Annotated in this window: 48 protein-coding genes, 2 pseudogenes and 1 riboswitch (2 of these 51 only partly in view); of the genes and pseudogenes, 34 read left to right on the top strand and 16 right to left on the bottom strand. The window is 43.8% G+C overall.

The annotated features are described in order from the left end of the window. Nucleotides 1-1622: the 5' portion of a ribonuclease E gene (gene rne / locus PXH59_RS02835; protein WP_434223336.1), read on the bottom strand. Its footprint begins 808 nt before the window's first position; the window shows 1622 of its 2430 coding nt (coding positions 1-1622); the start codon lies at nt 1620-1622; its stop codon lies off the left edge, out of view. A 555-nt stretch (nt 1623-2177) separates the two neighbouring features. Here rne and rluC point away from each other — a divergent pair. After that, nucleotides 2178-3134 (top strand): 23S rRNA pseudouridine(955/2504/2580) synthase RluC, encoded by a 957-nt coding sequence (rluC, locus tag PXH59_RS02840; RefSeq protein WP_285810245.1) that lies wholly within the window; start codon nt 2178-2180, stop codon nt 3132-3134. Here the strand turns inward: rluC and PXH59_RS02845 are convergent. Beyond that, on the bottom strand, nt 3128-3721 hold the full coding sequence (locus PXH59_RS02845) for a Maf family protein (RefSeq protein ID WP_047767362.1): 594 nt from the start codon (nt 3719-3721) through the stop codon (nt 3128-3130). The two genes, rluC and PXH59_RS02845, sit on opposite strands and share 7 nt — an antisense overlap. A 145-nt stretch (nt 3722-3866) precedes the next feature. On the opposite strand from PXH59_RS02845, the gene yceD reads away from it, so the two are divergent. The 19 genes and pseudogenes from yceD to umoD all read left to right on the top strand — a co-directional run bounded on the left by yceD (nt 3867) and on the right by umoD (nt 20262). Further along, nucleotides 3867-4391 carry a 23S rRNA accumulation protein YceD gene (gene yceD / locus PXH59_RS02850; RefSeq protein ID WP_285810246.1) on the top strand — a complete coding sequence of 175 codons (525 nt, stop codon included), beginning with the start codon at nt 3867-3869 and terminating at the stop codon, nt 4389-4391. A gap of 12 nt (nt 4392-4403) precedes the next feature. Further along, nucleotides 4404-4574: a 50S ribosomal protein L32 gene (gene rpmF, locus PXH59_RS02855; RefSeq protein ID WP_004240653.1), complete on the top strand. Its 171-nt coding sequence runs from the start codon at nt 4404-4406 to the stop codon at nt 4572-4574. A 29-nt stretch (nt 4575-4603) separates the two neighbouring features. Beyond that, nucleotides 4604-5656 (top strand): phosphate acyltransferase PlsX, encoded by a 1053-nt coding sequence (gene plsX / locus PXH59_RS02860; protein WP_072059741.1) that lies wholly within the window; start codon nt 4604-4606, stop codon nt 5654-5656. 7 nt (nt 5657-5663) lie between these two features. Next, nucleotides 5664-6617, top strand: a complete 954-nt coding sequence (locus tag PXH59_RS02865) for a beta-ketoacyl-ACP synthase III (protein ID WP_285810261.1) — start codon at nt 5664-5666, stop codon at nt 6615-6617. An 18-nt stretch (nt 6618-6635) separates the two neighbouring features. Beyond that, nucleotides 6636-7565, top strand: a complete 930-nt coding sequence (gene fabD, locus PXH59_RS02870; protein WP_285810262.1) for an ACP S-malonyltransferase — start codon at nt 6636-6638, stop codon at nt 7563-7565. Between the two features lie 11 nt (nt 7566-7576). Then, on the top strand, nt 7577-8311 hold the full coding sequence (fabG, locus tag PXH59_RS02875) for a 3-oxoacyl-ACP reductase FabG (protein WP_285810264.1): 735 nt from the start codon (nt 7577-7579) through the stop codon (nt 8309-8311). Between the two features lie 151 nt (nt 8312-8462). Continuing rightward, nucleotides 8463-8699, top strand: a complete 237-nt coding sequence (gene acpP / locus PXH59_RS02880) for an acyl carrier protein (RefSeq protein WP_012989255.1) — start codon at nt 8463-8465, stop codon at nt 8697-8699. Nucleotides 8700-8773: 74 nt separating this feature from the next. Beyond that, nucleotides 8774-10015, top strand: a complete 1242-nt coding sequence (gene fabF, locus PXH59_RS02885; RefSeq protein WP_047767374.1) for a beta-ketoacyl-ACP synthase II — start codon at nt 8774-8776, stop codon at nt 10013-10015. Nucleotides 10016-10083: 68 nt separating this feature from the next. Then, nucleotides 10084-10911 carry an aminodeoxychorismate lyase gene (pabC, locus tag PXH59_RS02890; RefSeq protein ID WP_285810267.1) on the top strand — a complete coding sequence of 276 codons (828 nt, stop codon included), beginning with the start codon at nt 10084-10086 and terminating at the stop codon, nt 10909-10911. Nucleotides 10912-10950: 39 nt separating this feature from the next. After that, nucleotides 10951-11976 carry an endolytic transglycosylase MltG gene (gene mltG / locus PXH59_RS02895; RefSeq protein WP_285810268.1) on the top strand — a complete coding sequence of 342 codons (1026 nt, stop codon included), beginning with the start codon at nt 10951-10953 and terminating at the stop codon, nt 11974-11976. Next, on the top strand, nt 11973-12605 hold the full coding sequence (gene tmk / locus PXH59_RS02900) for a dTMP kinase (protein ID WP_285810269.1): 633 nt from the start codon (nt 11973-11975) through the stop codon (nt 12603-12605). The genes mltG and tmk overlap by 4 nt, the downstream gene beginning before the upstream one ends. Then, the gene (holB, locus tag PXH59_RS02905) at nt 12598-13614 is read left to right on the top strand and encodes a DNA polymerase III subunit delta' (protein WP_285810270.1); all 1017 of its coding nucleotides are present in this window, start codon (nt 12598-12600) and stop codon (nt 13612-13614) included. The genes tmk and holB overlap by 8 nt, the downstream gene beginning before the upstream one ends. Before the next feature lie 22 nt (nt 13615-13636). Further along, on the top strand, nt 13637-14422 hold the full coding sequence (locus tag PXH59_RS02910) for a metal-dependent hydrolase (protein ID WP_285810271.1): 786 nt from the start codon (nt 13637-13639) through the stop codon (nt 14420-14422). Nucleotides 14423-14474: 52 nt separating this feature from the next. Continuing rightward, a complete protein-coding gene (gene hinT, locus PXH59_RS02915) occupies nt 14475-14825 on the top strand; it encodes a purine nucleoside phosphoramidase (RefSeq protein WP_285810272.1) in 351 nt (116 codons plus the stop codon). Between the two features lie 156 nt (nt 14826-14981). Next, nucleotides 14982-15551 carry a penicillin-binding protein activator LpoB gene (gene lpoB, locus PXH59_RS02920; RefSeq protein ID WP_285810277.1) on the top strand — a complete coding sequence of 190 codons (570 nt, stop codon included), beginning with the start codon at nt 14982-14984 and terminating at the stop codon, nt 15549-15551. Beyond that, a complete protein-coding gene (locus PXH59_RS02925) occupies nt 15535-16410 on the top strand; it encodes a phosphotransferase (protein ID WP_285810279.1) in 876 nt (291 codons plus the stop codon). The genes lpoB and PXH59_RS02925 overlap by 17 nt, the downstream gene beginning before the upstream one ends. A 39-nt stretch (nt 16411-16449) precedes the next feature. Then, nucleotides 16450-17460, top strand: a complete 1011-nt coding sequence (nagZ, locus tag PXH59_RS02930) for a beta-N-acetylhexosaminidase (RefSeq protein WP_047767392.1) — start codon at nt 16450-16452, stop codon at nt 17458-17460. Nucleotides 17461-17661: 201 nt separating this feature from the next. Continuing rightward, a pseudogene (locus tag PXH59_RS02935) lies at nt 17662-18965 on the top strand (NAD(P)/FAD-dependent oxidoreductase). Between the two features lie 814 nt (nt 18966-19779). Next, nucleotides 19780-20262: a UmoD family flagellar biogenesis regulator gene (umoD, locus tag PXH59_RS02940; RefSeq protein ID WP_434223337.1), complete on the top strand. Its 483-nt coding sequence runs from the start codon at nt 19780-19782 to the stop codon at nt 20260-20262. Nucleotides 20263-20398: 136 nt separating this feature from the next. Here the strand turns inward: umoD and mfd are convergent, their stop codons facing one another. After that, nucleotides 20399-23845 carry a transcription-repair coupling factor gene (gene mfd / locus PXH59_RS02945; protein ID WP_285810284.1) on the bottom strand — a complete coding sequence of 1149 codons (3447 nt, stop codon included), beginning with the start codon at nt 23843-23845 and terminating at the stop codon, nt 20399-20401. A gap of 197 nt (nt 23846-24042) precedes the next feature. On the opposite strand from mfd, the gene lolC reads away from it, so the two are divergent. From lolC to pepT, 5 genes are all read left to right on the top strand, one after another. Further along, a complete protein-coding gene (gene lolC, locus PXH59_RS02950) occupies nt 24043-25245 on the top strand; it encodes a lipoprotein-releasing ABC transporter permease subunit LolC (RefSeq protein ID WP_285810286.1) in 1203 nt (400 codons plus the stop codon). Further along, on the top strand, nt 25238-25948 hold the full coding sequence (lolD, locus tag PXH59_RS02955; protein ID WP_047767402.1) for a lipoprotein-releasing ABC transporter ATP-binding protein LolD: 711 nt from the start codon (nt 25238-25240) through the stop codon (nt 25946-25948). Before lolC ends, lolD begins: the two co-directional genes overlap by 8 nt. Further along, nucleotides 25942-27189: a lipoprotein-releasing ABC transporter permease subunit LolE gene (lolE, locus tag PXH59_RS02960; RefSeq protein ID WP_285810287.1), complete on the top strand. Its 1248-nt coding sequence runs from the start codon at nt 25942-25944 to the stop codon at nt 27187-27189. The genes lolD and lolE overlap by 7 nt, the downstream gene beginning before the upstream one ends. A gap of 106 nt (nt 27190-27295) precedes the next feature. Beyond that, nucleotides 27296-28126 (top strand): Sir2 family NAD+-dependent deacetylase, encoded by an 831-nt coding sequence (gene cobB / locus PXH59_RS02965; protein WP_047767406.1) that lies wholly within the window; start codon nt 27296-27298, stop codon nt 28124-28126. Between the two features lie 66 nt (nt 28127-28192). Continuing rightward, nucleotides 28193-29437, top strand: a complete 1245-nt coding sequence (pepT, locus tag PXH59_RS02970; protein WP_285810288.1) for a peptidase T — start codon at nt 28193-28195, stop codon at nt 29435-29437. Nucleotides 29438-29489: 52 nt separating this feature from the next. On the opposite strand, the pseudogene PXH59_RS02975 reads toward pepT, so the two are convergent. Then, nucleotides 29490-30612: pseudogene (locus tag PXH59_RS02975) on the bottom strand (ribosomal protein uL16 3-hydroxylase). 341 nt (nt 30613-30953) lie between these two features. Here PXH59_RS02975 and tnpA point away from each other — a divergent pair. The 3 genes from tnpA (at nt 30954) to PXH59_RS02995 (ending at nt 35134) form a co-directional block, all read left to right on the top strand. After that, complete coding sequence (tnpA, locus tag PXH59_RS02980) at nt 30954-31409, top strand: IS200/IS605 family transposase (protein WP_047767579.1); 456 nt, start codon at nt 30954-30956, stop codon at nt 31407-31409. A gap of 1228 nt (nt 31410-32637) precedes the next feature. After that, nucleotides 32638-34092, top strand: coding sequence for an alanine/glycine:cation symporter family protein (locus tag PXH59_RS02990; protein WP_285810291.1), 1455 nt, complete (start codon nt 32638-32640; stop codon nt 34090-34092). A gap of 211 nt (nt 34093-34303) precedes the next feature. Continuing rightward, nucleotides 34304-35134, top strand: a complete 831-nt coding sequence (locus PXH59_RS02995) for an N-acetylmuramoyl-L-alanine amidase (RefSeq protein ID WP_285811857.1) — start codon at nt 34304-34306, stop codon at nt 35132-35134. 218 nt (nt 35135-35352) lie between these two features. Here the strand turns inward: PXH59_RS02995 and PXH59_RS03000 are convergent, their stop codons facing one another. Then, nucleotides 35353-35739 (bottom strand): helix-turn-helix domain-containing protein, encoded by a 387-nt coding sequence (locus PXH59_RS03000; RefSeq protein ID WP_047767592.1) that lies wholly within the window; start codon nt 35737-35739, stop codon nt 35353-35355. Between the two features lie 184 nt (nt 35740-35923). Between PXH59_RS03000 and mgrB the strand changes: the two genes are divergently transcribed. The 4 genes from mgrB (at nt 35924) to thiD (ending at nt 39816) form a co-directional block, all read left to right on the top strand. Then, on the top strand, nt 35924-36079 hold the full coding sequence (mgrB, locus tag PXH59_RS03005; protein ID WP_099131379.1) for a PhoP/PhoQ regulatory lipoprotein MgrB: 156 nt from the start codon (nt 35924-35926) through the stop codon (nt 36077-36079). 317 nt (nt 36080-36396) lie between these two features. Then, nucleotides 36397-37761, top strand: coding sequence for an amino acid permease (locus PXH59_RS03010; protein ID WP_047767421.1), 1365 nt, complete (start codon nt 36397-36399; stop codon nt 37759-37761). Between the two features lie 788 nt (nt 37762-38549). After that, nucleotides 38550-38759 carry a transcription antiterminator/RNA stability regulator CspE gene (gene cspE, locus PXH59_RS03015; protein WP_047767423.1) on the top strand — a complete coding sequence of 70 codons (210 nt, stop codon included), beginning with the start codon at nt 38550-38552 and terminating at the stop codon, nt 38757-38759. 122 nt (nt 38760-38881) lie between these two features. After that, nucleotides 38882-38974: riboswitch (TPP riboswitch) on the top strand. Between the two features lie 44 nt (nt 38975-39018). Then, the gene (gene thiD, locus PXH59_RS03020; protein WP_285810292.1) at nt 39019-39816 is read left to right on the top strand and encodes a bifunctional hydroxymethylpyrimidine kinase/phosphomethylpyrimidine kinase; all 798 of its coding nucleotides are present in this window, start codon (nt 39019-39021) and stop codon (nt 39814-39816) included. Between the two features lie 57 nt (nt 39817-39873). On the opposite strand, the gene fbaB is transcribed toward thiD, so the two are convergent. The 3 genes from fbaB to PXH59_RS03035 form a co-directional block, all read right to left on the bottom strand. Then, nucleotides 39874-40923, bottom strand: a complete 1050-nt coding sequence (gene fbaB, locus PXH59_RS03025; RefSeq protein ID WP_047767427.1) for a class I fructose-bisphosphate aldolase — start codon at nt 40921-40923, stop codon at nt 39874-39876. A gap of 602 nt (nt 40924-41525) precedes the next feature. Continuing rightward, the gene (trhP, locus tag PXH59_RS03030) at nt 41526-42890 is read right to left on the bottom strand and encodes a prephenate-dependent tRNA uridine(34) hydroxylase TrhP (RefSeq protein ID WP_047767429.1); all 1365 of its coding nucleotides are present in this window, start codon (nt 42888-42890) and stop codon (nt 41526-41528) included. Between the two features lie 177 nt (nt 42891-43067). Beyond that, nucleotides 43068-43412, bottom strand: coding sequence for a YegP family protein (locus PXH59_RS03035; protein ID WP_047767431.1), 345 nt, complete (start codon nt 43410-43412; stop codon nt 43068-43070). 69 nt (nt 43413-43481) lie between these two features. Between PXH59_RS03035 and PXH59_RS03040 the strand changes: the two genes are divergently transcribed. Both PXH59_RS03040 and PXH59_RS03045 read left to right on the top strand, forming a co-directional pair. After that, a complete protein-coding gene (locus PXH59_RS03040) occupies nt 43482-43646 on the top strand; it encodes a hypothetical protein (protein ID WP_285810293.1) in 165 nt (54 codons plus the stop codon). Nucleotides 43647-43655: 9 nt separating this feature from the next. Beyond that, nucleotides 43656-44834, top strand: coding sequence for an MFS transporter (locus tag PXH59_RS03045; RefSeq protein WP_285810294.1), 1179 nt, complete (start codon nt 43656-43658; stop codon nt 44832-44834). Between the two features lie 55 nt (nt 44835-44889). On the opposite strand, the gene baeR is transcribed toward PXH59_RS03045, so the two are convergent. From baeR to ppx, 8 genes are all read right to left on the bottom strand, one after another. Continuing rightward, the gene (baeR, locus tag PXH59_RS03050; protein WP_285810295.1) at nt 44890-45597 is read right to left on the bottom strand and encodes an envelope stress response regulator BaeR; all 708 of its coding nucleotides are present in this window, start codon (nt 45595-45597) and stop codon (nt 44890-44892) included. After that, the gene (gene baeS, locus PXH59_RS03055) at nt 45594-46982 is read right to left on the bottom strand and encodes an envelope stress sensor histidine kinase BaeS (RefSeq protein ID WP_285811609.1); all 1389 of its coding nucleotides are present in this window, start codon (nt 46980-46982) and stop codon (nt 45594-45596) included. Before baeS ends, baeR begins: the two co-directional genes overlap by 4 nt. Nucleotides 46983-47000: 18 nt before the next feature. After that, nucleotides 47001-50099 (bottom strand): multidrug efflux RND transporter permease subunit MdtC, encoded by a 3099-nt coding sequence (gene mdtC, locus PXH59_RS03060; protein WP_285810296.1) that lies wholly within the window; start codon nt 50097-50099, stop codon nt 47001-47003. Further along, the gene (locus PXH59_RS03065; RefSeq protein WP_285810297.1) at nt 50096-53257 is read right to left on the bottom strand and encodes an MdtB/MuxB family multidrug efflux RND transporter permease subunit; all 3162 of its coding nucleotides are present in this window, start codon (nt 53255-53257) and stop codon (nt 50096-50098) included. Before PXH59_RS03065 ends, mdtC begins: the two co-directional genes overlap by 4 nt. Then, the gene (locus PXH59_RS03070) at nt 53257-54486 is read right to left on the bottom strand and encodes an MdtA/MuxA family multidrug efflux RND transporter periplasmic adaptor subunit (RefSeq protein WP_047767444.1); all 1230 of its coding nucleotides are present in this window, start codon (nt 54484-54486) and stop codon (nt 53257-53259) included. The genes PXH59_RS03065 and PXH59_RS03070 overlap by 1 nt, the downstream gene beginning before the upstream one ends. A 340-nt stretch (nt 54487-54826) precedes the next feature. Further along, nucleotides 54827-56290 carry a magnesium transporter gene (mgtE, locus tag PXH59_RS03075; protein ID WP_285810298.1) on the bottom strand — a complete coding sequence of 488 codons (1464 nt, stop codon included), beginning with the start codon at nt 56288-56290 and terminating at the stop codon, nt 54827-54829. Nucleotides 56291-56360: 70 nt separating this feature from the next. Further along, nucleotides 56361-56537 carry a YfgG family protein gene (locus tag PXH59_RS03080; protein WP_285810299.1) on the bottom strand — a complete coding sequence of 59 codons (177 nt, stop codon included), beginning with the start codon at nt 56535-56537 and terminating at the stop codon, nt 56361-56363. Between the two features lie 12 nt (nt 56538-56549). Next, nucleotides 56550-57671 carry the 3' portion of an exopolyphosphatase gene (gene ppx, locus PXH59_RS03085; protein ID WP_047767447.1) on the bottom strand. The gene runs 411 nt beyond the window's last position, so the window shows 1122 of its 1533 coding nt (coding positions 412-1533); its start codon lies beyond the right edge, outside the window; its stop codon occupies nt 56550-56552.

Genomic DNA, 57671 nt, shown 5'->3' on the forward strand with positions numbered 1-57671 from the left:
GTCGGTGCGGCTTCTGCTGGCAGATCAAAAGTTGAAATGGCTGGTTGCTCTGGACGTTTGCGTTCATGCTGAATATCGTCCTGAGCATTTATCATTTCCGCTTCATGCAGTTGTGGAAGCAAATAGCTCAACGTTGAAATTTCTTCGCCTTTACGTACCCGTAAGACAGAGAAATGTGGCGTTTGCATTTGATCATTTGGAACAATGACAACACCAACATCACCCTGGCGGTGCTCAATGGCGCTGACTGCCTGACGTTTCTCATTCAGTAAGTAAGAGGCGATCTGCACAGGAACAATGGCATGAACCTGATGTGTGTTTTCTTTTAGCGCTTCTTCTTCGATTAAACGCAGAATTGACAGGGACAGTGATTCATTATCACGAATAGTGCCGGTGCCGCTACAACGCGGGCAGACATGGTGACTGGATTCACCCAAGGATGGGCTTAAACGCTGGCGTGACATCTCCAGTAAGCCAAAGCGGGAAATCCGGCCGATTTGAATACGGGCGCGATCTTGTCTTACAGAGTCACGTAACCGATTTTCAACTTCACGTTGATGACGCACGGGAGTCATGTCAATGAAATCGATAACAATCAGGCCACCGAGGTCACGCAGACGCAATTGGCGTGCAATTTCATCAGCAGCTTCCAGGTTGGTATTAAATGCCGTTTCTTCAATATCACCACCACGAGTTGAACGGGATGAGTTGATATCGATAGCCGTTAAAGCTTCAGTCGTATCAATGACGACAGAGCCGCCGGAAGGTAACCGAACTTCACGCTGGAAAGCCGATTCGATTTGCGATTCTATTTGATAATGGCTGAACAGGGGGACTTCACCACTGTACAGTTTGATTTTACTGGCAAAATCCGGGCGTCCCAGGGCAGTGATGTGTTGGCGTGCCAAATCAAGGATTTTAGGGTTGTCGATCAAGATTTCCCCAATATCTGGGCGCAGATAGTCACGGAATGCGCGTACGATCACATTACTTTCCTGATGGATCAGGAAGGGCGCGGTGTGGCTGTCGGCAGCTTTTTTGATAGCTTCCCAATGTTTCAGGCGGAAGTTTAAATCTCCCTGCAAAGCTTCAGCTGATTTGCCGACACCTGCGGTACGCACGATAAGCCCCATGCCTTCTGGAACTTCAAGAGAAGAAAGCGCTTCTTTTAATTCGATGCGATCATCACCCTCAATGCGGCGAGAAATTCCGCCTGCTCTTGGGTTATTTGGCATCAGGACTAAATAGCTGCCAGCCAGACTAATAAAGGTTGTTAAAGCTGCCCCTTTGTTGCCTCGTTCTTCTTTATCAACCTGGACGATGACTTCCTGGCCTTCTTTAAGGATATCCTTAATATTAGGGCGACCATGAGAGTGATAATTACTTGGGAAATATTCGCGAGCAATTTCTTTTATGGGTAGGAAACCATGACGCTCCGCGCCGTAATCAACAAAAGCAGCTTCCAGGCTAGGTTCAATTCGAGTAATTTTCCCTTTATATATATTTGCCTTTTTCTGCTCGTGTCCAGGGCTTTCAATATCCAAATCATAAAGACGTTGCCCATCAACAAGGGCAACACGCAACTCTTCCTGCTGGGTTGCGTTGATTAACATTCTTTTCATTCTAACTTACTCATTATTTTTTACATGAATATAGAGCTGCGAGTAAAAAAGAGGCGAGCTACTAGTTACCGATGGCCTCGTGTCTTTTACAAAACCGTCAGCCTCACGGCTATCGTTTGTATAGAGGCGCCTATTTGTCGGCGAGTCTGAATTTCATTTGAACACAGTACTCTTTATTGGGGCACTGTAATAAATAGGTACAGATTTTACCCAATCCAGTAAGCTGCCACCCGCAGCCCATAAATTATTTGATCGAACATTACGTCTTATGCCATTGCTGCGTTTTTGCTCGATCAAACAGATAACAAACAATTTCAATCTTGCCATTCATAGTTTAGTAAACCGTGGCCAGAAAGCATTATTCCATTGCTATTGGGGTGATAGCAAGATGACTTTGTCGCTTTACAGGTTTTTTATTAGGAAATAGTGATAAGTTGTTAATATTTAGTCTTTATCCTAAGTCACCTGAAACAATGAAGTAGGAAAAATGGCTGTTATTTAGACATGGTTAAAAATGAGTGGCGCTCTGTTTGTTGGATTATTAGAATCTCACCCATGAAAACAGATAATCAAATTGTACAGTTTGTCACGATTGATGACGAATATGCCGGTCAGCGAATTGATAACTTTTTGTTGGCCCGTTTAAAAGGCGTACCTAAGAGCATGATCTATCGGATCTTGCGTAAAGGTGAAGTTCGAGTCAACAAAGGAAGAATTAAGCCTGAATATAAATTGACAGCAGGTGATGTCATCAGGATCCCGCCGGTTAGAGTCGCAGAAAAACAAGAAACACCGATATCTGTCAAGCTGGCTAAGGTTGCTGCTTTGGCGGAATGTATCTTGTATGAAGATGACCATATTTTAGTCATCAACAAACCCTCAGGAACCGCAGTACATGGGGGCAGTGGCCTGAGTTTTGGCGTGATAGAAGGATTGCGGGCTTTGCGTCCTGAAGCCCGCTTTCTTGAACTGGTACATCGGCTTGACCGGGATACATCGGGTATTTTGTTGATTGCGAAAAAACGTTCTGCATTGCGGGCATTGCATGAACAATTACGCTTGAAACAGATGCAGAAAGACTATTTGGCGCTAGTGCGTGGGCAATGGCAATCCCATTGTAAAGTTGTAGAAGCCCCTTTATTGAAAAACACCCTGCAAAGTGGAGAAAGGGTGGTTAAAGTCAGTAAAGAAGGCAAACCGTCTGAAACACGGTTTAAAGTTGAAGAACGATATGCATTTGCAACATTGGTGCGGGCAAGCCCAGTGACAGGGCGAACTCACCAGATCCGAGTGCACTCTTTACATGCCGGTCATCCGATTGCGTTTGATGATCGCTATGGTGACAGAACATTTGATGCCCAACTTGCAGAAACAGGACTTAACCGATTGTTCTTACATGCCAACGCATTAAAGTTCACCCATCCATCCACCGGGGAAACGCTGCGTTTCGAAGCCCCAATGGATGACAGATTGCGGAAATGTTTAAGAATATTGCGGCATAATCATCATTGATAGCATACCGTCAGTGGGTTTATCCCCTGACGGATAAGCATTTCTGTCAACGTTATTAATGGTAAGCCGATAAGTGTGTTTGGATCTTTGCCGTCAAGTTTTTCGAATAATGTAATTCCTAAGCCTTCGCTTTTGAAACTACCCGCACAATTGAAGGGTTTTTCTTTGTTGAGATAATAAGTAATTTCTGTTTCTGTCAGATCTCTGAAATAGACATGGAATAGCTCGCAACGAGTATCAACCACTTCTGTTTTGCTATTGAATAAGGTAATGCCAGTATAAAAAGTGACACATTTTCCACTGGCTTTTTCCAATTGCAAGAAAGCATTCTCAAAATTATGGGGTTTGCCGGTGATCCTGTCATCCAAAACACAAACTTGATCTGACGCTATAATGAGGTGGCTAGAATACTCCCGCTGTAATGCGTGAGCTTTTGCCTGTGACAGCCGCGTTACCAACTGTTTTGGACTTTCGTTTTCCAGCGGGCTTTCATCAATATTGGGAGCAGCACAGGTAAAAGGTAATCCCAGCTTTTCTAGCAATTGGCGGCGATATTCGGAAGTTGACGATAAAATAATCGGAAGCATCTTTTTTTCCATAAAATACGTAGAGAAATATTTGCAGGCATTTTAAACTATACGCCGCTTAATAAGCGAATATTTGACGGAAAGGCGTAGATGTGTGGCCTTTTTCTTTGACTATGTCTCATTACAAAGATAATATGCGCGCCTTATGCAAAAGGTAAAATTACCCCTGACCATTGATGCACTTCGAGCAGCCCAGAAAAGATTGGATTACCATGGTAGTTACTCTGCTGAGCAAGTTTCTCGTCTTGCAGAAACTGTGGTCAGTGTGGATAGTGATGTAGATAACTCATTATCATTTGAAATTGATAATCAGCGTCTGGCAGTTGTAAAAGGGCATTCCGAAGTGGATGTTACGCTTGCCTGTCAGCGTTGTGGCAGTAATTTCAGTCATCATGTTCACACAACGTATTGTTTTAGCCCGGTTGTCAATGATGAACAGGCTGAGGCATTACCGGAAGAGTATGAGCCAATAAACGTTAACGAATTTGGCGAAATAGATTTGCTGGCAATGATTGAAGATGAAATAATTCTGTCTCTGCCGGTGGTTCCGGTACATGATTCTGAACACTGTGAAGTGTCCGACGCGGATATGGTGTTTGGTACGCTGCCTCCTGAAGCAGAAAAACCAAACCCGTTTGCCGTATTAGCCAGTTTAAAGAAAAGTACTTAAGGAGTAAGGTCAATGGCCGTACAACAGAATAAACCAACTCGTTCTAAGCGTGGTATGCGTCGTTCTCATGACGCACTGTCTGCAACACTTGTCTCTGTAGACAAAACTTCTGGTGAAACTCACCTGCGTCATCACGTGACTGCTGATGGCTACTACCGTGGCCGCAAGGTAATCAACAAGTAATTTCAGCTAATCATTAGCAAGTTGATATCTTGGTTAATCTAACCTTAGCGTTAGATGCTATGGGCGGGGACTTTGGTCCTCGCGTTACGGTGCCTGCTGCATTGCAGGCACTGGCATCTAATCCACAACTGAAGCTATTGTTGGTCGGCAATCCCGAAACCATCTTTCCTTTGCTTGCAAATCAAAATGCCGAGCTGTTTAGCCGCTTGCAAATTGTTCCTGCGGAACATATCGTTTCCAACGATGCAAGGCCATCTCAGGCCATCCGTTCCAGTCATGGTACTTCAATGCGTATAGCACTAGACTTAGTGAAGTCGGGCAAAGCTCAGGCTTGTGTCAGTGCGGGAAATACAGGGGCTTTGATGGGATTGGCTAAATTGATGCTGAAATCCATTGAAGGTATTGAACGGCCTGCATTGATGACGGTGATACCTAATCTAAAACAGCAGAAAACAGTTGTATTAGATTTAGGCGCTAATATTAATTGTAATAGCAGTATGTTAGTTCAGTTTGCGATTATGGGTTCCGTAATGGCGGAGTATGTTGCTGGTGTGGATAATCCACGTGTTGCGTTACTTAATATCGGAGAAGAGGAATCCAAAGGGCTAGATAATATCCGCGAAGCCGCTATAACCTTGCGTAATATCCCAACGATTAATTACATCGGGTATGTGGAAGGAAATGAGTTACTGACCGGAAAAACGGATGTACTCGTATGTGACGGCTTCGCAGGTAATGTTACGCTGAAAACGATGGAAGGTGCGATCAGAGTGATTTTAACTCTGATAAAGTCACCGGATGGTCAGCAGAAAAAATCATCTTGGTTGATGAAACTCTTCAAGATGAAGATAGTGAAAAGATGGTTACTGAGACAGATAACCAAACGGTTCGGCCATCTAAACCCTGACCAGTATAACGGAGCAACGTTATTAGGATTACGTGGTATCGTTATAAAAAGCCACGGTGCTGCCAATGAACGTGCTTTTAAGGCTGCTATTGATCAAGCCATTCAAGCTATAGAGAAGCAGGTTCCAGACAGAATCGCTGCCCGACTGGATGCAGTATTACCCAAGAGTGAATAAACATAACATGTATACAAAGATCTTAGGTACGGGCAGTTATTTGCCTGCGCAGGTGCGTACTAACGCAGATTTAGAAAAAATGGTAGATACGTCTGACGAATGGATTGTCACTCGGACGGGTATTCGTGAGCGCCGTATTGCGGCTGAAGATGAAAATGTTGCCATTTTGGGTTTCAAAGCGGCTGAAAAAGCCATTGAAATGGCGGGCATCGATAAAACACAAATTGACTTAATCGTTGTTGCCACAACAAGTTCAACTCATGCTTTCCCTAGTGCCGCTTGCCAAATCCAGCAGTTGTTGGGCATTCCAGGCGTAGCGGCTTTTGATGTTGCCGCAGCGTGTGCCGGCTTTACTTACGCGTTAAGTGTTGTCGATAAATTTATTAAAACAGGTGCGGCTAAACATGCACTGGTGATTGGCTCTGACATTATTTCAAGGGTCGTCGATCCTAAAGATCGCAGCACAGTTATTCTTTTCGGCGATGCAGCAGGAGCAATGGTTGTCGGGGCTTCAGAGGAACCCGGCATCTTATCCACTCATCTTCATGCTGATGGCCGTTATGGTGACTTACTGTCATTGCCGCATCAAAGCCGGGTGGAGTGTGATACTCCAGAATATGTGACTATGGCCGGCAATGAAGTCTTTAAAGTGGCGGTTCGTGAATTAGCGAATATTGTTGATGAAACATTGGAAGCCAACAACGTGCCTCACTCTCAGCTTGATTGGTTAGTACCTCATCAGGCGAATTTGCGTATTATTGCGGCAACTGCCAAGAAATTAGATATGACAATGGATAAAGTGGTCATCACTTTAGATCGTCATGGCAACACCTCGGCCGCATCTATTCCGACGGCATTCGATGAAGCGGTACGTGATGGAAGGATCCAACGCGGCCAACTTGTTTTACTTGAAGCATTTGGCGGTGGCTTTACCTGGGGCTCAGCGCTGGTACGTTTTTAATTTAACAGGAAAATAAACATGTCTGATTTTGCAATGGTGTTTCCCGGTCAAGGTTCTCAATCTCTGGGGATGTTGGCTGATTTAGCCGCAGAGTTTCCACTGGTTGAGCAAACGTTCGCAGAGGCTTCTGCGGTTTTGGGATATGATTTATGGACGTTGGTTCAGCAAGGACCGATAGAAGAACTGAATAAAACCTGGAAAACTCAACCTGCATTGCTGGCAGCTTCAGTGGCGATTTGGAGTGTATGGCAGGAGAAAGGCGGTAAGGCACCGTCCATAATGGCAGGCCATAGCCTTGGCGAATATTCTGCACTGGTCTGTGCGGGCGTGATTGATTTCCAGCAAGCCATTAAACTTGTTGAATTGCGTGGGAAGTTGATGCAGGAAGCTGTACCAGAAGGGCAGGGAGCAATGTATGCCATTATCGGTTTAGATAATGAATCCATTGCAAAGGCATGTGAAGCGTCAGCACAAGGTCAGATTGTTTCGCCGGTTAATTTTAATTCACCTGGGCAGGTGGTTATCGCAGGTGAAAAAGAGGCTGTAGAGCGTGCGGGAGCGGCATGTAAGGCCGCAGGTGCAAAACGGGCACTGCCACTATCCGTTAGTGTGCCTTCGCACTGTGCATTGATGAAATCTGCTGCTGAACAACTGGCGGCTGCATTGCAAGACGTTGAGTTTAACCAGCCGCAATTCCCTGTCGTGAATAACGTCGATGTAAAAGTAGAAAAATCTGCTGATGCTATTCGGGACGCGTTGGTTTGTCAGTTGTATAATCCTGTACGTTGGACAGAATCAGTTGAATATATTGCAGGGCTTGGGGTTGAACAATTGTTAGAAATTGGGCCAGGTAAGGTACTCACTGGGTTAACGAAACGTATTGTTGATACTTTAAGTGCTGTAGCAGTAAATGATGTATCATCACTCACAGTTGCTCTGAATAAATGACTGGGGAAAAAATGAGCTTTGATGGAAAAATTGCGCTGGTCACTGGCGCGAGCCGTGGCATAGGTCGCGCGATTGCAGAATTATTGGTTGAACGTGGTGCATGTGTTATTGGTACCGCAACCAGTGAGAAGGGCGCTGAAGCAATCAGTGCCTTTCTTGGTGATAAAGGTAAAGGTTTTGTACTGGATGTCACAGATTCAGAATCCATTGAAAATGCACTCTCGAATATTCGTGCTGAATTTGGTGAAATAGACATTTTAGTTAATAATGCAGGCATCACTCGTGATAACTTGTTGATGCGCATGAAAGATGATGAGTGGCAAGATATTATTGACACTAATCTTTCTTCGATTTTTCGTCTGTCAAAAGCAGTAATGCGCTCTATGATGAAAAAACGTTATGGACGTATTATTTCTATTGGCTCTGTTGTTGGAACAATGGGAAATGCGGGACAGGCGAATTACGCGGCAGCGAAAGCAGGAGTTATTGGTTTCAGTAAATCATTGGCTCGTGAAGTCGCTTCCCGTGGCATCACGGTTAACGTTGTTGCACCTGGTTTTATCGAAACTGATATGACCAGAGCGTTGACAGACGAACAACGTGCAGGCATTGCTGCTGGAATACCTGCTAATCGTCTTGGTGATGCAAAGGAAATTGCCAGTGCTGTAGCGTTTCTTGCTTCTGACGAGGCCGCTTACATCACAGGTGAAACATTACATGTCAATGGTGGCATGTACATGATCTAAAAAATGAGCGAACCCACTGTTTTTGATGTGTTTTTTGTACAAAAAAAGCAGATTGTGGTTCGACCAGCCGGGATTTGGTTGCATCTTTTCCTGTATTTTATAAACTACGAAAACCATCGCAAAAGCGAGTTTTGATAGGAAATTTAATAGTATGAGCACTATCGACGAACGCGTTAAGAAAATCATCGTTGAACAACTGGGTGTTAAAGAGGAAGAAGTTGTGAACACAGCTTCATTTGTTGATGACTTGGGCGCTGATTCTCTTGACACAGTTGAACTGGTAATGGCTCTGGAAGAAGAGTTCGATATCGAGATCCCAGACGAAGAAGCTGAAAAAATCACTACAGTTCAGGCTGCTATTGACTACGTTGAAAACGCAGGTAAATAAGCACACATACCTAGGCGGTCGTTCGACCGCCTATGTTTTTCGTCCTAATTTTTTTCCCTCCTTGGAGGATAACCGTGTCTAAGCGTCGAGTAGTCGTGACCGGACTAGGCATGTTATCTCCTGTCGGCAATACAGTAGAGTCTTCCTGGAATGCTGTTTGTGCCGGACAGAGTGGTATCGGCCTTATCGAACATTTTGATACCTGTAACCATGCAACTAAGTTTGCAGGTTTGGTGAAGAATTTTAATCATGAAGATTTCAATATTTCGCGCAAAGAAGCACGGAAAATGGATCTCTTCATTCAGTATGGTATTGCTGCTGGCAAGCAAGCTATTGACGATGCAGGAATCGAAGTAACAGAAGCCAATGCTGGCCGCTTTGGTGCGGCCATTGGTTCTGGTATTGGTGGGTTAGGGCTGATCGAAGAAAATCACAGCACACTGCTATCGTCAGGGCCTCGTAAGGTTAGCCCATTCTTTGTACCTTCAACCATCATTAATATGGTGGCGGGCCATTTGAGCATTCTGTATGGTCTTCGTGGCCCGAGCATTTCCATTGCAACTGCTTGTACTTCTGGCGTACATAATATTGGCCATGCGGCTCGCATCATTGCCTATAATGATGCTGACATTATGCTGGCGGGCGGTGCAGAAAAAGCGAGTACTGAGTTTGGAGTTGCTGGATTTGGTGCTGCACGTGCATTGTCAACCCGTAATGATGATCCTCAAAGGGCAAGCCGCCCTTGGGATAAAGATCGTGATGGCTTTGTGCTGGGTGATGGTGCAGGTGTCGTTGTGCTTGAAGAGTATGAGCATGCCAAAAAACGCGGTGCCAAAATCTATGCTGAAGTTGTTGGTTTTGGCATGAGCAGCGATGCTTATCATATGACATCGCCTCCTGAAGATGGCGCAGGTGCTGCTTTAGCAATGCAAAATGCCCTGAATGATGCGGGAATTTCACCAGAGCAGGTGAGTTACATCAATGCCCATGGTACATCTACGCAAGTGGGTGATCTTGCAGAAGCTCGTGCAGTGGAGGCTGTTTTTGGTGAAGGCACTAAAGTATTAGTGAGTTCTACCAAATCAATGACAGGCCATTTGTTGGGTGCCGCAGGCGCGATTGAATCTATTTTCACTGTTCTTTCTCTGTGTGATCAGATTGTTCCTCCAACCATTAACCTGGAGAATCAGGATGAGAACTGTCGTTTGGATTTAGTTCCGGGCGCAGCGCGTAGCGTTGAAGGAATGGAATACGCATTGTGTAACTCTTTTGGTTTCGGTGGCACCAACGGGTCATTGATTTTCCGCAAGATCTAAAATCACTTTGTGTTTATGAAAAGCCCCGACAAATGTTGGGGCTTTTTTATCAAAAATAAGAAGTTAACATGACGTATTGGATTAATGGTAATCAGTGTGATCATATACCTGTCAATGATCGTGCGGTGCAGTTTGGTGACGGCTGTTTTACCACAATAAAGGTTGAGCAAGGGATACCGGTTTTGCTACCTTTGCATATAAAACGGTTGCAGAAAGGTGTTGAAAAACTCTTTATGCCAGCACTGGATTGGTTCCAACTTGAGAACCATATTAAACAGGTAGTGAAAGGGTGTGATTCCGGTGTGTTGAAAATCATTCTTTCCAGAGGCACGGGAGGCCGTGGCTATAGTTTTGCTGACACGACTACGCCTACCCAGATCTTGTCTTTGAGTTCATATCCTGAACGATATATAACTCAGCGTCAAAAAGGTGTGTCATTGACTCTTAGCCCGATTCCAATGGGAATTAATCCCTATCTGGCTGGCATTAAGCACTTAAATCGTTTGGAGCAGGTTTTGATCAAACGGTTTATTGAACAATCAGGCGCAGATGAAGCCCTGGTACTTGATAGTGATGGCTTATTGGTTGAATGCGCTACTGCCAATATCTTCTGGCGAAAAGGCAAAAATGTTTATACACCTGATCTCAGCCAGTGTGGGGTAGCGGGGATTATGCGACAAAAGATCATCGAATTGTTGGCGAAAAGTGATTATCGCTTATCATGTATTATGCGCTATCCCGAAGCGCTGGCTTATGCAGACGAAGTGATTATCTGTAATTCCTTAATGCCAGTACTGCCAGTGAGTCAAATTCAAGCGCATGAAAATCAACCTGCATGGAAATATCAATCAAGAGAGTTGCATGAATATTTATTACCTGAATGTTTAAAACCTTAGCGAATTAGTATTCAGAAGCACAAATAAAGTGATTACCGAATGAAACTAAAAAAGCCCATTTTCATTCTGCCCGGATTATTTATTGCGATCGCGGTGATCGTATTTTTTTCTTTTATGAAGAAAATAGAGAACTTTGCTGATCAAGGGATTAATCTTAGCCAGGAGCTTATATTTACTGTGCCGGTGGGAACTGGACGCACTGGCCTGCAAGCCTTACTGACCCAGTATAAATTGATTGAAGAGAGTCAATTATTGCCATGGCTGCTTCGCTTTAAACCAGAGCTGGCAAAGTTCAAGGCTGGAACTTACCGTTTGCAAAAAGGGATGTCTTTGAAGTCTGTCCTGCAACTGTTTGCCAGTGGCAAAGAAACTCAGTTTACCATTCGCTTTGTTGAAGGCAGCCGTTTATCTGATTGGTCAAAAATATTGCAGAATGCGCCATACTTAAAGCATGAAATAGAAAATAAGACGCCGAAAGAGCTGCTTGATGCTTTAGGCATGAAAGAAGGCGAGTCACTGGAAGGTTGGTTTTATCCTGATACCTATTTGTATACAGCAGGCACGAGTGACTTGGCGTTACTTAAACGCGCCCATAACAAAATGAAAACCGTCGTCGGGCAGGAATGGGAAAACAGGGAAAAAAACCTGCCATATAAAAGTGCCTATGAAATGTTGATCATGGCCTCTATTATTGAAAAAGAGACGGCAATTGAATCTGAACGAACCAAAGTTGCCTCTGTATTCGTGAATCGTCTACGGTTAAAGATGAAACTGCAAACTGATCCAACCGTGATTTATGGATTGGGAGATAAATATACGGGTACGATTTTTCGCAGTAATCTCAACACATTTACACCATACAATACGTATATGATTGATGGGTTGCCACCAACCCCTATCGCCATGCCAGGTCTGGCTTCAACTAAGGCCGCAGCACATCCTGCTGTCACGGAATATTTATATTTTGTGGCGAATGGCGATGGGGGGCACACATTCACCACCAATCTGGTAGCACATAATAAGGCAGTAAGTCTTTATCGCCAAAGGTTAAAGCAGGATAAATGAGTAGCAAATTTATTGTAATTGAAGGGCTTGAGGGTGCTGGAAAAACAACGGCAATCCAAACAGTGGTTGAAACCTTGAAGCAGCAAGGTATTTCTGATTTGGCGCTTACCCGTGAACCTGGCGGGACGCCGTTAGCAGAAAAATTACGTGAGCTGATTAAACAAGGGGTTGAAGGAGAATCACTGACAGATAAAGCAGAACTATTAATGCTATATGCTGCCAGAGTTCAATTGGTAGAAAATATTATCAAGCCAGCTTTGGTAAAGGGAACGTGGGTCATTGGTGATCGCCATGATCTCTCATCCCAGGCTTATCAGGGGGGAGGCCGAGGCCTCGATCAGCACTTGATGGCGTCACTACGCAGTGCAGCATTGGGCGATTTCTCCCCAGATTTAACCCTTTATCTTGATGTACCACCCGAAGTGGGCTTACAACGTGCGCTTGAGCGCGGTGAATTGGATCGGATTGAAAAGGAGTCCTTAGATTTTTTCCACCGCACGCGTACAAAATATCTCGAACTTATGGCGAAAGATGACAGTATCAAAAAGATTGATGCAACCCAGCCACTGGAAAAAGTGCAGGATGATATTCGTCATACCCTACTTGATTGGTTAAAGAACCTTGACTAAAAGCACAGGCAATTCAGACAAGAACTGGTATCCGTGGCTCAATCAGGCATACCGTCAGTTAGTTGAATTCCACCAGCAGGGGCGTGGACATCATGCTATTTTGCTTCATGCTCATGCAGGAATGGGGGATGATGCATTATTGTATGGTTTGAGTCGCTGGTTAATGTGTCAGAATAAACAGGGCATTAAAAGCTGTGGCAAATGCCACGGCTGTCATTTGATGTTGGCGGCAACACATTCTGACTGGCATGTTCTTGCTCCTGAGAAGGGAAAAAATGTCATTGGAGTAGACGCAGTACGTCGGCTCAGTGAGAAGCTCTATGAATATTCTCAGCAAGGGGGAGCCAAAATTGCCTGGATCACATCCGCAGAATCCCTGACTGATGCTGCTTCTAACGCCTTATTGAAAACGTTGGAAGAACCGCCACAAAACACCTACTTTTTGTTGCAGTGTCAAAGCCCTGTAAATTTGCTGGCAACACTACGCAGCCGCTGTTTTTACTATTTTGTGCCAGCGCCTGAAGCCTCGGCGGGGCTTTATTGGCTGCAAAAACAGCTACCAGCGATATCTTCGTTGGATGCACAAACAGCATTGAAACTTTCTCAGGGAGCGCCATTGGCTGCGGAGCAACTACTCCAAACTGAAAAATGGCAGCAGAGGAATTCACTTTGCCAGGCGATTGAACAGGCATTACATAAATGTGATACCCTGACACTTTTACCCTTACTGAATCGTGATGATGTGCAGCAATCTTTGCATTGGCTGATCAGCTTATTATCCGATGCAGTAAAATGGCGGCAGCAGGCGCAGAATTACTGTATCAACCAAGATCAGCAGGTTTTGATTCATTATCTTGCTTCTCGCCAAAGTGTGGAAACATTATTAAATACAGTTGATGACTGGGTACATTGTCGTCATCAATTATTATCGGTGGTGGGAGTCAATCGGGAATTGTTGTTAACGGAACAATTACTCAATTGGGAAAGGCAATTTTGTCCCGCCCAGTAACTTAGTCAGATACGAGCCTATTATGTTTTTAGTTGATTCACATTGTCATCTCGATTGCCTTGATTATGAAACGCTGCACCAAAGTGTAGATGATGTTGTGGCGAAAGCGGCCGAACGGGATGTGAAGTATATGCTGGCGGTGGCAACCACGTTGCCGGGTTTCCGGCAAATGAAGGCATTGATTGGTAAGCGGGAAAATGTCGCGTATTCCTGTGGTATCCACCCATTGAATCTGGATGAAGGTTACGATTTCGAAGAGCTTGCCCGATTGGCTGCGGATGAAGAAGTCGTTGCCATGGGGGAAACCGGCCTGGATTATTATTATCAGCAAGAAAATGCTGAACGTCAGAGAACTTCATTTCGTCAACATATTCGCATTGGCCGGGAATTAAATAAGCCAGTGATTGTGCATACCCGTGACGCAAGAGACGATACATTAATGGTTTTACGGGAAGAAAAAGTCCGGGATTGTGGCGGCGTGTTGCACTGTTTCACAGAAGATAAAGAAACGGCAAGGGCGCTGTTGGATTTGGGTTTTTATATCTCTTTTTCTGGTATTGTCACTTTCCGTAATGCCGAGCAGATCCGTGAAGCAGCAAGATTTGTGCCACTGGATCGCATTCTGGTGGAAACTGATTCACCTTATCTGGCACCGGTTCCTCATCGGGGTAAGCAAAATCAGCCAGCTTATGTACGTGATGTTGCTGAATATATGGCAGTATTGAAAGGTGTCAGTGTTGAAGAATTGGCGGCGGTGACGACCAGAAATTTTTGTGAACTGTTTCATATCGATATTAAAGAAAACTAAGTCAGCTGCGTCACACGGTGTTTTAGGCCTTATAACAAACAGGAGAAGTAAAATGGCAGAAGAAACTATTTTCAGTAAAATCATCCGTCGAGAAATTCCTTCTGATATTATTTATCAGGACGATTTGGTCACGGCATTTCGTGACATTTCCCCTCAGGCACCAACCCATGTTTTGATCGTACCTAATGTATTGATCCCAACGGTTAATGATGTTACTGCCGATCATGAACTGGTCTTAGGACGTCTGTTTACCGTGGCAGCGAAAATAGCAAAAGAGGAAGGCATTGCAGAAGATGGCTATCGCCTGATCATGAACTGTAATCGCCATTCTGGGCAGGAAGTTTTCCATATCCACATGCATTTAGTCGGTGGCCGTCCATTGGGACCGCTATTAGCAAAATAATAACCTAATTTATGTATACCAATCCAACTTCAAGATGCGTGTTATATTTCCCCACTCAGCGGGGAAATATAAGGCCTTGCGTCGTTCTGCGGATTGCAACTTGAAGTTTATCGAGTATATATCGGTACAACGTAGTGATGTAACTGGAGTAGATGAATGAAAAGAATTCTCTTTGTTATATTATCGGCAATGTTGCTGGCGAGTTGTGTCGCTCCAGAAACACAAAAGCCTGCTCCTGTTACACCGGTGGAGCCAGAGAAAAAACCGGAACCGTCGGTAGGACCGTCAGAAAAAGTTCCCCAGCCGCCTAAAATCCAATCTATTAATTGGGATCGCATTGTTCAACCGTTAGTGGATCAGATGGTTAATGCTAACGGTGTGGAAGCGGGAAAATTACTGTTGGTTGATTCTGTCAAGAACAACACGAATGGCTCATTGCGAACCCTGAAAGCCACAGATGCAATTACGAATGTCATCAGTAATAAACACACTTTTCAGGTTGTACCGAAATCCCAGGTCCATTCAGCCAGACAGGCGCTGGGGTTATCATCGGAAGATAGCCTGGGGTTGCGCAGCAAGTCCATTGGATTGGCTCGTTATTTAAATGCCGATTATGTTCTCTATTCTGTTGTCTCCAATAATCATGGTCAGCGTGACCTGGAGATGCAGTTAATGCTGGTGAAAACTGGCGAAATACTCTGGTCAGGCCGTGGTGACGTTAACTAATGGCAACGTTTTGCTCAGGGTATTGTGTCAGTTATGGCCTGATATTCCCGCCGACTCTTGGGAAATTAGGCCATTAACGGGTCTGACACAGGGAAGTTACTCTATTGCTAATACAGCTACAAATGAAGCGCATCAGATGGTTGGACGCGGGCAAACACCGCATAGTGAAATGCTCGGCGTGGATCGTCAACGAGAAAATCAGATCTTGCGGCGATTATCTTCCACCGGTATTGCGCCTGAAGTCGTGGCTATGCACGGAACCTGGCTGTTGCTTGAGTGGCTTACTGGAACAAAAGTAAAACCCGATACACTGGGCCAGCCAATTTTACAGCAACCATTAGCTCAAACGCTTGCTATTCTTCATAACCATTCTCCATTGGGTTACCCCTTTCAATTAAAAGAACAAATTGCATTCCAGTGGCAGCAGATTGACAGAAGACGCTTGTCGCCCCGTTGGTTACGTCTGCACAAATTTTTTATGGCAAGTAGAGTACCCACCGCGCTAAAGATAGCTCCGGCTCATATGGATATTCACCCTGATAATCTATTAATGACTGAAAAAGGGTTAAAATTGATTGATTGGGAATATGCTGCGGATGTCGATATCGGCTTTTCACTGGCTGTATTATTCAAGGGAAATCAGTGGAATGAGGTGAAGCAAAAAACTTTTTTAGATTATTATTGTACTCAGGCATCAGGATATTCAGATATCCATTTATTGCAGCAACACATTAAGCGATGGGAGCCGTGGGTCAGTTATATGATGTTAATGTGGTATGAAGTGCGCTGGCAGCAGACAAGAGAACAACAATTTTTATCGCTGGCATATCCCTTACGCCAGACTTTTAAATTGTCGTAATGAATCTAATAACCAATATAAAGAGAAGTGAGGAAGGCTATGGGGCCAGTAATGTTAGATGTTGTTGGCTATGAATTGGATAATGAAGAGCGCGAAATTTTACAACATCCATTAGTGGGTGGCTTAATTTTGTTTACCCGCAATTTTCATGATACAGAACAATTACGTGAATTGGTTCGCCAAATCCGCGCAGCTTCCCGCCACCGTTTGGTGGTTGCTGTTGATCAGGAAGGTGGACGGGTTCAGCGTTTTCATGAGGGGTTTACGCGTTTACCTGCGGCCCAATCTTTTGCTTGTGTACATGACATGCTTATAGGCGCACATCTGGCAAAAGAGTCTGGTTGGTTAATGGCATCAGAAATGATCGCAATGGATATCGATATCAGCTTTGCGCCAGTATTGGACTTGGGACATAAATGTACAGCAATTGGTGAACGTTCATTCCATGAAGAGCTTGAACCTGCGATGGTAATGGCGGAAAAATTTATCCAAGGAATGCATTCTGCGGGCATGAAATCGACGGGGAAACATTTTCCGGGACATGGCGCCGTGACGGCAGATTCCCATAAGGAAACACCAAGGGATAACCGTCCTATGGATGCCATTAGTTGCCATGATATGGTGATTTTCCGCGATTTTATCCAACGTCATCTGCTGGATGCAATTATGCCTGCTCACGTTATTTATCCTCAGATAGATCACCGACCTGCAAGTGGTTCACCTTATTGGTTGAAAACCATACTTCGTGAGCAATTAGGATTTAACGGCGTTATTTTTTCCGATGATTTGTCGATGGAAGGTGCCGCCGTGATGGGCAGTTATGCTGAACGGGCTAAAGCCTCATTAGATGCCGGTTGTGACATGATTTTAGTGTGTAACAATCGAGAGGGTGCGGTCAGTGTGCTGGATAACCTGCCGATAATTGAATCACCTAAAGTCAAACAGTTATACCATCAAGGCAAACAATTTAGTTTGGAAGAGTTACAAAAATCTGCACGTTGGCAAAAAGCTAACCAGACGTTACAGGGTTTGTGTGAACAATTTTTGTGATTGATGTCTAATTAATCAAAAGAATTTAGTTGTGACTGTTTTTGGTATGACCAACTGACCTGCCATGATATTCTGGTGATATTTGCACTATGAAATTTGTTTAGCTTGAAGTTATTTAAGGACGTTATTCAAGGTTTTTTACTCAAAGAGACGAACTGAGCGCCTTACATAACATTATGTTGTATTTTCAGTGGGGTATTCATGACAACGCCAAAGACAAGAATTGTCATCATTGGTGGGGGCGCTGGTGGTTTAGAGCTGGCAACGCGTTTGGGACACAAATTAGGGCGTAAGAAAAAAGCCGAAATTACTTTGGTGGATCGCAATAATAGCCATTTATGGAAACCACTATTGCATGAAGTTGCAACAGGGTCTCTTGATGATGGTGTTGATGCATTGAGTTATTTAGCTCATGCAAGCAACCATTATTTTAATTTCCAGCTAGGTACACTCACGAATATCAATCGTGAAGGGAAAAAAATTACTCTGGCTGGGATCAGTAATGAAGATGGTGATTTGTTAATACCAGAACGTGAACTGGCTTACGACATTCTTGTCATGGCATTGGGCAGCCAATCTAACGATTTTGGCACGGCGGGTGTGAAGGAAAATTGTATTTTCCTTGATAACCCGCAACAGGCACACCGTTTCCACAATGAAATGTTGAACCTGTTCCTGAAATATTCTGCAAATCACCGTGCAGAAGAAAAAGTGAATATAGCGATTGTTGGTGGTGGCGCGACAGGCGTAGAGCTTTCCGCAGAACTCTATAATGCGGTTAAGCAACTTAACAGTTATGGCTTTGAAAGCCTGAATTCAGATGCCCTTAACGTGACGTTGGTTGAGGCAGGGGAGCGTATCCTGCCTGCGTTGCCGACACGCATTTCCAGTGCAGCTCATCAAGAGCTGACTAAATTGGGTGTTAAGGTATTAACCAAGACAATGGTGACCAGTGCTGATGAGCATGGGTTGAATACCAAAGAGGGTGAGCAGATCAAAGCTTCCTTGATGGTTTGGGCTGCGGGGATTAAAGCACCTGACTTTATGAAAGATATCGGTGGATTGGAAACCAACCGTATCAACCAATTGGTTGTAAAACCAACTTTGCAAACCACCCGGGATGATCATATTTTTGCCATTGGGGATTGCGCATCATGCCCGAAAAAAGAGGGGGTTTTGTTCCGCCTCGTGCGCAGTCTGCTCACCAGATGGCAAGCCGTTGTTATGCCAATATTCTGGCACAGTTGAATGAAAAACCATTGAAAGAGTATGTTTACAAAGATCATGGTTCATTGGTTTCATTATCCAAGTTCAGTACTGTTGGTAGCCTGATGGGGAACTTGATGCGTGGTTCAATGATGGTTGAAGGCCGCATTGCCCGTGTGGTTTATATCTCTTTGTATCGTATGCATCAGGTCGCTTTACATGGATATATTAAAACAGGGTTGATGATGCTGGTTGGAGGAATTAACCGCGTTATTCGTCCACGCCTGAAGTTGCATTAATTAGCCCAAAATGGCTCATCTTGACGTAATTCATTGAGATGGGTCATTTACCTGTTCATTATATTTATTATTATACCTATCATCATTATTCTTCTCTAAAGTTAACCTGGTTATTTACTATACCAAGCCAACTTCAAGATGCGTGTTATATTTCCCCGCGCCGCAGGGAAATATAAGGCTTCGCGGCGTCTTGCGGATTGCAACTTGAAGTTTATCGCGTATATAATGAATGAAACTGTATTTGAATCAAATTTAGCTCTCATTTAAATTAATTCATTATTGTTATATGTGATAATTTTTTAAAATAATGCGCCATAATTATATTGATATGTTATACAAGATAGATTTAATTGACGTAGTTATGCATACCTACCTAATAGATAATCAAATAATTTATCAGCAGATTTAATTAATCGTTATAATAAAGCCGGTTTTAGTTAGGTTACCTTGGTATCACCATTTTACTACAGTCTGTAAGATCAGGTTGTTAGGGGGTATCATCTATTTTTTGTGTTGTCTGTACTTTTTATGTGGCAACTTTTTATATGATATGAAGAGAGAATGTCACATAAATTTTTATGTACTAACTCTTAATGAAATAGGTATGGAAGCTGTTTTTTTCGTAAAGTCAATACTGAAATTATTTACCATAATACATGACTACATGGATAAGTGACTAATGATTTTACTGACTTAATGGAATAGGATTTTTCTCAATAATGAACGTAGCGCACTTTTAGTTTATTTAAAAATAGTTGCGAAATATTCTTTTAATCAAATTGTGTGGAAAACTATTAATATATCAAGGTGCTATGTGGTTAAGCTAACGATAAGACAGTATGTAATGAGTGCTATAATGACTATTATTGCTATTGCCATCATTGGTATAGCTGCAACATTCTATTTTGAATCTCCACGCCCCAGTGTTGCGCATGTATTATCTTCGGAACCTATCAAATCAACGGTTGTTTTTCGTCAATCCTATTGTCATATTGCAGTATTTCCCATTCCTGTTACAGTAAAAGGGATTACGCATAATCATTTGATTAAATATGAGTATCGTATTTTAACTCTTATTAACCACTTGAAAATTAATAGAAAATATCCTGCTTTAACCCACTCGGCGTTAAAAAACTGTATAGAAATTCATTTTAAGAAACCACGTGTTGTTGCCTATGACGTAAATTATGTGATTGGTGAGCAACCAGGAAAAGTCAGGATAGAGTACAAACCCAATGACTCTATCCCTTTAAATGAGAAAGGACAATTGATCCTGAAATCGTATTCACCACAATGAATTTCTTTGACTTCTTAGCTGAAAATAAAAAGGATTGCACTTTTTCGCGCTTAGTTCACATTAAGTTGTAAATTTGTGAACTGGGCAAAATAGTGCAACCGTGACATTACTTTTTTATCGCGATCAAGTGGCTTGATTAGGCATCACTTTTGTGTAGATCGAAATTTTCTAATAATTGCTGGATAAACGATAAACGAGTAGCCCGCTCGGTTAATTCAGTCATAAATTTCAATTTATAGGAACCATCCAATCGGTAAATATTGGGCTGCACTTGTAACAAACTAATTAGATAATTCGGGTCGACTTTATTATTACTACCAAATTCAATAAAACCTCCTTTTTCATGGGCTTCAATGCGTTTGATACCGAGTTGTTGAGCGGTCAGGCGAATAGAAGCAGAGTGCAGCAGTTGGCGTCCTGAATCGGGTAGAATACCAAATCGGTCAATGAGTTCGACTTTCAGCTCATCCAATTCGAGATTATTTTGTGCGCTGGCAATCCGCTTATAGAAAGATAAGCGGATGTTGACATCTGGAATATAGTCATCAGGTAAAAGCACAGGCATACGCAATTCTATCTCAGTCTGGTTGTTGGTGAGATCTTCAAGCGAAGGCTCCCGCCCATTTTTAAGGGCATCAACAGCACTTTCCAATAATTCCATATAGAGGGTAAAGCCGATGCTGGTCATCTGCCCACTTTGGTCTTCACCCAACAATTCGCCGGCGCCCCTAATTTCCAAATCGTGAGTAGCCAATGCAAAACCCGCCCCCAGATCTTCGAGAGATGCAATGGCTTCAAGCCGTTTTTGTGCATCGCGGGTCATGGCTTTTGGATGTGGTGTCAGCAAATAAGCATAGGCCTGATGATGGGAGCGCCCGACACGCCCACGTAATTGGTGTAATTGGGCTAGGCCAAAATGATCGGCACGTTCAATGATAATGGTATTAGCACTGGGAATATCGATCCCCGTTTCGATGATAGTGGTACATACCAGAACATTAAAACGTTGACGATGGAAATCCGTCATAACGCGTTCCAGATCACGTTCACGCATTTGCCCATGTCCCACAACAATTCTGGCTTCGGGAACCAACTCTTCCAGCCGGGTTTTTGCCTTTTCGATATTTTCAACATCATTATATAAATAGTAAACCTGCCCACCGCGCAAAATTTCACGCAGGATAGATTCACGTATCACCAGGCTATCATATTCACGGACAAAGGTTTTGACCGCCAGCCGACGGGCAGGGGGAGTGGCAATAATGGAGAGATCGCGTATGCCACTCATTGCCATATTAAGCGTACGGGGGATCGGGGTGGCGGTGAGTGTCAGGATATCAACATCTGCCCGAATCGCTTTGATACGCTCTTTATGGCGAACGCCGAAACGATGCTCCTCATCAACGATCAACAAACCGAGATCTTTCCAGCACAAATCACTTTGCAGTAGTTTATGAGTACCAATAATGATATCTACTTTACCCTCCGCTGCCATATCAATGACTTGCTGTTGCTCTTTTGCACTACGAAAGCGTGACATCACTTCAATGTGCACAGGCCAATTGGCAAAGCGATCGCGGAAGTTATCATAATGCTGCTGTGCCAATAAGGTGGTTGGCACAAGAACGGCGACTTGCTTATTATTGATGACGGACAAGAACGCGGCACGCATTGCCACTTCTGTTTTGCCAAACCCGACATCACCACATACCAGCCTATCCATAGCAATAGGTTCGCACATATCATCAAGTACGGCATTGATGGCCTGTTCTTGATCTGATGTTGTGTCAAATGGAAAACTTTGGCAGAACAGTTGGTACTGTTCGCGATCGTTGTGGAAAGCGAAACCCGGTTTGACGGCCCGTTGTGCGTAAACATCCAGGAGTTCGGCAGCAACATCACGCACCTTTTCAGCCGCTTTCTGGCGCGCCTTGTTCCATGCCTCTCCGCCCAATTTATGCAAGGGAGCGCTTTTCTCAGCACCACCCGCATAGCGACTGATGAGATGAAGGGAAGAAACAGGCACATACAATTTATCTTTTCCGGCATAAGTCAGGATAAGATACTCTGCCTTAATGCCACCCGCTTCTAATGTTATCAGCCCCTGATAGCGCCCAACGCCATGTTCAAGGTGAACAACCGGTTGTCCATGCCGTAATTCAGCGAGATTACGGATCAATGTATCGGTATTAATTGTGCGCCGATTATCCTGGCGACGACGGCTGACACGTTCGCCAAGCATGTCACTTTCACAAATCAGAGCGAGATTGTTATCTTCATCAACAAAACCTTGCTCTGCGGCACCAACCATCAAATAATAGCCAGAAGTATTGGCATCGGTTAGCTGGTCTATTTTTTTCGGATTGATTTTGATGCGGGATAATAATTCTTGTATGGATTCCCGGCGTCCTTCACTTTCCACTGAAAACACGATCTTGCCACTGAATTGCGCCATAAAACGGCGTAATTTATCCAATGGCTCTTTTTGCTGTGCTGCAACCGATAAATCAGGCAGAGGATGATAGGCTAAGTTGGTATTTCTGGCCTTTTGGGGAAGAGGTTCATTATCAACTTCAATACGAGGCCAATTTTTTAATCCTGAGAAGAGTGTATTGACAGGCAACCAGAGCTGTTCGGGAGTGAGTAACGGACGCATAGGATCAACGTTGCGGCTTTCAAAGCGTTGTTGCGTATCTTGCCAGAAACGTTCCGCAGCACTGACCAAATTCTGGGTAATCAATAGGGTATTGTCGGGCAGATATTCAAAGATGGCCGCTAAGGGATGTTCAAAGAACAACGGCTGCCAATATTCGATGCCAGCAGGTAGCACTTTTTTACTGACTTGCTGATAAATATGTTCAGCATCACGACGGACTTCGAACTGTTCGCGCCATTGGCTGCGAAACCGCTCAATCGCATTTTGATCGGTTGGGAATTCATGGGCTGGCAATAAATTGATCTTTTCCACTTCGGCCAGTGTGCGTTGGCTATCCACATCAAAAGTGCGTAGGCTATCTATCTCATCATCAAAAAAATCAATACGATAAGGGTATTCACTCCCCATAGGGAACAGATCAAACAAGGCACCACGTGTAGCAAATTCGCCATGTTCAAGTACCTGTTCAACACTGCGATAACCCGCTTGTTCCAGTTCTGCCCGCAGTTTATCACGTGAAAGTCGTTGCCCCTTGTGCATGACCAATGCATGACCTTTGAGATAATCGTGGGGGCAGACACGTTGCATCAACGTGTTGACGGGAAGGATTAATGCCCCTTTCGTCATAAAGGGGAGGTGAAAAAGCGTAGACAGGCGATTGGAGATAATTTCTTGGTGAGGCGAAAAACTATCGTAGGGCAAAGTTTCCCAATCTGACATCGTATTTATTGGTGCGTCGGTGAACTGTTGAATTTCATCCCGCAATCGTAGGGCATTTTGCATATCTTTGGTCACCAGTAGTATTGGCCCAGGGTGACGTTCAATGATTTCGGCGCATTCAACGGCACAGGCTGCACCTGTCAAATGGCCCAAGCCGCGGGTATCGCCGCGGCTTTCAGGAAGTTGATAACGATATTTTGCTGACATAAGCGTTTGATGTGTTTCCTAAGATTCAGTCCATTCCCAACACATTTTTAACCCAGTAGCCTTACAATAAATACGCTGGCAGGTTGAGAGAAAGTAAAAAAAACCACAGAACCGGGATACGGGTGGTTCCATAAAGTATTGCTACCCTTTATTATCCTCGAACACTTTGCTTTGGCAACAGGGGCGTAACAGATTTCATGTTTCAATCTGTCTCATTATTTATAGGATTGCGCTATATGCGCGGGCGGGCGGTCGATAAATTTGGCCGTTTTGTTTCATGGTTGTCAGCGATTGGCATTACGTTAGGCGTAGCGGCCTTGATTACAGTATTGTCAGTCATGAACGGTTTTGAGCGTTCATTAGAAAGCAGCATCCTGGGCTTTATGCCGCAGGCTATCATTACATCGGAAAAAGGCTCTATCAACCCGGTTGAACATCCGAATAGCCAGCTTGCGGGATTAAAGGGGGTTAATCGCATGACCTCTATCGTACAAGGGGATGTGGTGCTACAGAGTCTCCACAATGTGGGTGTTGGTGTCATGTTAGGCATTAATCAGGATGAATATGCGCCATTGGCAGAACATCTTGTTAATGTTGATCGAAACCAGCTCCAACCCGGACGTTATTCTGTCATTCTGGGCGAAAAATTGGCGGCCAAATTAGGGGTAAAACGGGGTGATCAAATCCGTATTATCGTGCCGAGTGCCAGCCAGTTAACACCAATGGGCAGAATTCCCAGCCAGCGTTTATTCACGGTAGCGGGTACCTTTTTCGCCAACAGTGAAGCTGATGGTACGGAAATGTTAGTTAACCAACAGGATGCGGCCAGATTGTTGCGTTATCCCATTGGTTATATTACCGGCTGGCGCTTGTTCCTCAATGAGCCATTATCAGTCGATGAGTTAAGCCAGCAAACCTTGCCAAATGGGTTGATATGGAAAGATTGGCGCGAACGCAAAGGAGAATTCTTTCAGGCGGTTCGCATGGAGAAAAATATGATGGGGTTATTACTGAGCCTGATCATTGCTGTCGCGGCTTTTAACATTATTACCTCTCTTTCTCTGTTGGTGATGGAAAAACAGGGTGAAATCGCTATCTTGCAGACGCAAGGGCTGACCCGCCGTCAGGTGATGGCCATTTTTATGATCCAGGGAGCGGGAGCCGGCATTATTGGTGCTGTATTGGGAACGGGATTGGGAATATTGCTTTCCAGTCAGTTAAATAACCTCATGCCGATTATCGGCCTGCTGGCTGAGGGCATTCAGTTGCCTGTTGCGATTGACACTACGCAAGTGATACTGATCGCCATCAGTGCCATGCTGATCTCCTTAATCTCGACGCTGTACCCTTCCTGGCGCGCGGCTGCCACCCAACCTGCTGAGGCTTTACGTTATGAGTAATCACCCTTTATTACTGTGTCACCAACTGTGCAAAAAATATCAGGAAGGAAAAATTTCGACAGAAGTATTAAAGAATGTCACTTTTTCCCTGCAACAGGGGGAAATAATGGCCATTGTCGGGAGTTCTGGCTCTGGTAAAAGTACCCTTTTGCACTTGCTTGGTGGTTTGGATTCACCTACGACTGGTGAAGTTCGGTTCAAGGGGCAATCACTCAACCAAATGTCTTCGTCTGCGCGGGCAGAATTACGTAACAGTGAAATTGGTTTTATTTATCAGTTTCACCATTTATTGCCTGATTTTACTGCACTGGAAAATGTTGCGATGCCGCTCCTGATTGGTGGGCAAAAACGCCGTGCTCAACAAAAAGCGCGGGATATGCTGGCGGCGGTTGGGTTGGAAAATCGGGCACATCACCGGCCATCTGAGCTGTCAGGGGGAGAGCGCCAACGTGTTGCCATTGCGCGGGCACTGGTAAATGAACCGTCATTAGTGTTGGCGGATGAACCAACGGGTAACCTTGACCAACAAAATGCAGACAGTGTGTTTCAGCTCCTGCAAGAATTGAACCAACAGCAAGGCACTGCGTTTCTCATTGTCACTCACGATCTGAAATTAGCCAATCAACTGGCTCGTCAGCTAGAAATGCGTGATGGGTATTTACAGGATGAATTAACCCTGACGGCGGGGGAGAGGTCATGGTAAATCTGCCTCTTGCATTATTTACCGCATTACGATTTAGTCGTGGCCGACGTCGTTCAGGAATGGTTTCCCTGATCTCTGTCATTTCGACGCTGGGTATCATGCTGGGTGTCGCGGTGCTGATTATTGGCCTGAGTGCCATGAACGGTTTTGAACGAGAGCTGAAAAACCGGATACTTTCCGTCGTGCCTCATGGACAAATTTATGCGGTGGAGCAGCCTTTTCAGGATTGGGAAACCGCCCTTAAGCGGGTAAGAGAAACGTCAGGGATTGCCGGAGCCTCTCCCTATATTGAGTTTACTGGCCTGATGGAACGCGGTGAAAAGCTTCATGCTATACAGGTACGGGGCGTCTCTCTGGATACCGAGATGAATGTGAGTACTTTACCCCAGTTTGTGCGTAATGGGGTATGGAAAACATTCAGGGCAGGAAAAAATCAGGTGATTTTAGGGCAGGGCGTGGCTCATGCACTGCGCGTGAAACAAGGTGATTGGGTGACTGTCATGATCCCCAATAATGATGCAAGCCTGAAACTTTTGCAGCCTAAACGTATCCGTTTACAAGTTGCGGGTATTTTCCAGTTAAGCGGCGTGTTAGATCACAGTTTAGCCCTTGTTCCTTTGCCTGATGCCCAGCGCTATCTGGATTACGGTCATGCAATAACAGGTATTGCCATTAAAGCAGATAATGTTTTTGCCGCAGAACAGCGTGTGTGGGATGCAGGTAACGCCACGGGGAAATATGTCTATATCAGCACGTGGATAAAAGATTATGGTTATATGTACAACGATATCCAGATGGTGCGTAGCATTATGTATTTGGCAATGATTCTGGTTATTGGTGTAGCTTGTTTTAATATCATTTCAACCCTGATTATGGCTGTGAAGGATAAAAGCAGCGACATCGCCATCCTACGCACGCTGGGTGCCAGGGATAGCCATATCAGGGCAATTTTTTTATGGTATGGATTACTAACAGGCATGATAGGTAGCATAACCGGTGTTGTTGTCGGGGTTTTCACATCATTAAATTTGACGACTATCATTAAAGCACTGGAAACGCTGCTTGGGCATCAACTCCTTTCAGGAGATATCTATTTTATCGATTTTCTGCCGTCAGAATTGCATCTTATGGATGTGTTTTATGTTTTGTTAACGGCATTAGTATTAAGCTTGTTGGCGAGTTGGTATCCTGCTCGTCGGGCCAGTAAACTTGATCCAGCGCGAATTTTGAGTGGACAATAGTATATCGGGGTATCAACGCGTATCTAAGCACGCTATCGTATCTCGCTGAATCGGTAAAATGGATCGGCTGAAAGAACATACTAAAAACACATTAAGGAAATAATCTATGCGGGTTCTTCATCGGCACAGTAAATTTTACCGAGTCAGGCGATTACGGCGTCAGCGGTCATATAGACAAAACTTTTACAGGGATATCCGATTGGCAAATAAAATAGAAAAACCGTATGTGGTGGTTCTGACAGGTGCCGGCATTTCTGCTGAGTCAGGCATTCAGACATTTCGCTCTTCTGATGGCCTGTGGGAAGAACATCGGGTCGAAGATGTTGCGACTCCGGAAGGTTTCCTGCGTGATCCTGATCTGGTTCAGGCATTTTACAATGCGCGCCGAAAGCAGCTCCAGCAACCTGACATCCGGCCTAATGCGGCACATTATGCTTTGGCGGAACTCGAACGTGAGTTTGGTGACCATTTTTTATTGGTGACACAGAATATTGATGATCTGCATGAACGGGCGGGAAGCCGTCGGGTTCTGCATATGCACGGTGAATTACGGAAAGTTCGGTGTTGTCAATCAGGGCAGGTAGTTGAATGGACGACTGATCTCACTATGGAAGATCGCTGCCATTGTTGCCAGTTCCCGTCCCCATTGCGCCCTCATGTGGTGTGGTTTGGGGAAATGCCGTTGGGGATGGAACAGATTTATTCTGCTTTAGCTGATGCTGATATCTTTATTGCTATCGGAACATCGGGTCACGTTTACCCGGCTGCGGGGTTTGTGCATGAGGCTAAATTGTCCGGGGCGCACACTGTTGAGTTGAATCTTGAACCTAGCCAGGTCGAGAATTTGTTTGATGAAAAACATTACGGGCATGCCAGTAAAATAGTTACGCAATATACCCAATCCTTAATTCAGCAGATAAAGGCAGATAAAAGCTGATTTGACGCAATACCAACGCTATCCATTTTTTCCATAATAAATTCATATGAATGAGGGAGGGAGAAGATGGATAGATTATTAGCGCGTTTTTTTCAATATATTGCCTTTAATACTCAAGCAAAACCATCTGCTAAAACCATTCCCAGTAGTAACGGTCAATTGGATCTTGCCAAAGTGTTATACGAGGAGCTGATCCCGCTTGGTTTTGCTGATGTGACTCTCAATGAGAGGGGGTGTGTTATGGCCACATTGCCCGCAAATGTTGCAATACCAGTGCCTGTCATTGGTTTTATTGCCCACCTCGATACCTCACCGGATTTTTCTGGTAAGCATGTTAATCCCCAGATTGTGGAAAATTATCGTGGCGGCGATATTGCATTAGGAATGGGAGATGAGGTGTTGTCGCCGGTCGTGTTCCCTGTGTTACATAGCTTGTTGGGAAAAACATTAATTACGACGGATGGGAAGACACTGTTGGGTGCTGATGATAAAGCCGGGATCGCTGAAATCATTACCGCACTGGTGCGCTTGAAACAGGGAAATACGCCCCATGGTGATATTCGGATAGCATTTACGCCGGATGAAGAAATTGGCAGGGGGGCGCACTATTTTGATATAGAGGCTTTCGGCGCAGAATGGGCCTATACCGTTGATGGAGGCGGAGTAGGAGAATTGGCATTTGAAAATTTCAATGCTGCATCAGTGGCAATCAAGATTGTGGGTAATATGGCTCATCCGGGCAGTGCCAAAGGCGTCATGGTTAACGCATTGACATTAGCCATGAGCATTCATCATGCCTTGCCTGCTCAAGAAATCCCCGAACAGACGGAAGGCTATGAAGGTTTTTATCATTTGCAGAGTATGAAAGGCACAGTCGAACGTGCCGAGATGCACTACATCATTCGGGATTTTGACCGGGTTAATTTTGAACAGCGTAAAAAAAACCTCATTGCGATTGTGGAAAATGCTGGAGAAGGATTACCCCCAGACTGTTATATTGAGCTGGCGATAGATGATGATTATTACAACATGCATAGCGAGATGCTTAAATATCCCCATGTTATTGCCATTGCTAAACAAGCGATGCTGGATTGTCATATTGAGCCGATAATCCAGCCGATACGTGGGGGGACTGATGGTGCAGAGTTATCTTATCGTGGCCTCCCATGCCCGAATATATTCACAGGTGGCTATAATTGTCACAGTAAGCACGAATTTATTTCACTGGAGGGCATGGAGCAAGCAGTTAATGTGATTATGCGGATTGCTGAATTGACGGTAACTCACGGAAATCATGTCCCGCCTGAATAACATTCCGTCATTCAGAAAATAAGGGGCAACCCATCTTGCCCCTTAGTTCGGATTAATCATTAAAATACCAATAACCGCTATTGACCAAAGCCGTAAGCAGGCTGACAAATCGGACATCATCGATAGCGTCACCCAGAAGTTCAGCGTTGACTTTGTCATATTGGCAAATGGCATCGGCGGCATGGAGATGAGGAGTATCCATCCATTCGCCATTGACGAAACATTGATCGCCAACCCGCAGGACGCGCAGGCCACTCAAGCGATTTAATTCCTCGCCTTGTTTTAGCAAATCATAAATCTCATCGCTTTCATAAGGAGGTTCAGGCGGTGCCAGATCTAATTCATGGCGCGATTGGGAGATAAATTCGCCAAACCAATGTTGGAAAGTTTCTGGTTGTTCCAACAATTCACGCATCATTGAACGCAGTGTGTCCAACTCGGTTGTCTGGATCTGGGCGGGATTATTACGAAATGTCAGTCCAGGATCACTGTAGCGATGGCTTCCCAGCTCGTTTGCCAGAATATAATCAGCAAATCCACTGAATAATTCACGGGCATTGGGGGCACGGAATCCCACTGAATAGTTCAGTGAGTCCTCAATAGCATAGCCTTCGTGTGGGAAACCCGGTGGAATATAGAGTATATCGCCCGGTAACATCTCTTCATCAATGATTGCCTCAAAGGGTTCAACCTGCAACAAATCAGGGTGAGGGCAATGCTGTTTCATGGAGACTTTTTCACCTACCCGCCAGCGCCTGCGCCCTTTTCCTTGAATGATAAAAACATCATATTGGTCAAGGTGGGGACCAACACCACCGCCGGGTGCGGAGAACGAGATCATCAAGTCATCCATGCGCCAGTCAGACAACACACGGAATGGTTCCATCAGTGCAGAAGAGGGGGAGATGCCAATGGTCAACAGCTTGTACAAGCAAAGACCAGTTTTTTTCGCCTAAATGGTCGTAGGTTTCAAAGGGTCCGTGGGAAACGTCCCAGCGCCCATTTTTCTGACTAACCAAACGGCTATCGATTTCATTTTCCATCGCCAGACCCGCCAGCTCATCGGGGGAAAGGGGATCAATAAACTGATGGAAACCCTGTTTAATCAGCAATGGTCGTTTTTGCCAATGGTTTTGCAAAAACGCCTGCCAGTCCAGATTTAGCTGATAATCCATGGTGACATCCTGAAGTGAGGGGTGAATTTCGCGCTATTATAACGAATAGTCAATGACGATATCAGATTTGGTTGAAATATTTTGAGATTGTGCTGGTTCTGACATGCGGGTGGGAAGTTGCCTGTTGGCTGGATAGTTATTTATTGGATGTTAGTATCAACGGGAGTGATGGCTCCCGTTTTTCATTTAGGGCTTTAGCCAGTTTAAGAAGCCCTATGCTTCTTAAACATAAAACCACCCGCTATGCGGGTGGAGATCAGGGGGTTATACCAAGAAAAACACCTTTCCGTTACGATATAGATGTTCAAGCTAATATGCGTAACTAAGAAGGAAAGGTGTTTATGGGAATTAAAGCACAAAGCTTGGCCCACACAAAGTGGCTCTGCAAATACCATATCGTCTTTTCGCCGAAATACAGACGTAAAGTTATTTTTGCAAGTTTACGTTCAAGTATAGGTGAGATTTTAAAAAACCTTTGTAAGTACAAAGGGGTAGAAATAATAGAAGGACATTTGATGCCAGATCATGTGCATATGTTGGTGAGTATCCCGCCGAAAATCAGTGTATCGAGTTTCATGGGATATTTGAAAGGTAAAAGTTCACTGATGATATTTGATAAGCACGCGAATCTAAAATACAAATTTGGCAACAGGAAGTTTTGGTCAGAAGGATATTATGTGAGTACAGTAGGACTCAATGAAGCCACGATCCGTAAGTATATCCGAGAGCAGGAAAAGCAAGATTTCATACAGGATAAATTGAGTGCACGTGAGTATGAGGACCCCTTTAAGGGGTAAGCCAAAGAGACAATGACATTTAGCTTGAACAAAGAGAAAGCGGCGTCATTTTGGCGCAGTCGGTAACATGCCCTTATAGGGCGAGAGCAAACCACCCGCTATGCGGGTGGTTTTGATTTTAACTTCGACATATATTAGGCTCTATGTGCTATCTTTTTCTATTTTTTCCACAATCTTATTGTATTCTTTCCAAACAACAGACATTGGTGAACTCAAACAGCAGATAGAGATTGAACCCCCTGTTGCAGGGTGGTATTCATACTTCGATTTTCCTCTATAAACTCTCTTGGGCAGTATATTGTCTGCGGGGTTTTTTCTTTTTCGCTCTAACATCAATTATAACCTCACTTGCAGATTATCTGATGGCCAGATAGTGGATTATTAACATCTTACTAACCTGTTATTGTTGTTTCCTATTGTAAAAATAACAACTGAAAATTTTAATATGCAATGGTGACTTTTTCCAACTATCACAGTATTAAAATTTAATAATCTCATCTTAAGTGAAATATCACTATATGTTTCCGAAAATTTTAGAAACTTAAAGATTAAACTTTGTAATTACCCCAATTTTTTTAATGAATTTGGTTATTACTACATTAATGATATAGCAGTGCGTGATTATCTAAATTTGTTCTATGTATTTTGTTTGACATGACATCAATAACTTCCAGTTAACATAGGCTCTATACACGATAAACTTCAAGTTGCCATCCGCAAGACGACGCGAGGCCTTATATTTCCCCGCGCAGCGGGGAAATATAACACGCATCCTGAAGTTGAATGGGTATATATGCTGTGGGCATTGGAATAGGTATTAGATTGACGCTGGTTTTGATAGGTTGTATTTTAGTTGCCAACTGGTTTCTTATTTTAAGTCCAATTGTTAATTCATTTATGTTTCTTGCTTATATATGGGAAGAAAATTTCTGCGTGTTTTTTGTGCTAAAAATATAATTAGGCGGCTTGAAATAAGAAATGAAGCGTTTATGGATATCAAAACAAATGTTCAATAACGCTAAAGTAAATGTAAAAATTTCATTAAAAGTTACCCATTGAAATAAATATTGTGTTACATTCTTTTCGCTTTAATGGCTTGTATCTCTGTGTTTTTCGTATACAGAATTATGTTACTTGTTAATTATAAAAGGAATGAAGCACAATAAAATTTCGCCGAATACGGCGCTATGGTCAGCTAATGTTTGCTAATTAGTAAGGGGAAAATATCTTGACGGATCTGATTAACTTCATTAACAACATTCTTTGGGACTATGTACTGATATACCTTCTCCTTGGGGTTGGTCTTTACTTCACACTGCGTTCTGGTTTTATACAACTTCGCCACTTTGGCCACATGTTTTCAATTCTGAGAAATAGTAATAAGTCGGATGATTCGGGCATTTCATCTTTTCAGGCCTTGTGTACCAGCCTTGCTGCCCGTGTAGGAACCGGTAACTTAGCCGGCGTTGCTATTGCAATTACTGCCGGTGGACCAGGGGCTATTTTTTGGATGTGGGTAGTGGCATTTATTGGTATGGCGACTGCCTTTGTGGAAAGCACGCTTGCCCAGTTGTACAAGACGAAAGACGATCAAGGAAATTATCGCGGTGGCCCGGCTTACTACATGGAAAGAGGGTTGAAGAAGCGATGGATGGGAATTCTATTTTCATTCTTCCTTATTATCGCGTTTGGTCTTGTATTTAATGCTGTTCAGGCAAACTCAATTGCGGAAGCGGCTGCCTTTGCTTTTAATATCAAACCAATTTATGTCGGTATCGTATTAGTCATTACCAGTGGTGTAATTATTTTCGGCGGGCTGCGTTCTATCGCCCGGGTCGCGGAATTGGTTGTACCATTTATGGCAATTTCCTATTTTATCTTGGCACTTTGGGTTGTTGGTCACAACATTGAACGTATCCCAGCGGTATTTGCACTGGTTATCAAGAGTGCCTTTGGCATTCAGGAAGCGATAGCGGGGACATTAGGCTATGGCATCTCCCAGGCAATGCTTCAGGGGGTTCAACGCGGATTATTCTCGAATGAAGCGGGGATGGGTTCTGCACCCAATGCGGCAGCATCAGCTTCTCCCTATCCACCACATCCGGCCTCTCAGGGTTATGTGCAGATGTTGGGGGTATTTATGGATACCATCGTTATCTGTAGTGCGACGGCGATGATCATCCTCTCTTCTGGTGTTCTTAACGAAAACGTTACCGCGATCAGTGGGATTGAATTAACTCAGCGAGCATTATCATCCGCTGTTGGACATTGGGGAACGATGTTCGTTGCGATTGCAATTTTCTTCTTTGCCTTTACGTCGATTATTGCCAATTACGCTTATGCTGAAAGCAATATGATATTTCTGGAGCGTAACCACACTGCTGGTTTATTTATCCTGCGGTTGGCTGCGTTGGGTATGGTGATGTTTGGTACATTGGCAGACGTCCCTCTGGTTTGGAATATGGCTAACCTATCAATGGCGTGTATGGCTATTGTTAACTTGATTGCCATACTCATGTTGTCAGGTATCGCGATGAAACTGGCGAAAGATTATAACCAGCAGAGAAAATCAGGCAAATTACCGACATTCAATATTAATAGCTACCCAGAGATCCAACAGCAAGTTGAAAAAGGTATTTGGGATCATGATGCACCGCATAACGGTGAGAAGAGTAATTGCTGATACTGAAATGTCCATAGGATATCAGTAACACAAGACGACTCGTATCAAGTCACTTTATTAGCCAGCTATTCGCTCGTTCCGCGAATAGCTGGCTTTTATTTGTTCTTAAAAACATGCGGATAAGTAAAAGAACACCACATCTCTTTTTGTCTCATCTAATATATAATCATTATAATGTTATCTTTTTCTGTAAAATAGCTGACCGATCATGATAAAACGATTAATAATATGCCTATTTATCACATTGTTGATTGGTTGTTCTTATTCCCCTGAGCTAAAAGATAGAAATGGTTATATTGTTGACTATTCCTATCCTTATTCGACCAAGCAACGTATTGACTCAATTAGGTTTCTTGTCCTTCACTATACCGCGTTAGATGATAAAAGATCTTTACGGGAATTAACGGGAGGCCGCGTTAGTATTCATTACCTTATTCCTTCGCAACCGAGATATCAGGATAAAGAGCCGATTATTTTCCAACTGGTTTCAGAAAAGGAAAGGGCATGGCATGCGGGAAAGAGTGAGTGGAATGGATACCAAAGCTTGAACCGCTATTCTATTGGTATAGAAATTGTTAATTGCGGCTTTAAACAAGCGTTTATTAAAAAAGAATGGTGTTCATATCACCCATCACAAATTGACGCAATTATCAGATTGGCAAAAGATATTATGCACAGGCATAAGATCCAGGCTGTGAATGTTGTGGGTCATAGCGATATTGCCCCACTGAGAAAAGACGATCCTGGGCCTGTTTTTCCGTGGCGCGAACTTTATGAACAGGGGATTGGGGCCTGGCCCGATCATGCAACAGTGAATAAATATTTGGCGGGTAGAGCACCGGGTATGCGGGCGTCAGTCATATCAGTTCAGAAAGCACTGGCCCTTTATGGTTATCGTATTCCTCAAACGGGAATTTTGGATAGCGCCACGTATAAAACGATTCAAGCATTTCAGATGCATTTTCGCCCGTCAGACATTAGTGGCATTCCCGATGCAGAAACGGAAGCGATAGCTCTGGCACTGGTAGAAAAATATCAATAACGATTTATGCTTAATATACCAATTTAACTTCAGGATGCGTGTTATATTTCCCCGCTGCGCGGGGAAATATAAGGCTTCGCGTCATCTTGCAGATGGCAACTTGAAGTTTATCGAGTATATATAGAAACAGAATGATGTTTTTTGGAAAGAGAAGGTAGTGGATATAAGTAAGCCGAGGCATGGCGGCCATGATGAATGGCCGCTAACGATACCCGGTTTTATGATCCGCAGTTGTCAGTTAAATGTAGTGGAAGCTTAACTCCAAGTTCAATATCTGTACTTTGGCGAAAATCATAAGGTGTAATGCCGTACTCTTTACGGAACATATAGGTAAAATGGGATTGAGAGCCAAACCCGAAATCCAGGGCAATATCAAAAATAGGCAAAGAACTATTTTTCAACAGATAAACAGCGCCAGCCAGGCGTCGTTGACGGATGTACTTCCCAAGAGATATGCCGGTAACTTCCTTGAATATTTTCTGCATGTGCCAAAGTGAATAGCCAGAATAAGCAGCAAGCTCTTCAAGATGAATGACACGGCCAAGATGGTTTTCTATCCATTTACTCAGTGCGCATACAAGTGCTAAGTGGTTATCTTGTGCCATTACAATTTTAAATTGGTTGAAGGTTGGAGAAGTATACACAACTTCTTTTCAAGATGACAAAACCCATCATTAATAGAGGTACAGTGATTAGATTAAAAATTTTAATACACTATTATCACTTTATCATATGATAACTCTCTATAATATTTTATTATAAAGTTAACTACAATGAAATAATCCTAAGGTGACCTCATTGAATACTAAAAAAATCCTCTTAGCTCTGTGCTTGATATTGATATGTTTGTTTTTGTATTTGTTAGCGTTGGATGTACATTGTGAGCAAGGTAATGATGTGTTCGAATTAGGTGTTTGTTCTATCACCCGATACTTACCTTTTTGACATTTAATCAACCATTATTTTGCCTGCATGTGTGTTAATATGCATCCGCAGTACTCATTCTTTGTAAATGGTGTTTTAATATCCACTTGATACGAATTAACAAACTCAATATTGCGTTAAATTAGTATATAACTCAATCATATATAATATGTTGAAGGAACTATGTTGAGAAAATTTGAACTCAACAAATTTTGCGCAATGTAAGAATTTGAGAAGAGTTGGAGGATTTCTGGCTCTATTCAGGTACAACGGTTCAAAACAACAAATAAAACAGCTTCTAATGAGACGGGTTCTAAGCATCGTAAAAAGAGGATTAGATGGCAGAACAACAAGAACAACAATCTACGCTTAAGCGTGGTTTAAAGAACAGACATATTCAGCTTATTGCTCTCGGCGGTGCAGTAGGTACGGGGTTATTTTTAGGTATTGCCCAAACCATTAAAATGGCTGGGCCTTCAGTGCTCCTTGGGTATGCACTCGGCGGGTTTATCGCATTTTTAATTATGCGCCAACTGGGCGAAATGGTTGTTGAAGAGCCCGTCGCAGGGTCATTTAGCCACTTTGCTTATAAATATTGGGGGAATTTTGCCGGTTTTCTGGCAGGCTGGAATTATTGGGCAATGTTTATTTTGGTTGGAATGGCAGAATTAACGGCTGTTGGCATGTATATCCAATATTGGTGGCCGGACTTTCCAACATGGATTTCTGCGGCAATATTCTTTGTACTGATTAATCTCGTCAATCTAATTAATGTTCGGTTATATGGTGAAACCGAATTTTGGTTCTCTATCATTAAAGTCAGTGCCATCGTCGGGATGATTATCTTTGGAAGTTATTTGCTGATTAGCGGTAATGGTGGCCCACAGGCAAGTATCACCAACTTGTGGCAGCAGGGCGGCTTTATGCCAAATGGGATTTCTGGCTTGATTATGGCGCTGGCTGTGATCATGTTTTCATTTGGCGGGCTGGAAATGGTCGGCATTACCGCAGCAGAAGCAGAAAATCCTGAGAAAAATATCCCAAAAGCTACTAACCAGGTTGTTTATCGCATCTTGCTGTTCTATATCGGTTCATTGGCTATTTTGCTGTCGTTGTATCCGTGGGAGAAGGTGGTAGAAGGCGGCAGCCCATTCGTTTTGATTTTCCATGATCTGGATAATTTCTGGGTAGCGAATGCGCTGAATGTGGTGGTACTAACGGCGGCGTTGTCGGTTTATAACAGTGGAGTGTATTGTAATAGCCGGATGCTGTATGGTTTGGCTAAACAAGGCAATGCGCCTTATGCACTCACAAAAGTTAACAAACGCAATGTCCCTGTCTTGTCTATTGGTTTATCCGCGCTGGTAACATCAATTGGTGTATTGATTAACTATGTTATGCCCGGTAAGGCATTTGAGTTGTTAATGGCATTAGTGGTAACAACTCTGGTCATTAACTGGATTATGATTTGTTGTGCTCATTTGAAATTCCGTTCAGCTAAAGATAAAGAAGGTGTCAAGACGAAATTTCAGGCACTGTGGTATCCATTTGGAAACTACCTGTGTTTAGTATTCCTGGCATTCATTCTTGTTATTATACTAACGATGCCCCCAATTCGTATTTCAGTCATCTTGATGCCGTTTTGGATTGGTGTCTTATGGATTGGTTATTTGATTGTTCGCTCAAAGAAAGCCAAGAGATAAGCAGATTAGTTGCTAATCCACGCCATGTTTTTTCAGCCGGGTATTATGCCCGGCTGATTGTCAGTGATAAATAATGCATTACCGTTATTTTATGTAACTAAATGCCATTCTCTGGTGAATTCTATTTTTAATAAAATATTATTTCTGTATTTTCTCCATAATACAGAATAAGAATGTTTATACTCTTTTTTTGACAATGTAGTTTTATTTTAAACGCTAACTACTCCGGCGAAATGCACTTCATGAAATCAATAAATCGTATGAGGATGATCATACGGATGAATAGTAAAAAGTCATCCCACAAATATTATAATTGAACAATATTTAATAAAGGACAAACAAAAAGTAAGCTGATTACATGTAAAGCGGCTATATTGTACGTTCAAAAATAATAAGTGAGATTAACCATAATTTTTACAGCTACCTAAAATGAATTTTGTATAACAATAACTCTCTGGCCTACACCATAACTGATAGGTAAAACAGTATTATATATTAGTCTTATTAAAGATATTGTTTTGGGTGAATTTTTCTTTTTACGTTTATTCATGGGGTTATGCGACTTAAAGGTTATTGAGTAATTTCAAATCGGAATGTGAATTTAGAGTTTTAAATATGTGCGTTGTCTCCAGCACCTGAAAAAAATGGCTTGCGATTATATAAAGAGTATGTGATAAAACACATGGGTAAACGAAGTAAAGTTCTGTTAATAAATAACAGTAACTAATACTGGTTTGTTTATTTTGATGCCAATAGGCGAATAAAGTGAGTCAAAGGAAATTTTTGAAATGGCAAAAATCACTGGTACTGTGAAGTGGTTCAACGAGTCTAAAGGTTTTGGTTTTATTACTCCATCTAATGGTAGCAAAGATGTATTTGTACATTTTTCTGCTATTACGAAAGATGGGTTTAAAACATTGTCTGAAGGCCAACAAGTTGAGTTTGAAATTCAGGATGGTCCTAAAGGTCCTGCTGCTGCAAACGTTAAAACTTTATAGTAATAAATTTAATTTAGCGGCTATCTGATTGCTGGTTAAATCTATTTATCGTTAGTTTAGTTTTATTATCTGGCGATAACCTATTGCAAATATCACTCTATTGGGATACTAATAGAGTGATTTTTTTTGACTCGGGGCGTTCTTTATTGAACTGAGAAGTACCCGTATTCCCTGATCTGGATAATGCCAGCGTAGGGAAGTCATGGTATCTCTTATTCCGATACCCGCTTTTCTTTAGCTGGTGGCAGGAATCACCATAATGAGAATTAACTCACTGACTATCGCAGGAACCGATCCCGGCGGTGGTGCCGGCATTCAGGCCGATTTAAAAACCTTTTCTGCGCTTGGAGCCTACGGCACGACAGTTATCACTGCGTTGGTTGCGCAAAATACACTGGGTGTACAATCCGTGTATGAACTTGATCCCCTCTTTGTTGCTGCTCAGTTAGAGTCTGTGCTTTCAGATGTCAGGATTGACAGTGCCAAAATTGGTATGTTGTCGAATGCGGCTAATATCGCTGTAATAGCAGAGTCGTTGCAGCGTTATCCTATTCCTTACATTGTACTGGATACTGTTATGGTAGCGAAAAGCGGTGATCCTTTGTTATCACCAGAGTCTGTTTCCGCAATGGTAGAGCAATTACTGCCGATCGTCTCTTTGATCACCCCTAATTTACCGGAAGCAGCAGCTATATTGAAATGTGATATTGCCAATACTGAAGATGAAATGTTATGGCAGGGGCGTGCATTACGTTCAATGGGATGCCAGACAGTTTTATTGAAAGGCGGACATTTAAATAATGAGGAAAGCCCGGATTGGCTTTTTACCTCGGACGGGGAGTGGCGTTTCAGCGCTCCCAGAGTCAATACACGGCATACTCATGGAACGGGTTGTACTTTATCCGCAGCACTTGCTGCATTACGCCCCCGGTACTCTGATTGGCAAAGTACGTTGCCGGTTGCCAAAACATATTTACAAAAGGCGCTGATGCAGGCGGATAGTTTGCAGGTTGGTCATGGCATTGGGCCAGTCCACCATTTTCATCAATGGTGGTGAATTTTTGAATAATGGGGATGCAAAGATCCCCATTTTGAACGTACTGAATCTAATGGATTAGGCGATGGTAATTTTCTTATCGAGATAAACATCCTGTACGGAGCGGATTAACTCAACGCCCTCTGTCATCGATTTCTTGAACGCTTTGCGGCCAAGGATCAATCCCATTCCCCCGGCACGTTTATTGATAACGGCAGTGCGGACAGAATCACTTAAGTCATTGTTTCCAGAAGCACCACCTGAATTGATTAATCCAGCGCGTCCCATATAACAGTTAGCAATTTGATAACGAACGAGATCAATCGGATGTTCAGAGGTCAAATTGCTATAGACGCGTTTATCCGTGTGCCCGAACCCAATAGCAGTATAACCACCGTTAGTTTCAGCCATTTTTTGTTTAACGATATCAGCGCCGATCGTTGCGGCCAGATGATTCGCCTGGCCGGTTAAATCGGCACTGGTGTGGTAATCAACCCCATCTTTCTTGAAAGCGGAATTACGCAGATAAGCCCATAACACAGTGACCATACCGAGTTCGTGAGCGCGTTCAAAGGCGGCTGAAATTTCTTCTATTTGGCGGCGTGACTCGGGAGAACCATAATAGATTGTTGCACCTACTGCAACGGCACCCATGTTAAATGCCTGTTCGACACTGGCATACAAAGTTTGATCATATTGGGCGGGATAGGTCAACGTTTCATTGTGATTAAGCTTAACCAGAAACGGGATCTTATGGGCATAACGGCGAGAAACAGACGCCAGAACACCGTAAGTTGAAGCAACACAATTACAGCCTGCCTCAATCGCCAGTTCAACGATATTTTTGGGATCAAAATAGAGAGGATTGGTAGCGAAAGAAGCGCTGGCGGAATGTTCAACCCCCTGATCTACCGGCAAAATTGAGAGATAACCCGTACCTGCCAGGCGTCCATGATTCAATAAGGTTTGCATGGAGCGAAGAACAGTATTGGGGCGGTTATTTTCGAGCATGACTCTATCAACGAAATCTGTACCCGGAAGATAGAGATTGTCACGTGGAATGGTATTACATTGATGTTCCAATAAACTCTCTGCGTCTTTTCCTAACAACTTAATGATATCAGTCATGATTAACTCCAGTTTGCAAAAGGCGCTACTGATTGTTGTTTATATTTGAGCTGATCACAAGACAAGTGGAGAGGGAAGCCGTAGTGGATCGCTTCAGTTAAGACAAATATTGCTAAAATTTAACCATGTTATATGACTATAAAGTGAAATAATATTTATCTGGTGTGGTGATAAATATTGAAGATATTCAGAAATTGGATAATTGGGCTTATTTTTTCTCAAAATTCCCTCATTAAACTGAATAAATTCCAACATGATTTATCAAAAGGTGTTTTTTGATTACTATAAACACGGTTACTCATAAAAGGGTAATGAATATCCCATCAGGATTTGGAAACATTAACTAATTTAATGTTTTTTAAGATGAAGGGGTTTTATTAACTCCTTGAATTAATTTGGTTTTATTTGTTTGTATAAAAGAAAAGGCCAGCCCAAGGGAGATTGAGCTAGCCAAGGAGGTGGTTCCTAGTCTTACAGTCAAAATTTTTTAGTTTTTTATTTTTCGGAACTGATAATACGGGAAATAAATTAGCATTGATGTGATCTATTTCTAAAAAAATAGATCAATTTCTTTAAAATCCTATTTCGGATTATTTCACTTGTCATGCATATGGATGAGGTGCTCTGGTATTACCACCTTTTAAGTTTCGCACAAGTAAAGCATAATTCAGCTTAATTTCTTCAGGAATAGGAAGATAAACGAGATGCCCATCACCCGGCGCAATTTCCACAGCCTGGCCTTTTTTATTTGTCATGGATTCTAACGTGAAGTTAATATTACCCGATGGAGTCATGAGTTCCAGATGATCCCCGACAAGAAATTTATTCTTCACGGCAACTTCTGCCAGTCCGTTGACGCGATTGCCAGTAAATTCACCAACGAATTGTTGAGTGTCTGATACGGAATAGCCGTATTCGTAAGTTTGGTAGGCATCATGAGTATGACGGCGCAGGAAACCTTCTGTATAGCCACGGTGCGCCAAACCTTCTAATGTGGTCATCAATGTTGGATCGAAGGGTTTTCCAGCCGCAGCATCATCTATGGCACGGCGATATACTTGGGCGGTGCGGGCACAATAATAAAAAGATTTGGTACGGCCTTCGATTTTCAGTGAGTGAACGCCCATGTTGGTTAATCGTTCCACATGCTCAATGGCACGTAAGTCTTTGGAATTCATGATATAAGTACCATGTTCATCTTCAAACGCTGACATATATTCGCCAGGACGTTTGGCTTCTTCTATCATGAAGACTTTATCCGTTGGTGCACCTTGGCCGAGCGTTGGTTCCATGTTTTTAACCGGAATAGGATCGTGCCTATGGACAATATTACCCACACTATCTTCCTTGCCTTCCTGCACATTGTATTCCCAGCGACAGGCATTAGTGCAAGTGCCCTGATTGGGATCGCGCTTGTTGATATAGCCCGATAACAGGCAACGGCCGGAATAAGCCATGCAAAGTGCGCCATGCACAAAAATCTCAAGCTCCATATCAGGCACTTGCTGGCGGATTTCAGCAATTTCTTCCAGCGAGAGTTCACGGGAAAGGATAACTCGCGTCAGCCCCATTTGTTTCCAGAATTTGACCGTAGCCCAGTTAACGGCATTGGCTTGAACCGAAAGATGAATGTCTATTTCAGGAAATGTCTCGCGCACCATCATAATTAAGCCCGGGTCAGACATAATCAAAGCATCAGGTCCCATTTCTACGACGGGTTTTAAGTCACGAATAAAAGTTTTCAACTTTGCGTTATGTGGTGCGATATTGACAACGACATAAAAACGCTTACCTAATTCATGCGCCTCCTTAATGCCTTGTGCCAATGTCTCATGATTAAATGCATTATTACGGACACGCAAACTATAGCGAGGTTGTCCGGCATAAATGGCATCTGCGCCATAAGCGAATGCGTACCGCATGTTTTTCAAAGAGCCGGCAGGAGAGAGTAATTCTGGAGTAAACATATTTTTTAACGTTCTCGGTCTGAGTTCAAGTCAGCCCTTACCCGGTCTTGATATCATTACTAAGGGTAAGGTTTAAAGGAGGGGGATTTTAACGCTTATTTTATCATTAGCACAAATATATTATGGAAAATAAAGATAGTGCGCCGCAGATACGGCGCGAGTCATTAATTATACCGGTTAATTTTGTTTGGTCAGGTCACGAATGCTTTCTGTTGGACCGATTTTCATGACCGACTGCATAGATTTCTTCATGCTTGCGTCATTGGTGTGAGTTTCACTGATAGCAATAATTTGATGGTTTCGGGCTTTCAGGACAAAATAAGGTTTGCCTGATTTGTTTTTTTTCACTTCATGGCGAGTTTTATCGGGAGAATTAACTTGCACAGAGTGAATGCCTTTATTGGCAGCCGCTTTGGTGGTATACATTTCACTGCTCAGAATAATGTCACCGTTTGCAGCCACCAGATTGAAATAAAATTGCCCGTTCTTTGCTTTCTTAAGATCATAATGCCCAGTAGCCATAAGAAATTCTCCTGATTGGGTAATTATCAGCTTAAGTTTAGCCTGAATTTCGTATAGTCAAGGGATTTGATGAGAAAAATTCATCCCCTGTCTCACTATTTTATAGAGCATGATCACTATTTTGTCTTGGTTGAACTGCTTCCCAATTGGCGGTTGTACGAATATATTACAGTCTCTCGCAGAGATAACGACACACCGTTGCAATATAACTCGATTAATACAGCCTCTTATTAGGAGTTTTCCATGCCTGTAGCTATTTGGGCTTTAGCCATAGCGACATTTGGGATCGCGACAACCGAATTCATTGTCGCGGGTTTACTTCCTGAAATCGCAACTGAATTTAGTATTTCAATACCAACTGCGGGGTATATGGTAACCAGTTATGCGCTTGGTGTATTTGTTGGTGCGCCTGTTCTAATCATATTGGCGGGAGGTATAGAAAGGAAAAAGATGCTTTCCATGTTAATGGTATTATTTATTATCGGAAATGCACTGACCACCTTTTCCCCGACATTTTATCTGGCAATTATTGGCCGGATTGTGGCTTCCTTAACCCACGGCGCTTTTATGGGAATTGGTGCGATTATTGCTGCTGAATTAGTGCCAGACAATAAAAAAACCACTGCGATCGCCTTTATGTTTAGTGGAATGACACTGGCTAATTTGGTTGGAATACCGTTTGGAACATGGATAGGAAAAGCGATTTCCTGGCGCGTTACTTTTGCAATAATTACGATGATTGGCATTATCGCATTAGCTGGGATTTTAAAGTTTTTACCTAAATTCGATCAAAAAGCGCCTGCCAGTATTAAAAAAGAATTGCAGGCGTTCACCAATATCCATGTTCTTTTGGCTATGGGGATCACCGTCTTAGGCCCTGCCGCCTTTTTTACGACAGTGACTTATATCGCGCCATTGATGACCCATGTTGCAGGATTCTCTGAAAGCGCAATAACAGGGATCTTGCTGGTGTTGGGGTTAGGTTTTTTCTTTGGCAATATTGTGGGTGGAAAACTTGCAGATAAGGCGATAATGCCATTGCTGTATTGGACATTAGGATTACAGTCCTTAATTTTATTTATTTTCTGGCTTTATGGTGACAACCCGTACATTGCTTGTTTGAGCCTGTTTTTAATGGCCGCATCGGGCTTTGCCACCGTATCGCCAATCCAGCGTCTGGTGATGGATAAAGCTCAGGAGGCTGGCGCACCTAATCTTGTTTCCTCTGTCAATATTGGATTCTTTAATTTGGGTAATGCAGTTGGGGCATGGTTGGGTGGTGTAATTATCGCATCTCATTATGGCTATACCTCCCTTAATCTGGCCGGGGGGTTATTAGCTTTAATGGCATTGTTATTCGCTGTCATTTCAGGTTTGCTTGATCGTAAAAGAACGCTGAATGTTGAAAAAAGGCAATCATAAGCAGCTAATGAGCGTTGCAGCAGTAACTGGTATGGATAATGCCGGTTACTGTGCTTCACATCAAACGACAGATTTCAGCTTCCCAACGATAACCTAATCCATAAATGGAGCGGATAAAAGATTTATCCCCATCCAGTTGCTCCAGTTTCCGGCGCAAGTTTTTAATGTGGCTATCAATAGTACGGTCATTGACAATGCGATGATCGTTATAAAGGTTATTTAATAGCTGATCACGGGAAAAAACCCGCCCTGGCTGGCTGGACATAATTTTGAGCAGACGGAATTCAACCGGCGTTAATTCAAGCACCTGTTCAAAATAACGTGCCTGAAAGTGTTTTTCATCAATGGCCAGCGCACCTTGCTCACTGATGATCTCTTTCGGACGGTAACAACGGCGTAAGATTGTCTTTACTCTGGCTACCAATTCCCGCGGGCTATAAGGTTTACAGATATAATCGTCAGCCCCGATTTCTAAGCCGAGCAGTCGGTCAATTTCTTCCGTTTTTGCCGTCATCATGACAATCGGAATATCTGAAAATTTACGCAGTTCCCGACAGACCGACAATCCATCAAGACCAGGCAACATAAGATCAAGCAAGATAATATGGGGATGGAATTTTTGCACATGAGCGATAACTTCATCACCACGTTTGAGCCATTGGGGGTGGTAATCAGCGGATTGTAGATAATCAACCAGCAGTTGCCCCAACTTTGGTTCATCTTCAACGATGAGAACAGTATATTGTGTAAGATGTGTACTCATTGTGTTTCAAGTTCAGACGATTTCATCAACGGTAATTCTACGTGAATTTTAATACCGCCTAAAGGTGAGCTTTCCACGCGAATTATTCCATCATGGGCTTCAACAATATTATAGCAAATCGCCAGCCCAAGCCCTGAACCTCCGCTTGCGCGGTTACGGGAGGATTCGCAACGATAAAAACGTTCAAAAACCTGCTGGCATTGTTCCGCCGTTAATCCAGGCGCACTGTCCTGCATATCCAATATCCATTTTTGCTGATTTGAATATCCACAAATAATTACCTTTCCATGCTCATTGGTGTAACGCAGGCTGTTTTCCAGCAAGTTATTAAATAACTGTGTTAGCCGATTTGGATCAGCAAGCAGTGTTATGTTGTCTTTTAAATTCAATACCAACATGATTTGCTTATCCGCAAAACGGCCATGATAATTCGCTACGGAGATTTGCAGTAATTCACTGACATTAACAGACTCTTTTCTATAAGCTAGCGAACCACGATCAGAAAGGGATAATAAATGCAGATCGTCTACCAGTTTTGTTAAGGTAGTCACTTCCGCGAGCAAGGAATGGAGTGTTTCCTGTGTGGGTTTCCGTAAACCATCTTGTAAGGCTTCCAGTTCACCCCGCAAAACAGAAAGTGGAGTGCGCAGTTCATGGGAGATATCGGCCATATAATCACGGCGCATCTGTTCATTTTTTTCCAGCGTGCTGGCAAGTTGGTTAAAATCCATTGCCAGTTTACCGATTTCATCTTTACTGGATGGAACGACACGAATACTGAAATCGCCTGCCGCGAGTTTATGTGTACCTTCCACTAGCCGCTTAACCGGCCTTAACAGGCCTCGTGAGAGAAGAAAAGTGGCGATTAATGCCAATAAAGTAGAAAAACCGACAATAGTCCAACTGGTGAATTGTTGCTGGTGGGCAAAGCTAATATCAGCCTGACGGGTAATTTTGTCTGATGCACTGACAATTACCCAGCCAACAATATTATTTTTATAGGTAACTGGCTCACGATAACTTTCCGCTGGAATGTCATTAGAATGCCCAACCAAACGATTCATGTGAGTATCCACAACCCAAAATTGGGGACGCCAACCATGATGTTTGGTTTTTTGATAGGGATTGTCACTCTGTTCAATCGTACGGATAATCTGGAATATCGCGCGATCATTCTGGGTCAGAAAATGCCAGTTACCATATTGCTGGTATTGTTCTGTCAATGCTTGTGCCAGCATATTCGTCCGATTTTGGCTATTTTGTTTAATATAGCCCATAAAACCGTGTTGAAAGCTGAGGTAAATGCCCCAGTGCATTGTGATCAATACCAGCATACAAGTGGCAAAAATTGCCAGAAACAATTTACTGCTGATACCCATTTTTATCCTGAGTTTCATTCTGGTTCAACGACTTGAGTCAACTATCTGAGATGAGATGGCTTTGCGAAGGCGCCATTTTTCACGCAATCGGTCAAAAAACAGATATACAACCGGAGTGGTATACAAAGTGAGAAGTTGGCTCACCATCAGGCCACCAACAATCGTGATCCCCAGTGGGAAACGTAATTCTGCACCATCCCCATTGCTCAGTACTAAAGGTAAAGCACCAAACAAGGCCGAAAGCGTCGTCATCATGATCGGACGGAATCGCAATAAACTAGCTTGAAAAATCGCTTCCCGGGCACTGAGTTTGTCGTTTCGTTGAGCTTCAAGGGCAAAATCCACCATGATAATGGCATTTTTCTTGACAATACCAACCAACAGCATAATGCCAATCATGGCGATTAGGCTAAAGGGCGTATTGAACAGTTCCAAAGCCAGTAAAGCCCCTACACCCGCAGAAGGCAGGGTAGAAAGGATGGTCAGAGGATGAATATAACTCTCATAGAGTACACCAAGTACCAGATAAACAGTGACGATGGCGGCCAGAATCACCAATAACTGGGAACGTTCACTCTCTTGAAAATCCTGTGCGGTGCCTGCAAAAGAGCTACGTACTGCTGAAGGAACGCCCAGTTCTGTTATGGTTCTTTCTATTGCACTGATTGCATCAGATAGCGTATAGCCGGGTGCCACATCAAAGGCAATGGTAGAAGAAGCGGAAAGTTCCTGGTGATAAACATCCAATGGTGCATTGGCAGGGCGCCATTGGGCAAAGTAGGAGAGGGGAATGCGTTCTCCTTTGCTATTAATGACAAACATTTTCTCCAATGCACTGGGATCTTGGTTATATTGCGGTGCAACTTCCATGACCACTTTATATTGATTCAAAGGGGCATAAATCGTGGAAACCTGTCTTTGCCCAAAAGCGTTGTTGAGTAAATTATTTGCCTCAGCAACATTGATGCCTAAACGAGCCATCACATCACGATCATAGGTAATCGCTATTTCAGCCCCTTTCGCCTCTTCGTCTTCATCGGCGTTTACATCCACCAATTGAGGCAATTTTTCCAATGCTTTCTTGATGACAGGACTCCATTTACGCAGTTCGTCAAAATCATCCGACAGCAAATTAAACTGATAAGTCGATTTACCGCCTCGTCCTCCACTTCTCAGATCCTGAACAGGAACCAGATATAGACGTGCTCCCGCTTCATTGGTCAGTTTACTTCTTAAGCGGGTGATAACGTGTTGGATACTTTCGCTACGCTCTTTTAATGGCTTTAGCGAAACAAACATAAAGCCCGTATTGATGCTGTCACCACCGGTGAAACCCACGACATTATCCACAGTTGGATCATCATTGACGACTTGCATAAAGCGTTCCACCTTTTTTCGCATAGCCTGAAATGAAATATTTTGATCAGCGACCACAAACCCTAACATTTTCCCCGTATCTTGTTGCGGGAAAAACGTTTTCGGAATGCTGATATAGAGCCAGATATTCAGGCCAATAATGCCGACCAATGCCAACAATACCCAACGAGTATGATTGAGTATCCATTTCAGTGAATGGGCATAGCCCTGCTGAATTCTCAACAATACCTTACCGAATCCCCGTGCCTGCTTCTGGGCATTTTCAGGGGTGGATTTGAGCAGATGTGCACACATCATCGGGGTTAAGGTCAGTGAAATTAACAGCGAAATCCCGATGGCGGTTGCCAGTGTGACAGCAAAATCCCGGAACAATCTGCCGAGTAATTCATCGATCAAGATAAGGGGAATAAATACCGCAATAAGTGACAAGCTCATAGCCAGCACAGTGAACCCGACTTCTCTGGTTCCCTTAAGGGCTGCCTGCATGGGCGTTAAACCCGCATTCAAATGGCGGGAAATATTCTCCAGTACCACAATGGCATCATCAACCACAAATCCGGTGGCAATGGTTAATGCCATCAACGAAAGATTGTTTAAGCTGAAACCACATAAATACATGGCCGTAAAAGTACCAATCAGCGATACCGGAACGGCAATTGCCGGAATCAGCGTAGCCCGGCCAGAACGTAAAAACAGGAACACGACCAGGATCACCAGGGCGACGGCAATGGCTAATGCACGTTCTACTTCTTGCAGAGAAGCATGGATGGTTGGAGAACGATCCTGGGCAACGTTTAACTGAATATTGGCAGGCAAGGAGGCTTGCAGGGCAGGGAGTTGAGCACGAATACGCTGCACGGTTGAGATAATATTTGCACTGGCTTCACGGCGGATAATAAGAACAATGGCCGACTTATTTCCAGACATGCCGGCGGCGCGGGTATCCTCGACCGAATTCTTCACACTGGCAACGTCCTGCAACCTGACAGGTGCCCCATCATGATAATGAACGATAAGTGAACGGTAACTGTCAGGTGTTTTCAATTCATCATTGGTGCGTAGCTGCCAAATTTGGTTATCGGAATCAACATGACCTGTCGGCAATCGGACATTAGCATTATTGATGGCATTACTGACATCGTTAAGAGAAACACCTTGATTGAAGAGGGCATTTGGGTTGAGTTCAACCCGTATAGCCGGTAATGAACTACCGCCAACGCTGACTTTGCTGACGCCTTCTATCTGAGAAATTTTCTGGGCCAATCGGGTGGAAGCAAGATCATACAATTGCCCCTCACTATAATTGTCTGAAGTGAGGGTTAAAATCATGATTGGAGCGCTGGACAGATTCGCTTTATGATAGCTTGGTTTTCTTGGCATACCGGAAGGTAACAAGCTTTGGGCGGCATTGATGGCAGCCTGAACATCCCGGGCTGCACCATTGATATCCCGACTGAGATCAAATTCCAGGTAAATATAAGACGTTCCCAATGAGCTGGCAGAAGACATCTCTTTTACCCCCGCGATCCTGCCTAATGCGCGTTCCAGAGGCGTCGTTACGGAAGAGGCCATCGTTTCTGGTGACGCACCGGGCATGGAAGCCTGAACAGTTATCACGGGAAAATCAACCTGTGGCAGCGGCGATACAGGCAGCAGGACAAAACTGAGCGCACCACACAGGGTAATGGCTAAACTCAGTAATGTTGTGGCAACTGGCCGCTGGGTGAATAGGGCGAAGAATTTCACAGCGGCTCCTGATGATTAACTGAGGATTTATCTGGCCTGATTTGTTTATCTTTCTTATTGTTTTTATTTCGACGGTAGTGTGCTAATTGATCAAACAGCAGATAAATCACGGGAGTTGTGAACAAAGTTAGGATTTGGCTCATAATCAGACCTCCCACCATACTGACCCCTAGCGGCCGGCGCAGCTCTGCACCAATACCGGTGCTCAACATCAGGGGCAATGCGCCCAGCAGTGCTGCCATTGTCGTCATCAATATCGGCCTGAAACGTAACAGGCAGGCTTGGTAAATGGCTTCATAAGGCGTCATTCCTTTTTCCCGCTCTGCGGCCAGGGCAAAATCGATCATCATGATGGCATTTTTCTTGACAATACCAATTAAGAGAATGATCCCAATGATGGCGATAATATCTAGCTCATACCCGCCAGCCATCAGAGCCAACAATGCACCCACCCCGGCGGTAGGCAAGGTTGATAAGATTGTGACAGGGTGAATAAAGCTTTCGTACAAGATACCGAGCACAATATACATGGCGACGACAGCAGCCAAAATCAGCCAGAGGGTATTACTGAGCGCGTCCTGGAACGCCAACGTTGCTCCCTGAAATTGGGTAATGATGTCTTTTGGCATTTGGATCGCTTGTTCTGCCTCTTTGACGGCATTAACAGCTTGTTCAAGGGACGAATCTTTCGCTACGTTGAATGAAAAAATGACAGCGGGAAATTGTTGCAGATGGTCGATAGACAAGTTCCCCAGCCGCTGTTCGACAGTGGCAATAGTTTTAAGAGGGACCATTTTTCCATCAGTACCGGTCAGATAAAGATTGTTTATCGCTTCCAGCCCCGATGAATTCTTCGTATCTTGCTCAAGGATAACGCGATATTGATTTGATTGCGTGTAAATAGTCGAAATCAAGCGTTGGCCGAAAGCGTTATACAACGCATTATCTACGGCGGCCATAGAGATCCCAAAGCGACTGGCCATATCCCTATTCACATCAAGGTAAGCCACTAGCCCCTGATTCTGCCAATTGTTACCGGTATCTATCAATTCTGGCCGTTGTTTCAGGGCATGTTGCAATTTGGGCACCCAGACAGCGAGTTCATCAAGCGAAGCAGCTTGCAACGTAAATTGGTATTGCGTGCGCGAGATCTGAGTATCAATGGTCAAATCCTGGGTGGGTTGCAGGTATAACTTGACGTCGGGGACTTTAGCAATTCGCGCTTGCAGGCGTGGGATCACCTCGTCAATCCTCTCGTCACGCTCTCTGAGTGGTTTCAACGTGATTTGAAGACGGGCATTATTCAATGTTGGATTGCTACCATCGACACCAATAAAGGTGGTGACATTGTCCACAGCCGGATCTTTTAATAACAGAGCCGTAACGTGTCGTTGCTTATCTGCCATTGCATTGAATGAAATAGATTGTGGGGCTTCCAGTGTGCCCTGAATCAGTCCGTTATCTTGCAAGGGAAAGAATCCTTTGGGGATCATGATATAGAGCAGGGCGGTCAGAGCCAACGTACCGAATGCAACACCCAGTGTAATCCAGGGATGATTCAACACCCGTTTCAGGAAGACTGCATATACCGCAATCATGAGTTCAAAGAAGCGTTCGCACGCCTGTTCGAAGCGATTGTGTTTAATATTAGCTTCGGGTTTCAGCATCCTTGCACACATCATCGGCGTTAGCGTCAATGAGACAACGGCAGAAATTAAAATAGCGACAGCAAGGGTGATGGCGAATTCCCTGAATAGCCGACCGACGATATCCCCCATAAACAGCAAGGGGATCAAAACGGCGATTAATGAGAAAGTCAGGGAGATAATCGTAAAGCCGATTTCTCCCGCCCCTTTTAGGGCGGCCGCCAGCGGTTTTTCTCCCTGTTCAATGTAACGGGAAATATTTTCTATTACCACAATAGCATCGTCCACCACAAAGCCGGTTGCGATGGTTAATGCCATTAAAGTGAGGTTATTGACAGAGAAGCCGCAAAAATACATCACGGCAAATGTCCCTACCAGTGAAAGCGGTACGGCAATACTGGGGATCAAGGTTGCGGTGACATTGCGCAAAAACAGATAGATCACCATGACGACCAGCGCAATCGCCAGCAACAGTTCAAATTGAACATCGTTGACTGAATGGCGGATTGAGACGGTACGATCTGTCAGCATTTCCACATTGACTGATTTGGGCAGGCTGTTGATCAATTCCGGCAACATGACGCGGATATTATCCGTAGTCTCAATAACATTAGCTCCAGGCTGGCGCTGAACATTGATAACGATGGCAGGTTTTTCATTTGCCCATGCGCCCAATTTGTTATTCTCCACTCCCTGTTCAATGGTGGCGACATCACGCAAGCGAATCGGCGCATTATTTTTATAAGCCACGATTAAATTGCGGTAATCATCGATAGATTTCATTTGATCGTTGGAGGATATGGTGATGGAGCGAGTGGGTCCGTCAAAACTGCCTTTTGCCGAATTCACATTGGCTTTCATGATGGCAGAACGGATAACGTCGCTGTCTAATCCTTGGGCAGCCAAAGCCTGTGCGTTCAATTTCACGCGCACAGCGGGACGTTGCCCGCCCGCTAAGGTCACCAAACCGACACCACTGACTTGGGAAATACGCTGGGATATGCGTGTTTCTACCATATCTTGTACCTGACTCATCGGCAGGGCATCAGAGGTTACGGCCAGCGTCAATATAGGCGGATCAGCCGGATTAACTTTGCTGTAAATGGGGGGATACGGCAGATCATCGGGCAACAGATTACTGGCTGAATTGATCGCCGCCTGTACGTCTTGTTCAGCCACATCCAGGGGCAGTGAGAGCTGGAATACCAACGTGATAACAGACGCTCCACCGGAACTTCTGGATGACATTTGTTTTAAGCCGGACATCTGACCAAATTGGCGTTCCAGCGGTGCAGTGACAGCGGATGTCATCACATCTGGATTGGCACCAGGATACAGTGTCACCACCTGAATAGTTGGATAATCCACTTGCGGCAATGCAGAAACTGGCAGCATCCGGTAACCCATTAGCCCGGCCAGCAAGATCGCAATCATAAACAGTGTCGTGGCAACAGGGCGCAGGATAAACAGGCGGGATGGCCCTCCGCCGGTCATTGGAGAATCAGATTGCATCAGGAGTTCCCCGTCTTACCGTTTGATTGCTCTGGATTTTTCTTATTTTTATCTGTATCAAGTGCTTCGATTGTCAAAGGGTTGACAATCTCAACCCTGGCACCTTCGGTCAGGTTGTCAATGCCATCCGTGACGACATGCTCACCTGCTGACAGCCCGCTATTGATGACCGCTAATTGACTATCTTGCAGACCTGCAACGACCTTGTGTTTACTAACCTTGTTCTCTTTATCCACTTTCCAGACGAAATGACCGCTATTTCCCATTTGTAATCCAGCCGTAGGGATCACGACGACATCATTCAACGTATTGACTTTCATCTGAATATTGACGAATTGATTAGGAAACAACACATTATCTTGATTATTGAATTGAGCCTTCATCTTGATCGTGCCAGTCGTCACATCAATTTGATTATCGATACTAGTGAGTTTTCCTTGTGCCAACGGCTGCTGATTATTGCGATCCCATGCAATGACAACCACATTTTTGTGATTTTTTTGCGCCTTTAACACCGCATCAATATCGTTTTCAGGCAGGGAGAACACGATATCAATAGGATCGACTTGCGTAATAACGACGATTGGCGTTGCTCCGCCACCAGATACGTAGTTGCCGGTATCAATGCGTTTTAATCCGACGCGACCGGAAATCGGGGCTGTAATACGGCTATATGTCAATTGCAGTTTGGCTTCGTCAATATCTGCCTGGTCGGCCTGTAAGCTGGCTTCGTTCTGGCGAACCAAAGAAATTTGTTTATCCAGATCTTGCTGAGAGATAAGTTTATTTTTCGCTAATTGCTGAAAACGGAGCAAATCCTGTTTAGTGTTAGCGAGTGTTGCTTGATCTTTGGCATATTGTCCCTGTGCTCTTGCAAGTTTGACTTGAAAAGAACGGGGATCGATTTCTGCCAGCAAATCCCCTTTTTTGACGTATTGACCCTCATTAAAATGCAGGGCGATTAACTGACCTTCCGCCTGGCTGGTGACAGTGACGGTATTGGCCGCCAGAACCGTTCCTAATCCTCCTAAGTAATGGGGTATCGATTTGATTTCAGCCGTCGCTACTTGCACTGGTGGTTGAGCGGGGTTAGGTTTTGATTCTGCATTCTGAGAGTCACCGGCTGATGAAGGTACGTTGAAGTATTTCCACGCAAAGAAAATGGCTCCGACGATCACGGCTAGCACTGCAGTGAGTTGGAAAAAATAGGAACGGCTTTTATTATTCATTTGCTCGACATTCTCTTAGTGTTATGGCGGTAACCAATCATGCGGCATCTTATGCTAAATCAGATGCAAGAATATATTATTAGTGTAACCAACAGGAATTCGTCAATAATGAAGAAAATGTGGAGGTTGTGTCAAAAAGATAATGTTTCTGGTAGTGATTTTTCATGGTATTTGTGATGGGGTATCCAAATAGAGCGCGGGCGAGGCCTTATATTTCCCCGCTGTGCAGGGAAATATAACACGCATCTTGAAGTTGGATTGGTATACAGTGTTTGGGACGACAGAGTGTATTAATAATTAAAAAACGCCGATGCAATTATCGGCATTTATGCAAACTTAATTAAACCAAAAATAATGTTGCTAATCCTAAAAAAATAAAGAAACCGCCTGTATCGGTAATGGCAGTAATCATGACACTGGAGCCGATGGCGGGATCTCTTCCCAGTTTCATCATAATAAATGGGATCAAAACGCCCATCAGCGCGGCCATCAGCAGGTTTAATATCATGGCCATTGTCATGACGCCTCCCATAGCAAGATCACCATAGAGCAGATAAGTAATCACGCCCATCAGCCCACCCCAGATGATGCCGTTGATAAAGGCAACGCCAAATTCCCTTAATAGCAGGTAAGAAAACCCCCCTGTCTGGATTTGATGGAGCGCAAGTGCACGGACGATCATGGTGATAGTTTGGTTACCGGTATTGCCGCCGATACCTGCCACGATGGGCATTAAGGTCGCAAGTGCAACGAGCTGGGAAATGGTATGCTCAAAAAGCCCGATAACCCTTGATGCCACAAAAGCGGTACACAAATTGATGGCAAGCCATGTCCAGCGGGTTTTGACAGCCTGGCCAACCGGCGCAAAAACATCTTCTTCGCGGCTTAAGCCTCCCATGCGGCGAATATTGGTATCCGTTTCTTCACTCAAGGTATCAACAATATCTTCAACAGTCAGGCGCCCCATCAGACGCCCGTTGTTGTCTACCACGGCGGCAGAAATCAGATCATAACGTTCAAATGCGCTGGCGGCATCTTCACCTTTTTGCTCCGGTAAGAAAGTCACGGTATCCGTATTCATGACTTCGGAAACTAATTTATCCGGTACGCTGATCAGCAAAGTGGTAAGTGGCAGCTCTCCCTGTAGACGATTTTTGCGGTCAATAACAAAGATCTTATCTGTTGTTTCAGGGATGGCGTCTCGGGAACGTAAAAAGCGCTGCACGGTGCCGAGTGTAACATTGCTTCGTACTGTCACGAACTCGAAATCCATCATTTGGCCGATACTGTCTTTGTGGTACTGCAAGACTTCTCGGATACGATTGCGCTGGCCCGGCTCTAAATAAGTCAGCAAGCGTCGGGTGGTATCACGGGGAAGATGTTCTGCAATATAGGCTTGTTCATCGACGTGCAGTTTACCGATGGCACGTAACAGCTCAACGTCAGTCATATCCTTGATTAGGTTATCCCAAACGGGAATGGAGGCTTCTACCAGCACCTCACCGCGCTGGTTATTGTCGATCAGGCGCCATAAAGCGAGACGTTCATCATAAGGTAAGGCTTCCAAAATATCGGCAATATCGGCGGTATGCAGGCTGGTTAGCAGTGCACTGACTTCCTCTATTTTTTCCAATAACTTTTTGTCACTGATTGCTGAATGTTCATCAGCCTGTCCTAATAATGTATCGACAAAGAGCTTATCGTGGTTGAATAGAGAAAGCAGCCGCTGACGAATATGTGCCAGTTTTTGGGAGTGCTGGCTGGCAACAGTTGAGTTATCAGGTGTAAAGGTTGGTTGTGACATAGTAAACCTTTAAGGCAGAAAATAGGGCTAACAACCGGCGATTGCAATAATATCGCCATAAATTTAACAGCTATTGGGTATGATATTCTGTTGTCGAACCCCGTAAGGGCGTCACCAATTGCTGCTGAGTTTGCTGATGATGCTCTAATGCTGCCATAAATGAATAGATAAAGCGTCCAAAGAAAATAAAGAAGCTGATAAACAGAACCAATTTTATAATTTGAACAGTTTGCTTTTTCTTTTTCATCACGCAATATCGTTAAGTTGATTCCTCTGCAATGTGTAAGTGCCAGCCAGCCACATCATCCCAGTAGCTTTGCTCTTGCTCCAAATCGAGCAACACAAGCGCATTTTGTTTTAGATAGTTTTTAGGTAAGTAGAGCGTCCAATGATGATGATCAGTTTTTAGCCTTAGTGTATCCGGTGTTGTAGTCGCCTGGCGTTGGTTATTCAACAAGGTTGCCAATCGCAATATCTTAAGCATGGGAAGATACTGTTTTTTCTTAAACAGATAGAAGCGGGGATGCTCATGGACTTTAACCGCTTTGCGATGATAACGAACCAGTGTTGCCAGCAACGATTGCTGCTCTTGGGTAAACCCCGGTAGATCGGTATTTTGCAGGATGTAAGCTGAATGCCGTTGCAGACCACTCAGATTGATGCTTAAACCGACTTCATGCAGCATGGCCGCCCACAGCAGAATAGATTCCAGTTGTGGATGTACGCGTTTGGGATGTTGTTCTGACCATTGGTCATAAAGATTTTTGGCGGTATTCCAAACGCGTGCTGCTTGTTCTCGATCGATATTATAGTGTTCGGCAAGACTCTTGGCCGTTCGTTGACGAATATCCTGATGGCGGAAACGATCTTCCATTTCATACAGCACACCTTCCCGCAATGCACCATGAGACAAGCGTAATTCTTGAATATGCAAAGCATCAAAAATACCGCACAAGATTGATAACCCGGGAACAAACGTTTGTTTACGGTCATTAGATAATCCCGGCAATGCCAGCGTATTGAAATTTTTGTATTTCAGGACACGTTTCACCAGCATGTTTAGGCGCTCTGGGGTAATCAGTCCATCTTTTTCACCCAGCTCGACCAACTGTTCGTGTATTGCCTTGATCGTTCCCGATGCACCTAAAGCAAAATCCCAGCCTTTTGTCCGAAATTGCCAGACGAGATTTTCCAATTTTTGTGCCGCCTGGAGTCGTGCCTTGCGAAAATTATGCTCATTAATGATACCGTCCGGAAAGAATTGGCGAGAAAAACTGACGCAACCCATACGGCGGCTTTCAATCAACAGCGGTTCAAAGTCTTCACCAATGACCAATTCCGTTGAGCCACCGCCAATATCAATCACCAATTTCCGGCCTTT

Origin of the sequence: Xenorhabdus bakwenae, from assembly GCF_030272115.1 — a bacterium.
GTDB lineage: Bacteria > Pseudomonadota > Gammaproteobacteria > Enterobacterales > Enterobacteriaceae > Xenorhabdus > Xenorhabdus bakwenae.

Coding starts and splice junctions, on each gene's coding strand:
- rluC (WP_285810245.1), top strand. CDS start 2,178: ATGAAAACAGATAATCAAATTGTACAGTTTGTCACGATTGATGACGAA.
- PXH59_RS02845 (WP_047767362.1), bottom strand. CDS start 3,721: ATGCTTCCGATTATTTTATCGTCAACTTCCGAATATCGCCGCCAATTG.
- yceD (WP_285810246.1), top strand. CDS start 3,867: ATGCAAAAGGTAAAATTACCCCTGACCATTGATGCACTTCGAGCAGCC.
- rpmF (WP_004240653.1), top strand. CDS start 4,404: ATGGCCGTACAACAGAATAAACCAACTCGTTCTAAGCGTGGTATGCGT.
- PXH59_RS02865 (WP_285810261.1), top strand. CDS start 5,664: ATGTATACAAAGATCTTAGGTACGGGCAGTTATTTGCCTGCGCAGGTG.
- fabD (WP_285810262.1), top strand. CDS start 6,636: ATGTCTGATTTTGCAATGGTGTTTCCCGGTCAAGGTTCTCAATCTCTG.
- fabG (WP_285810264.1), top strand. CDS start 7,577: ATGAGCTTTGATGGAAAAATTGCGCTGGTCACTGGCGCGAGCCGTGGC.
- acpP (WP_012989255.1), top strand. CDS start 8,463: ATGAGCACTATCGACGAACGCGTTAAGAAAATCATCGTTGAACAACTG.
- pabC (WP_285810267.1), top strand. CDS start 10,084: ATGACGTATTGGATTAATGGTAATCAGTGTGATCATATACCTGTCAAT.
- mltG (WP_285810268.1), top strand. CDS start 10,951: ATGAAACTAAAAAAGCCCATTTTCATTCTGCCCGGATTATTTATTGCG.
- tmk (WP_285810269.1), top strand. CDS start 11,973: ATGAGTAGCAAATTTATTGTAATTGAAGGGCTTGAGGGTGCTGGAAAA.
- PXH59_RS02910 (WP_285810271.1), top strand. CDS start 13,637: ATGTTTTTAGTTGATTCACATTGTCATCTCGATTGCCTTGATTATGAA.
- hinT (WP_285810272.1), top strand. CDS start 14,475: ATGGCAGAAGAAACTATTTTCAGTAAAATCATCCGTCGAGAAATTCCT.
- lpoB (WP_285810277.1), top strand. CDS start 14,982: ATGAAAAGAATTCTCTTTGTTATATTATCGGCAATGTTGCTGGCGAGT.
- nagZ (WP_047767392.1), top strand. CDS start 16,450: ATGGGGCCAGTAATGTTAGATGTTGTTGGCTATGAATTGGATAATGAA.
- mfd (WP_285810284.1), bottom strand. CDS start 23,845: ATGTCAGCAAAATATCGTTATCAACTTCCTGAAAGCCGCGGCGATACC.
- lolC (WP_285810286.1), top strand. CDS start 24,043: ATGTTTCAATCTGTCTCATTATTTATAGGATTGCGCTATATGCGCGGG.
- lolD (WP_047767402.1), top strand. CDS start 25,238: ATGAGTAATCACCCTTTATTACTGTGTCACCAACTGTGCAAAAAATAT.
- lolE (WP_285810287.1), top strand. CDS start 25,942: ATGGTAAATCTGCCTCTTGCATTATTTACCGCATTACGATTTAGTCGT.
- cobB (WP_047767406.1), top strand. CDS start 27,296: ATGCGGGTTCTTCATCGGCACAGTAAATTTTACCGAGTCAGGCGATTA.
- pepT (WP_285810288.1), top strand. CDS start 28,193: ATGGATAGATTATTAGCGCGTTTTTTTCAATATATTGCCTTTAATACT.
- tnpA (WP_047767579.1), top strand. CDS start 30,954: ATGGGAATTAAAGCACAAAGCTTGGCCCACACAAAGTGGCTCTGCAAA.
- PXH59_RS03000 (WP_047767592.1), bottom strand. CDS start 35,739: ATGGCACAAGATAACCACTTAGCACTTGTATGCGCACTGAGTAAATGG.
- PXH59_RS03010 (WP_047767421.1), top strand. CDS start 36,397: ATGGCAGAACAACAAGAACAACAATCTACGCTTAAGCGTGGTTTAAAG.
- cspE (WP_047767423.1), top strand. CDS start 38,550: ATGGCAAAAATCACTGGTACTGTGAAGTGGTTCAACGAGTCTAAAGGT.
- thiD (WP_285810292.1), top strand. CDS start 39,019: ATGAGAATTAACTCACTGACTATCGCAGGAACCGATCCCGGCGGTGGT.
- fbaB (WP_047767427.1), bottom strand. CDS start 40,923: ATGACTGATATCATTAAGTTGTTAGGAAAAGACGCAGAGAGTTTATTG.
- trhP (WP_047767429.1), bottom strand. CDS start 42,890: ATGTTTACTCCAGAATTACTCTCTCCTGCCGGCTCTTTGAAAAACATG.
- PXH59_RS03035 (WP_047767431.1), bottom strand. CDS start 43,412: ATGGCTACTGGGCATTATGATCTTAAGAAAGCAAAGAACGGGCAATTT.
- PXH59_RS03040 (WP_285810293.1), top strand. CDS start 43,482: ATGAGAAAAATTCATCCCCTGTCTCACTATTTTATAGAGCATGATCAC.
- PXH59_RS03045 (WP_285810294.1), top strand. CDS start 43,656: ATGCCTGTAGCTATTTGGGCTTTAGCCATAGCGACATTTGGGATCGCG.
- baeR (WP_285810295.1), bottom strand. CDS start 45,597: ATGAGTACACATCTTACACAATATACTGTTCTCATCGTTGAAGATGAA.
- PXH59_RS03065 (WP_285810297.1), bottom strand. CDS start 53,257: ATGCAATCTGATTCTCCAATGACCGGCGGAGGGCCATCCCGCCTGTTT.
- PXH59_RS03070 (WP_047767444.1), bottom strand. CDS start 54,486: ATGAATAATAAAAGCCGTTCCTATTTTTTCCAACTCACTGCAGTGCTA.
- mgtE (WP_285810298.1), bottom strand. CDS start 56,290: ATGTCACAACCAACCTTTACACCTGATAACTCAACTGTTGCCAGCCAG.
- PXH59_RS03080 (WP_285810299.1), bottom strand. CDS start 56,537: ATGAAAAAGAAAAAGCAAACTGTTCAAATTATAAAATTGGTTCTGTTT.